Here is a 48152-nt window from a genome sequence, read left to right on the forward strand (position 1 = left end):
ATTGAAGATTTGCGGCGGTCATGGCCCAGGGGAGACGCCCGGTCCCATTCCGAACCCGGAAGCTAAGGCCTGGCACGGCGATGGTACTGCACCCGACAGGGTGTGGGAGAGTAGCACACCGCCGCATTATTTTTCATCATTGGCCTCCGGTTGAGCAACAGCTCCCGGAGGTCAATTCATATCCAAGCTGAATAAAATCCACAACGCTGTTAGCGTATTCATGCATAAGCGATACAAACACAACGGTAAAGCCTCTCAGAACAACAATCTGAGAGGCTTTTTCATTAGCGAATTAGGCTGATCAGAAATCGAAGTTGTCCGGGTCGGCGCCGTTTCGACGATTGGTGTTGAGCGCGGTGACGGCGGCCATATCCTCGCTCGTCAAGTTGAAGTCGAAGATATCGAAGTTCTGCTTGATGCGCTCGGTATGCGTGGACTTCGGCAGTACGATGATGCCGCGCTGAATGTGCCAACGAATCACCACCTGAGCCGCGGACTTGCCATACTTCGCACCGATCTCAGCAAGCACGGGTTCGGCAAGCAGGTTGCCGCCAGTGCCGCCCAACGGGCTCCATGCCTCGGTGTGAATGCCTTTGCCGGCAAGGAAGTCAATCAATTCCTGATTGGTGAACTGCGGGGAGGATTCGATCTGATCCACCGCGGGCACCACATCACTGTTCTGCAGCAGCTCCTCGATATGATGCTGCTGGAAGTTGCTCACGCCAATGGCCTTGGCGCGGCCGGAGGCGTAAATCTTCTGCAGATCATCCCACGCCTGCTGCCAGCCATCAGCCGGCCAATGAATCAGATATAGATCCACATAATCAAGACCCAGGCGGTCGAGGCTTTCCTGGAATGCATCCAGTCCGCGGTGCGCGCGAATATCATCGTTCCACAGCTTGGTAGTCAGGAAGAAATCCTCACGCGGCACACCAGCGCGGCGGATGCCTTCGCCCACGGAAGCCTCATTGCGGTAGATCATTGCTGTATCGATATGGCGGTAGCCGTTCTCCAGCGCGGTCTGCACCGCATTGATGGTGGTTTCGCCATCCGGGGTCTGGAATACACCCAAACCGACCTGAGGAATCACCGTGCCATTGTTGAGGGTAATCGTCGATTGAATCGCCATAATGCCTCGCTTACTCGAATCAATACTTTCGTGAGTTATTCTACGAAGCAGAACGGTCGTACAAAGCAATATCGGCGGAAAGCTGATGAGATGGTCACGATGCATCGTGGTGCTATTGCCGTTGTAACCATCCCTCGGCTCGCCTTCCGCGGGCAGCTCTCCTGTCAGGGGAGCCGAGAAGTGCCATTCTCTGGCGCGGAATGAGTGGAATGAAAGGAGCGGATTTATGCGATATGCAGCGGTGTTTGATGCGGGAACCACGGCGTTGAAAGGCGCGTTGGTGGCCGAAGACGGGCGGATTGTCGCCAGCGCAAGCCGTGACTTGACGCTGATCATCGACGGCGATAAGCGTGAGCAGAACCCACGAGAATGGTGGCAGGCGTTCTGCGCAGTGTCCCAGTCGATGTTTGTCCAAGCGCAAGAGAGCGCTCCAGCATTCGATGCTACGCAGATTGCCGGCATCATCTTCAGCGGGCAGATGCAGGACGTCATCGCGCTGGATGGGCAACTCAAGCCGGTTGGCAATGCGATCCTGTATTCGGATGGTCGCGCGGATGCTGAAGCCGAACAACTCGGCAACGCCTACCAAGGTGGCGCATCACGATTCCTCAACACCGTGGGCAATCGTTTGGAAGGCTGCCTGCCACTGCCGAAACTGATGTGGCTGCGCGATCATGAGCCTGACCTGTTCGCACGCGTGTGTCACGTACTGATTAGTTCCAAGGATTATCTCATCGCGCAACTGACCGGTCAGTGCATCGGCGATATTGCCGCATGCTCCACGGCAGGCGCCATGAACATTTGTGAAGGGCAGTGGGACACGGAACTGTGTGAGACTGCTGGCATTAATGCCGCAGTATTACCCGAGTTGCATAAGCCACAGGATTCAATCGGCGCTGTTTGTCCGGCAGCTGCGGCGCTGACCGGATTCGCGGCTGGCACACCGGTGTATGCCGGCATCGGAGACGCTGGCGCCACCACATTCGCCAGCGGTGTGGCCAAACCGGGCCAATACAACATCAACATCGGCACATCCGGCTGGATCGCCACCGTATCGCCGGAACCATTCGTCGATAAGCCCGGTGCTGCGAACCTCGCATTCGGCGTGGAACCGGGATTCGTGAACGCGGTGCCGTTCCTCAACGCCGGAGATGTGCACAAATGGGTGACCGGCGTATTCGCAGCCGGCGATTATGGCGAAGCGCATCAGTTAATAGAATCATCGGCACCTGGAGCCAATGGCGTACTGTGCCTGCCGTATTTGGTGGGGGAACGGTTCCCGGTCATGAACCCGGCCATTCGCGGCGCCTACGTAGGCATTACGCCAGACACTACTGCAGCGGATATGGCTCGCGCCGCTTTGGAAGGTGTGGCGTTCTCGATCCGCCAAGGTATGGCAAGTTTCGACGCCGAGCCTGTGTCCATCTCCCTGATCGGCGGCGGCGCTCGCGAACGTGCATGGTGCCAGATCATCGCCGATATGTTGGGACATGCAATCGATGTATATGCCAACGCCGATATCCTGCCAGCAGTAGCGCTCGCGTCACTGGTCTTTAATCAGCCCAACCTTGCTGCGACCATCGCCGAAACCACTACCTATGTGCCGGATTCGGCAACCGTGCATATATATGACAGACTTTATCCGCATTTCACCGCGCTCTACCCGGCATTGCAGCATTTGCACGAGTAATAGTATGAGGCAATATTAATGAACACAGTGCATCAACATATTATCGTCATTGGTCTGGTGCAGGGCGTCGGTTTCCGTTACTTTGCAGTAATGCAGGCACGCAGACTCGGCATTGCCGGATGGGTGCGCAATCGTCGCGACGGTTCGGTTGAGGTCGATGCGCAAGGAGATGATGAAGCTGTGGACGCCTTTGTATCAGCCTTACGGCAGGGACCACGGTGGGCTGAAGTGCAGCAGGTCAAGGTAACAGACTTGGCAGTAGACGACGGCATACTATACGGTTTTTCAGTTCGCGCCGATTGATGAAACAGGTTGACGAAACTGCCTGATATCTCACGATACGGGTGAAAGTGAACGTTTCCGGGCACTTCGTGGCTTTACATTGCTACGATGAGGCGTTATGAGCGAGAAAATCATGCGAATCATCGACCTGCGTGGTCAGAAACTGTCCCGTGCCGAACTGCTGGCCGCGATGCCGCGTGCCGCAATGGGCACTTCCGAAGCCACCGATCTGGTGCGCCCGATTCTTGACGACGTCAAGGAGCGCGGTGCTGCGGCCCTGCGTGACTTTGAGGAAAAGTTCGACCATGTGCGCCCCAAGAACCTGCGCGTGCCGGCCGAAGCGATCAAGGATGCGCTCACCACGCTTGACCCTGAGGTTCGTGCCGCCATCGAGGAGTCCGTCCGTCGTGCCCGCGCCGTGGCCAAGAACCAGGTGCCGAAGGACTTCCACACGGATCTGGCTCCTGGCGCACGCGTTGCGGAACGCTGGATTCCGATTCAGCGTGTTGGACTGTATGTGCCCGGCGGCAAGGCCGTCTACCCGTCTTCCGTGATTATGAACGCCGTGCCGGCACAGGCCGCAGGCGTTGAATCCTTGGCTATTGCCACTCCGCCGGCCCGCGACAATGCAGAAGGTCTGCCGAACAAGACCATCCTCGCCACTTGCGCCATCCTCGGCGTTGACGAAGTGTATGCGGTCGGTGGCGCACAGGCCATCGCCATGTTCGCTTACGGCGCCAAGGGCTCCGAGCCCCAGGACGGCGACGTGCTGTGCGATCCGGTCGACAAGATCACCGGCCCGGGCAACATCTTCGTGGCCACCGCCAAGTCACTGGTCTCCGCCTTCGTGGGCATTGACGCTGTGGCCGGCCCGACTGAAATCGGCATCATCGCCGATAAGGACGCCAACCCAAGCCTGCTCGCCGCCGATCTGATCGGTCAGGCCGAGCATGACGAGCTTGCCGGCTCCGTGCTGTTCACCGATTCCCCTGAACTGGCCGACAAGGTGCAGGAGAACCTCAACTACCGTGTGCCGAAGACCGAGCACGCCGAGCGCGTACACACCTCGCTGTCCGGCACGCAGTCCGCCATCGTGCTGACTGACGGTCTTGATCAGTCCATCGACGCCGCCAACGCCTATGCCGCCGAGCACTTGGAAATCCAGACCAAGGACGCGGACGCCGTGGTCAAGCGCATCAAGAACGCCGGCGCCATCTTCCGCGGCCCGTACTCCCCGGTGCCGCTGGGCGACTACATGTCCGGCTCCAACCACGTGCTGCCCACCGGTGGCACCGCCCGTTTCGCCGCAGGCCTCGGCGTGCACACCTTCATGAAGCCGGTCGAAGTCATCGAATATGACGAGGAAGGCCTAAAGGAGCTGGCCGCCCGTATCAACGCGTTCGCGGTCTCCGAAGATTTGCCGGCACACGGCGAATGCGTGCTCTCTCGCTTCGTGGAAGACCCGTACAACAAGGAAACCCTGCGCGAACAGGAAAAGGAAGCTGGTCTGCTGTGAGCACTATCCCCTCGAACCTGCCGCTGCGCAACGACCTGATCGGCGAGGAGCCGTACGGCGCTCCGCAGCTCGACGTGCCGGTCTGCCTGAACGTCAACGAAAACCCGTACGCTCCGGACCCGGCCGTCTGCGACACCATCGCCAAGCGTGTGCGTGAGATCGCCCCAACGCTCAACCGTTACCCGGATCGCGAGCATATCGAGCTGCGCAAGGCGTTCAGCGATTACTTGGCCCGCGAATCCGGTGCACGACTGGACGTGGACGAGCTTTGGGGCGCGAACGGCTCCAACGAAATCATGCTCCAGCTGTTCCAAGCCTTCGGCGGTCCCGGTCGCACGGCTCTGGGTGCCGATCCCACATATTCCATGTACCCGGAATACGCACGAGACACGTTCACCGGCTGGAAGCTGGCACATCGCAACCCTGATTTCACGCTGAACGTGGAGAAGGTCATCGAAGCCATCAACGAGGTCAAGCCTTCGATGGTGCTGCTGACCAGCCCGAACAATCCGACCGGCACCCCGCTGCCGATGGAAGACATCGAGCGTATCCTCGCCGCCTGCGAGACCGCCGAAGTGGCAGGTGCCGGTGAAGGCGTACACCCGATTCTCGTCATTGACGAAGCCTATGTGGAGTTCCGCAAGCCCGGTACCCCGAGCGCCGTCAGTCTGATCAAGGATCACCCGAATCTGGCCGTCAGCCGCACGATGAGCAAGGCCTTCGCATTCGCCGGTGCACGCGTCGGCTACCTGGCCGCCAGCAAGGGCATCATCGACTGCGTGCGTATCGTGCGTATGCCATACCACCTGTCCGCCGTGACCCAGGCCGCCGCGCTGGCCGCATTCGAACACATCGACGAACAGCTGAGCCGCGTGGAACACCTGCGTGAAACCCGCGAAGCCACCGCCGAATGGTTGAAGCAGCAGACCTACAAGGGGCAGAACCTCGAAGTAGCCGAATCCGGCTCCAACTTCCTGCTCTTCGGCGGCCATTTCGACAAGCGTGACGCCATCTTCGACGAACTGTTGAAGCGCGGAGTCCTCATCCGTGTGGTCGGTCCGGACGGCTGGCTACGCGTATGCATGGGCACCGATGAGGAGATGGCAACCTTCCGTGCCGCCCTTACCGAAGTGCTCCGCATCGTTGAGGCAGCTTAGGCAAACACACTTCGGAACTGCGGCAGGGCACCGGTACATCCCGGACCCTGCCGCAGCCGTTCCGCTCGCACAATAATCAGGAGACATGATGGCAAGAACCGCACACATTGTTCGCGAAACCAGCGAATCACACATCGACCTTGAGCTGAACCTCGACGGTACCGGTCAGACCGACATCGACACTTCGGTGCCGTTCTACAATCACATGATGAATGCGCTTGGCAAACATTCGCTGATCGATCTGAAGATTCACGCCCATGGCGACACCGATATCGACGTGCACCACACCGTGGAAGACACGGCCATCGTGTTCGGTGAAGCGCTGAAGCAAGCATTGGGAGACAAGCGCGGCATCCGTCGATTCGCCGATGCCACCGTGCCGCTGGACGAAGCTCTGGCCAAGGCCGTGGTCGATATTTCCGGTCGCCCATACTGCGTGTGCTCCGGCGAACCCGAAGGATTCGAATACTGCATGATGGGTGGCCACTTCACCGGCTCCCTCGTGCGTCACGTGATGGAATCCATCGCCCTGCACGCCGGTATCTGCCTGCACATGCAGGTGCTGGCCGGCCGTGACCCGCATCATATCGCCGAAGCCGAATTCAAGGCACTGGCCCGTGCACTGCGTTTCGCCATCGAGCCCGACCCGCGTATCGAAGGTCTGATTCCGAGCACCAAGGGAGCCCTGTGATGGCGGACGATATCGACGATAAGAATCTGAATCAGAATTCAGACTCAGATAACGAATCGCACTTCTCGGACGAGGAACTGGAAGCGGCGCTTGCCGGATTCGAGAAGGAATTCGCCGATGAGGATGCGAACAAGGCTGATGCCTCTGCCAACGCTGATTCCGCTGATGCCGCCGATGTGACAAGCGTAGCCGATGCCGTCAATGAGGCGATGGCCGACGTGGTCGACCCCTCGGTCGGCTTCGATAATGAACTGGCCGGATTGCTCGGCAATAAGGCGAAGATCGCATTGATCGTCACCCGCATCGCCGCCGCCGACCTATTGGCCGCATTCTGCCAGCTTTCCGATATCTCGGCTGAGTGCATCGGATCCAATCAAGGTGCCATTGCGGTACTGAAAAACCTCGATGGCGACGGTCCGGAAGCGGCAGCCAAGGATTTGACCACCGTGGTATCCGGCATGGCCGTGGTGCTGGCGGTGAATCGCGCCGACAAGCTTGAAGCAACGATGTATATGCAGGGCGAAGCCGGCCAGACCTTTGCGCCGCCGGTGCTGTTCAATTCCACGCCACGATTCGTCGAGGATCTGATGCTCGGCATCGTAACGCTGATGCAGCTCAAAAGCCAAGGATTCGAAGTCGTGAACTCTGCGGAACTTGACCATGATCAGGCAATGGAAATCATTGCCAAGCACACCAAGCAGGGTCGTGCTGGTCGCGGTTCGCGCATCGAATAATCATTCGGAAATCACAAGGCAGGGGAGAGACTTATGACCAAGGCAGTCGTCTTTGATTATGGGTTCGGCAACGTGCGCTCCATGGTACGCGCGCTCGCCAATCTGGGCGTCGATACGACATTGACATCCGACTACCGTCAAGCGCTCGAAGCGGATGGCCTCGTGGTGCCCGGCGTCGGTGCGTTCGCGGCATGCATGGAAGGCCTGAAGCAAGTGGACGGCGATCGCGTCATCTACGACCGTATTCGCGCCGGCCGCCCGGTGCTTGGCGTGTGCGTCGGCGAACAGATCATGTTCGAGCACGGTACCGAACATGGCGAGCAGGCTGATGGCGTCGGTTTGATCGGCGGTTCCGTGGACCCACTGGATGCCGATGTGGTACCGCACATGGGGTGGGACACCGTCGAGGCTGCTGAGGGTTCCGTGCTGCTGAAGGGCGTGGAGCATGAGCGCTTCTACTTCGTGCACTCCTACGCCGCCATGGGGGTAAGCGAGGCCGATACCTCCCGCTTCTCGATTGATTTGAGTGGAGAGACTGAGCATGTGAGTTGGTGCCAGTACGACCGCTCCCGATTCGTGGCCGCCTACGAACGTGGTCCACTGTTCGCCACCCAGTTCCACCCGGAGAAGTCCGGTGCCGCTGGGGCCCAGCTGCTGAAGAACTGGATTGCAACGTTGTAACAACTTGGGGCTGCAATAACTTGCCGTCAAGTATTGAAGAAAGGTTTATTACTATGTCGTTGACTCTGCTCCCCGCCGTTGACGTGCGTGACGGTAAGGCCGTGCGCCTGCGCCAAGGCGAATCCGGTTCCGAAACCGATTACGGCTCCCCGTTCGAGGCCGCCCGCACGTGGGTCGAGGCCGGTGCCGAATGGATTCATCTGGTCGATTTGGACGCCGCTTTTGGTACGGGTAATAACCGTGACCAGCTGCGCCAGATCGTTCATGAACTTGGCGATAAGGTGAATATCGAACTTTCCGGTGGTGTGCGCGACGATGATTCGCTGGATGCTGCTCTGGAAGCCGGTGCCGCACGCGTGAACATTGGCACTGCGGCGCTGGAGAATCCGGATTGGACCGCATCGGTCATCAAGAAGTACGGTGACCGCGTGGCGGTTGGCCTCGATGTGCGTGGTCACACGCTGGCTGCACGCGGTTGGACCCGTGAAGGCGGCGACCTGTTCGAAACCATGAAGTTCTTGGATTCCGTGGGCTGCTCGCGCTACGTGGTGACCGACGTGGCCAAGGACGGCATGATGTCCGGCCCGAACATCGAACTGCTGCGCGAAGTGGCCGAGCGCACCAACGCCAAGGTGACCGCATCCGGCGGCATTTCCAAGCTGGACGACCTGCGTGCAATCAAGACGCTGGCCGATTTGGGCGTGGACGCCGCAATCCTCGGCAAATCCCTCTACGCGCGAGCCTTCACACTCCAGGAAGCATTGGAAGTCGCGCAGTAAATAGATCGGTTCCAATTCGATAGTGGCGGTCACCATATGGCATTGGTAACCGCCACTATCATTACTTGGCGCACGGCAGATCGCCGGACTTGACGAGCTTCTTGAACACGGCGTAATCCTCATCGTTCTGTTCGGCATAGCTCACCGCGAATGAAGCGATGGCCTGATCGAATTCGTCGGTGCCGCCCATGTAATTGGCAATGGCGATGGAGTCGCCGGTACGGGCATGTGCGTGGGCCAACGACCATGCGCACATACGTGACAGATCGCTCAAACCGGAAGCATTGAGATTATCGATGTCGATCGATCCCTTGCCGTTCCACAGCTGGCGCACATAGTAATCACGTTTGCGTCCATCCTCAGCCATGAAACTCGACCAACCCAACAGCACATCAGCGGTGCTCTGAATCAGCTTCTGCCCCTGCACCACGCGCTCGCCATGCGTGGCGTAACGGGATGCGCCACAGTAATGCTCAAGCACCGAATAGGTGGCTTCCTTCATCTGCAGCATCATTGGATCGTCGATATCGCGGGCGATCCATACGGATGTCCAAGCACGCTGGCCAACCGAGCCGACGCCCACCACCTTGCGGGCAGAATCCTGATAGCGCAGATGGTCGAACACCATACGGCGATCGTCATACAGGGAATGCCGATAGCTTTCCAGCAGCGTATCAAGACGCGCCTGCAACGCTTCGGGATCGGCGTAATCAGTGAGCTCATTAATCGGTACCAATTCCGGAGGATTGGACTTGAAGCGCAGCTTGCCGCCTTCATAGCGACACAGTTTCGCGGCTGCGGCATCGTTATCCTTCAGCAGCGCCTTCATCGCAGCCTCACGCAGCACGGGATTGCGCTTGGAGCCACTGGTCTCAAAACGATCCAGCGTCTCCTCAACATCCAGATGCTCATACCAGGCATCCAGATAATCCATTTCGGAGAACCACTTCATGCGCTCGCGGTACGTACGCACACATTGCAGCACCGCGGCACGGCGATCCTTGGTTTTGAGCTTATTGGCGCGCCCGCAAATCTCGACGGAAACGGCCAATCGTTTCAAATCCCATTCCCACGGGCCAATGGCGGTCTCATCAAAATCGTTGATATCGAACACTAAGCGGGCGGAAGGGGAGCGGAAGATACCGAAGTTGCCGATATGCGCATCGCCCACGCACTGCACCGGAATGCCGGTGACCGGCGTAGACGCCAGATCATTGGTCATGATGAGCACAGTGCCGCGGTAGAAGGTGAACGGGCTTATGCTCATGCGCTTGTAGCGCAGTGGAATCAGCTCCGGAACGCGGATCGCGGACTGTTCCTCTAACAGGCTGATGGCTTCACGCCTGCCGGAACGAACCTGCCAAACGGCATGTGATTCAAGCGGTGCTGCATTGCGCGCTTTGATGCCGGCACGTGAACGATCACGAGGGTCGCGGGCCTGCTTCCAACTGGTCACATCCACGGGCGGGTTGACAGACGGGGTCAGATGATCTTCGCTCATGGTTTCCTACTCTAACTCAGAGAGAACTTGGGATGTTAACGCGACTCGTAACACGGGTATGGAACTATTGGCCGTTATGGATAAACAGCAGGAGTTTGCACTGCGCACAGTCGAGGAACGCGACGTGCGCTTTATTCGTCTTTGGTTTACGGATGTGCTGGGAACACTGAAATCCGTGGCCATTGCTCCGGCCGAACTCGAAGCCGCATTTGAAGAGGGTCTTGGCTTCGATGGTTCCGCAATCGAGGGCATGACTCGTGTTTCCGAAGACGATATGATCGTTCACCCCGATCCTTCCACCTTCCAAATCCTGCCGTGGCGTGGTGGCCCGCAGGGTACCGCGCGCATGTTCTGCGATATTCTGACCCCGGACGGCGAGCCGTCATTGGGTGATCCGCGTCACGTGCTGAAGCGTGCGCTCGCCAAGGCCAAGGACAAGGGCTTCACGTTCTACGTGCATCCGGAAATCGAATTCTACCTGTTCGAAAGCCAGGATGATTGGTCCAAGGCTCCCACCCCAATCGACGAGGGTGGCTACTTCGACCATGTGCCGCGCAGCCCTGGCATGGACTTCCGTCGCGCCACCGTGAACATGCTTGAGCAGATGGGCATCTCGGTGGAGTACTCGCACCATGAGGCTGGTCCTGGCCAGAACGAAATCGATCTGCGCTACGCCGATGCACTGACCACGGCAGACAACATCATGACCTTCCGCACGGTGGTCAAGGAGATTTCGCTGGAGCGTGGCATCCATGCCAGCTTCATGCCGAAGCCTCTGGCCGACGCTCCGGGCTCCGGCATGCATACGCACTTGAGCCTGTTCGAAGGTGATTCCAACGCGTTCTACGAAGCTGGTCAGGAATTCAACATGTCCCTGACTGCCCGCCAGTTCGCAGCCGGTATCCTCTACCATGCCGCGGAAATCTGCGCCGTCACCGATCAGTACGTCAACTCGTACAAGCGACTGTGGGGCGGCAACGAGGCACCGAGCTACATTTGCTGGGGCCACAACAACCGTTCCGCGCTGCTGCGCATTCCGCAGTACAAGCCAGGCAAGGGCAACTCCGCACGTATGGAGTTCCGCGCGCTTGACCCAGTGGCCAACCCGTATCTGGCCTATTCGGTGCTGCTGGCTGCAGGCCTTGACGGCATAGACAAGCAGATGCAGCTGGGCGAGCCCACCAGCGATGACGTGTGGGAGCTCACCGATGGCGAGCGCCAGGCCATGGGCATCCAGCCGCTGCCGCGCTCGCTCGACGAGGCCTTGAAGATCATGGAGAAATCCGACTTCGTGGCTGACGTGCTCGGTGAACACGCATTCGGCTACTTCCTGGACAACAAGCATCAGGAATGGGAGGAGTACAACCATCAGGTGACTCCATACGAGCTGAAGAAGTATCTGCCGAAGCTGTAACGCCGATTGCAACGTCGATTGATATTCACGCTGAAGGTCCTTGGTCATAAGATCCAAGGACCTTTTTGCTTACTCCAGCTGGAATGTCTTGGTCTCGGCTTTATTACCAGTGTTGTAAGGCGTAAACGTCACGGTGATGGGGGATGTTTCATCCCGTAGCTCCACAGCGTATTGGACAGTGGCTTTCACTCCGGGCTGGCTGTTCAATATATTGCCGTTGTCCACGAACCCTTCAGGATTTGTGAGGTAGTAGGCGTTGTCCAGTTTCACGCCATGTTGCATAATAGATACCTCGCCAAAATAGCTGAACGAAGCATTGTTGCCTGTGTCATTAATCCAATCAATCGAAACAATGGCTGAGGGATTGTCCATTGCGTCTGCAGGGCCTCGCTGTGCGCTGACTAGTGCATAGGAGAATGTGTCATATTCCGTTGACCCCAGAGTTGTCATATCTTTGCGATCAGCATTGGTTGCTTGCGGGACAGGCGCCAACGTGTTGGATTCGACCTGTGTCCAGGAGACGTCGCCATTCGGGGTGAACGCGGAGACAATCAAATAGCTCTCCCGGTACCACGTGGACCGATCGCTTTGCACGTATATTGGCGCGGATGTATCTCGTAATGTAAATGCCAGTGTCGTATTGAATTCGCTGCCGGGTTTGACCTCGGTTTGCGCGGATTCATAGCTGTATCCTGGCACTTCAGTGTTTTTGGAGAAGGTGATTTCTCTCAATTGCAAACCGTTCTGATATACCTCGGGATGAGTCAGTGCATCGAACGTAATGGCTTTCTTACTGGTGTTCGACCAAGTAAACGTCACGATAACCGTAGGCTGTCCAGTGAAGTCATTTGGACCGGATTGAGCGGACGCAATGGTAAGCACGCCTTGGGATTCGCCTGAAACATCAAGCACATCGCTGGTTTTCTCCACCGTGGTTCGTTTGGCATGACTATCGCGATCGGCAGTATTGCTGCTTTCGCTATGGTAATTGGATTCGTTGTGCTCTGATGCGTTGGTGTTTGAGCTTGCTTGCGAATGCGTGAGTGATCCCAGCCAATCATTGGCGGTGCCGAACAGCGGATCAGCCAAGCCCCAGACCACGGCGCACACGATAATCACCCAGAAGAAGGCGTTGCGCTTTTTGCGGTGTTTCGGTGCGTTCTGCCGGGCGATGACAGGATTCATCCGGCGTATTGTACCGTGTTCTTGGTGTTGTGCATTCTGTGTGCGCTGTTGTTGGCGACCGTCACGTTTGGGATTATTCCGTTGACGTGCACGAGTCTGCTGCGTGGCTGCTTCACGTTTGACTTGGGCAGCACGCTGTTCGGTCGATTTGCGTGCGGCCATAGCCCATTGCTTCTCACGTTGCTCAGCCGCTTCATGCATCTGGTGCTTGGTCTCAACGATTTCGGAAAGATAGTCGGCGCGCCGGGAAGGGGCGATGTACGGTGGCAATCCGTCATCGAATGGGGAGACGTAGTCATCATCATGATTCGTAAAACCCATGGCATCCCCTTTGGCGCTTTTCGTGTTGAAGACCATTCTACGGTGAGTAGGAAGGAACACAAGGGAGAAGAATATGTGAATGATCGCGTCTATGCGTGTCTCATGCCCCGCAATGTAGGGGTGCGTCAATACCATCTTCACGGAAGAGTAATGCGGGGAGATGGTAATGACTGAGAAGACCCAGATCGCACAATCCGACAATGGAGAGAATACGAGCGAAAAACAACGCAATGATCGTTTCTTCACCCTGCCGGTCAACATCTTGATTTTCGCCAGCTTCATGCTGGGCATGAGCGAATTCGTGGTGGTCGGCATTCTGCCGGATATCGCCTCCGGTCTGAAGGTCTCCGAAGTCACCGTGGGCAATCTCGTGGCCATATTCGCGTTCGTGTATGCACCCTGCACGCCTCTGGGCTCCGCGATCTCCGGCCGATTCCCGCGCTTTGCCACATATCTGACGCTGATGGGTGTGTTCTTGGCCGGCAACATTCTATGCGCGTTCGCTCCGAATTATCCGGTGCTGTTGATTGCTCGACTGCTTATTGCTTCGGTCTCCGGAACTTTGGTGGCCATCTCCATGACGTTCGCCCCGGACGTGACCACGGACAAGTACCGTACGAAGTTCATCGCCTGGGTGTTCTCCGGTTTCTCCATCGCCTCCGTGGTGGGCGTGCCGGTGGGCACGTGGGTGGCGAACACGTTTGGTTGGCGTGTGACGTTCTATCTGATTTCGGTACTGACGATCGTGCTGCTGGTGCTCATGTTCGTGGTGCTTCCACGCAATAGCCACATCATCAGAGTCGGCTTCCTCTCGCAGTTCCGCCTGTTCTTCGACCGGCGTATTCATCTGGGCGTGCTTACCGTGGTGTGCGGTGCCGCATCCAGCTACGTGTTCTACACCTATCTGACGCCAATCCTGCGTGATGAAGTGAAGATGCCTGAACAGTACATCAGCTTGGGGCTTGTGGTGTACGGCGTGGCCTGCCTGTGGAGCAACCTGTACGCCGGCAAGCTTGCCGAACATGGCAGGGGAGTGGAGCCGCTCTACCATCTGCGTTGGGTGTTCCTCGCGCATGCCGCATTGCTGGCTTCATTGGCGGTGGCGCATGTGGTGTCTTTGTATGGTGCGTTCGTACTGATTGTGCTGGGCATGTTCATGTATCTGTTCAACGCATCCTCGCAGGTGCTGTACATGGATGTGGCCGCGCAATCCCACCCGGGTTCGATGAATCTGGCCGCCTCGCTCAACTCGATGTCGTTCAATATCGGTATCGCCATTGGCTCCGCAGTTGGTGGCGTCGCGAATGATTTCCTGGGCTTGACTTGGCTTGGCCCGGTGGGCGCTATCTTCGCTCTGCTCGCCATGGTGATGTCGATGATGCTTGGACCATACGTGGGCAAGCGCATCGAACGCTGAACCAGCAGTCAGCCGCGCGGCGAGCCGAACCAGCCTTCGTAGATGATGGAGAAATTGCGATTGCCATAACTTGAGCAGGAATCGCCTTCCCCGACGCCGGCTGCCAGTGCAGCTTCATTCGGCTGGTATGGCGTGTAGATGTACAACAATGCGGTGGCCTTGTTCTTGATATAGACATTGGTGCCACCGCAGGATGCATTCGGGTGATACTGCACGTAATTCAATGCGTTCGCATGATATCCGTAGCGGTCTTCGTGGGCGGTGTAATACTGGTAGCGTTTGGCGGCACCGTATACCTGTTTGAAGAAACCGGCATACTCCGGGTCGCAATTCGCATCATCCGGGCAGCTTAAGCCCATCGCCGACTTGTACTGGAAATCGGTGATTTCGGTGGCGCTGACCAAATGCTGCTCTTTTTGCAGCACGGTGAGCAATACTTTTTGGCTGATGCCGCAAGCTTTGGCTGATTTGGTGATGATGGCGGCCGCGGTCTCTGCCTTGGCGCCTTTATAGGCGTCGCAATACTCGTCCGCAGGTTCATTGGTGGTATCGAACGTCTTCGACTTCAGACACTCGGTGCCGTTGCATGCAGCCCCTTTTTCATCAAGGAATGCCTGCACTTCGGATTCGCTCATCGCATTGCCATTGAAGAACTGGCCATCAGAGATGATATCTCCAGGGTCAAAGTCATATTCCTGCGTGAGCTGCAGCTGACGAGCCTCCGCTTCCTTGACTTCGAGACGCCATTCAACGAAGCGAACGGTACCCATGGCAAGCGCCATCGCGCATAGTGCAGCCACGATGGAAATAAGCACGGCCTTGATCTTCTTGCCAAGGCTCGCATGCTTCCACCATTGCTTGCAATTCAAAGGCTTACGGTTTGTGGCCTTTGTTCCGCGAGCCCTACTTTTTGCGCTGTTGGCGCGCTTGGCGGATGATGCTTTGGTCTGTGTCTTATCCTGCGTTTTTGACTGTTTCGATTGCTTCGCTTGTGTCATCGCACGACATTGTAATAGCCGACATTAAGAGCCCATTACGCTCGCGGAGAATCCGTGAACTCTCTTAACGATTATTGCTGATGCGTAGCTGATGGGTTTGGCATGTGCATCGCGACCGTAAGCTTGGCCGAACGGCCTTGAGTGTGTCGAGATGCACATGCCAAACCCATCAGCGTCAACCCAATTAGGCCAGAATCTTTTTGATGCGATTCAGGGATGCAGGGCCATGGGTGCCAAGTTCCTGAGCCCACAGGCTCACATAGAACTCTTCAAGCATCCACCGAGCCTGTTCGGCCTGCTTCATCATCGCCTCATGCTTCGGACCCGCCGGTTCCGCCTTGGCCCGAGACAACGCTTTATCAACCACTTGCTTGGCCTCATCGGCCTGCCATGCCCATTTGACGTCACGATTCTTATCGCTTTTCGCCTTGTTCAGACGCATCACATCAGCTTTGAGATAGCGTCGCAGTGATTGCAACGCATCCGGGGGAGTGCGCCCTATGAACCCGGGGTAGACGAGCGTGGCGATATGGTCGCGGATTGATTGCAATACCGACAGCATCGGCAAATCAGCCTTGCCGGATGTGGCCTTATCCACCTCGGCATATGCCTTGATGATGGCGATCACATCATGCGCCACCTGATACACGGTATCCTCATACACCTCGCGCACGTCCAATACGGCGTTTGCTAGTGCTTCATCGTTAGGTAGCGCGTCCACGTTTGGCAGCAGTCGCTTGACTGTGGCCAGTTGCAGATCCTCCACCAAATCCTTGGTGGACTTATATGGAGCTGCCGCCAACATCAACGCTTCAGCACCAAGCCAACGCGAGGAGATACGTTCCGCGGGCAGGCGCAATGCCTCCAATGCACCATGCCAGAGCATGTCAGCGCGAGACTGCGTGGTGGCACCAGCCTTATGCAACAGGTTCGCCTGAGAAACCAGATTGCCTTGCTTGGCGGCCTGATCAGCCTGCTTCTTCACCATCTGACGGGCGGAAGCCTGTGCTTGGGCGGCATACTGGCGCTGCAAGTCAATCAGGTTCTTCGACGTATCCAGTACCTTCATCGCACCACGAGCACGGCGGCGCCCATGTGATTGCTTTGGTGCCGGCATCTGTTGTTCCACCGAGAACGTGACCTTCAAGTACGACTGCAGACGCTCCATCAGCTCCGGACCCAGCACTTCCGGATGAATCTGTGCGCCAACCGTGGCGATGGCCGCCTTGGTGAATACATGGGCCAGATCAGGCCAGCCGACGGTTTCCCCATCTTCATTTTCAGGTGCGAGATTCGGTTTCTGCTGCGAGCCGGAACCAGGCAGATCGGGGTAATGCTCATCAATCCAAGCGCGGATGGCGCGGGCCGCATCGGGGGCGGGTACGAACTGCACGCGCAGCTGCTTAGGCAGCGCCTTGATCATTGCCAGAATCAGCTCGTCAAGCAAGCCCGGCACATTCCAGGTGAATTGTGCCGGCGTGATGCGCGAGAGCGCTTTCAACGGCACGTGCACAGTGACGCCATCAAGCGGATTGCTGGGATCATATACATAGCTCAACCTGAGATCGATGGGTTGACCATCGATACCGATGGTGTGCCAATGATCGGGATAGTCGCTCAGGCTCACGGACTCGCTGTCGGAGAGCCGCTCCACCTTGGAGGGGTCGAACGTGAGCAAATCAGGATGCTCATTATGCTCGACCTTCCACCATTTCGCCAGATCGGCCACTGACGTTACATCAGCGGGAATCACGGCATTGTAGAAGTCGAACAGGTCCTCATCGGATACGGTGTCCGCCAATTGACGGGTGCGGCTGGCATCCTCGGCGGCACCCTCAAGAATGTCGCGGTTGGCGCCAACGAAATCGTCATAGCTGAAGCGCTGCTGGATATCACCTTCCACCAGACCCTGGCGCAGCAGGAAATCACGCGCCTCCAGCGGATTGATGCGCCCCCACTGCACGGTGCGATCCTGCACGATGGGCAGACCATACAAAAGCACGCGGGCCGTGGCCGCGGCCGAGCCGCGCGAACCTGACCAGTGCGGCTCGGCATAGGTGGTGCGCGTCAATTGGCCAGCCAACGGTTCCGCCCATGCCGGGTCGATGGCCGCCGAATAGCGCGCCCACAGGCGTGAGGTCTCCACCAGTTCCGTGCTCATCACCCAAGACGGTGTCGTCTTGGCGACTGCTGAGGCCGGGAACAAGGCGAAACGGGTGCCGCGGGCGCCCTGATAATCATTCTTCGACTGCTTTTGCGCACGTTTCATCGCGCGGGCGCGTGCAGCACCGGTGAGTCCGGCGAAATCGGAGGCCTTGGGCACGCGAATCACCTGCATGCCCATCATCGACAGCAAACCGGCGAGCATCGATTTATGGATGCCCTCCGCATCCCACGCGCAGCATAGCGAATGCGCGGGCTGCTGGTTCAACGGCAGTTGGCGAATCTCCAAACCCGGGCGCGTGGATGGCAGAGGATCGCCGACCTTGAACTTGAGCTCCTTGCACATCTGCTTGAGCTGGGAGACCAAATCCTTCCACTGCCGCATGCGCAGCCAGCTGAAGTACTCGGTTTTGCAGATGCGGCGCAATGCGTTATTGCTCGGATCGCCGTCCGCCTGGAATACACGATCCCAGATGTTCAACGCGGTCAGGAAGTCCGAAGTCTCATCCGCGTATCGATTATGGATGCGGTCGGCCTCCTCGCGTTTGTCATCCGGGCGCTCACGCGGATCCTGCAGACTGAGGAAGGAGACCACCACGAGTACCTGGGCCAGAAGATTCGGTGAGCCGGATTTCGCCGCTTCGATGACCATACGGCCCAAGCGCACATCAATGGGAATGCGGGAAAGCTGACGACCGATATGGGTGAGCGTCACCTCGCCGCGTTTGCGGCCAATGGCCTTGAGCTCGGTGAGCTCGTTGAAGCCATCGGAGACGGCCTTCATATCCGGGGGATCGATGAATCCGAACGTGGTCACATCCTCGGCGGTGCGAGCCACGCCCACGGACAGCATGTGCAACACCACCGCGCCCAGGGAAGTCCTCAGGATTTCCGGTTCGGTGAAACGCGGACGGGTCTCGTAATCCTCACGCGAATACAGACGAATCGCAATGCCATCAGCCACACGGCCGCATCGGCCGGAACGCTGGTCGGCACTGGCCTGGCTGATCGGTTCGATTGGCAGCCTTTGCACTTTGGCTGTTTTTGAATAGCGGGAAATACGGGCGGTACCCGGGTCGACCACATAACGGATGCCCGGCACGGTCAGCGAGGTTTCGGCCACGTTGGTGGCGATGACGATACGCTGATGCGTATGCGGCTCGAACACCTTATGCTGGTCGGCGGAAGACAGACGCGCGAACAACGGCATGATTTCGATGGCATCAGGCCGGCGCATATCATCGGCTCTCGGACCGTAATGGTGGCGCAGCGCCGCTTCGAACTCGTGAATGTCGCGCTCGCCGGAAGCAAACACCAGAATGTCTCGGGCCCCACGTTCATGCGAGGAGTGAATCACCAGTTCGGCGCAGGCACGGGCCACGGCAGTGGGCATATCGGTGATGCCGTCATCCTCGTAAGCGTTACCAGAGCGACGGAATCGCGGACGATCCGAATCCGATTCGGCGATGGCGCTCGCCAGCTCCTCGTAATCCGCGTCGCCCGGGCGCGCACCCGTGGCGAATCCGGGCACTTCACGCATCAAGGCCGGGGCAGTGCCAAGCGGCTCGTACACCACCTGCACGGGGAAGGTGCGGCCGGAGACTTCGATGACCGGTACCGTGCTGTGCAGTGCGTGCTCGAAATGCTCCTTGAACTTCACCGAATCGATGGTGGCGGACGTGATGATGAGCTTCAAATCATGACGACGCGGCAGCAGGGCCGTCAGATAGCCAAGCAGGAAGTCGATGTTCAGGCTGCGCTCATGCGCCTCATCGATGATGATCGTATCGTATTTGGACAGGTTCGGGTCGCGTTGAATCTGCGCCAGCAAAATACCGTCAGTCACCACGCGAAGCCTGGTGCTCGGTGAACTTTCATCGGTGAAACGAACCTGATAACCCACCTCGTCGCCCAGCTTCACACCCAATTCGGATGCGATGCGCTCAGCCACCGTTCGGGCGGCGATACGACGCGGCTGCGTATGCACGATCTGCTTGCCATGCGTGCCACGGCCCAATTCGAGCAGAATCTTCGGCAGCTGCGTGGTTTTGCCGGAACCGGTCTGACCGGAAACGATGACGACTTGGTGGTGTTGAACCGCTTCGGCTATCTCGTCACGGGCAGCGGAAACGGGAAGTTCGGTAGGATACTCATATTTCATGACGGACTTCAATAATACGGAAGCCCTTGGAGCTCGCATACTTGCTCACGGCGAACTCGGCGCCCAATTCCTGGGCAAGCCATTTGATCAGCGAATCGGAACCCAGATTCTTCTGCACCACAAGATAGGCGGCGGCGCCTGATTTCAGTTTCGGCAGCCAAGCCATCAGCAGCGTATGCAACGCTTCCTTGCCGATGCGAATCGGAGGGTTGGACCAGATGACGTCGAACTGTATATCCTCGGGCAAGGGGCTGGCGTTCTTCGGCTGACGGTCTTGAGGCAGGGGGACGCTGGATTCATCGACCTGTGCGATGCGAACATTCGTGCATCCGTTATCGGCTGCGTTGGTTGCCGTCAAATCGAGCGCCCGCTCATTGACATCCACCGCCCACACGGTGGCGTTCGGGGACTCAAACGCCATGGACAATGCGATGGGGCCCCAGCCGCAGCCCAAATCGAGGAAATCGCCCGCTTCGGGCAATTGAGGAGCATGGCGCAGCAGCACCGATGTGCCCAGATCAAGACGGGAACCAGAAAAAACGCCATTCGATACCTGCACATGGGCGTCATGGTCACGCAGCGTCACATGCAACGTGCGGCGCACGTCCTTGGATGAGGGCTCCGCGGAGAAATACTGCTCTGCCATGATGTGCTCCATTTCCGCGGGATTCCCGCATGCCATTACTTATCGTGTGTGTGCGTAATCGTGTTGTTCCTACCCGTATGCCGGGCATGTCACCTCACCTGATGATAATAAGGAGCCATAGAAGAATCGTGAACCATTGATGTGCATTGAATATGAGAGGTGTCTTTGAGCGACAACAACCAGTACACCGATATTGACCACGGCAGCTCCAGCGTAACCTCTCAAGGCGTGCTTTCCGCGCAGTCGGACGTGCTGCTCGCCAACAACCAGCGCCCGGCTGGATGGCATGAGGACACCAACCAGGAGTGGGAGGAGCGAGAGGCCCGCAACGAACTCAAGCATGTGGCCGGCCTCGGCGAGCTTGAAGACGTTACCGAAGTCGAGTACCGCAAGGTGCGACTGGAGCGCGTGGTTTTGGTTGGTGTGTGGTCAAGTGCCGTGACCACACAGGCCAAGGCGGAGGAATCCCTGCGCGAGCTTGCCGCGCTCGCCGAAACGGCGGGTGCCGTGGTGTGCGATGGTTTGCTGCAGCATCGATTGAAGCCGGACGCCGCCACCTATGTCGGTTCCGGCAAGGCTCGCGAGATCGCCGATATCGTGGCGCGTGAGGAGGCTGATACCATCATCGTCGATGATGATCTTCCGCCGTCGCAGCGCCGTGCTTTGGAGGATGCCGCCAAGGTCAAGGTGGTGGATCGCACGGCTGTGATTCTGGATATCTTCGCTCAGCACGCCACGTCCCGCGAAGGCAAAGCGCAGGTTGAGCTAGCCCAGTTGGAGTACATGCTGCCGCGTCTTCGCGGTTGGGGCGGTTCGCTGTCCCGCCAGGCCGGCGGTCGCGCGGCCGGTGCGGATGCCGGTATCGGTTCCCGAGGCCCGGGTGAGACCAAGATTGAAATGGACCGCCGTGTGATCCGTACGCGTATTGCCCGTCTTCGTCGACAGATTCGTGAGATGGCGCCGGCTCGAGAAGTCAAGCGTGGATCGCGCCGTCGTTTCGGTCTGCCGACCGTGGCGGTGGTCGGGTACACCAACGCCGGTAAATCCTCATTGACCAACCGTTTGACCGGATCCGCGGAACTGGTGGAGAACGCACTGTTCGCCACACTGGACACTGCGGTGCGTCGTGCGAAAACCCGTGACGGACGTTTCTACGCCTACGTGGATACGGTCGGGTTCGTGCGCCGCCTGCCCACCCAGCTGGTGGAGGCGTTCAAATCGACGCTGGAGGAAGTCGCCGAATCCGATGTGATCGTGCATGTGGTGGATGGCTCTCATCCCGATCCGTTCTCCCAGATCGATGCGGTGAACGAGGTACTGGCGGATATCGAGGGCACGGCTTCTATTCCGCGCATCATCGTGTTCAATAAAGCTGACCAGATCGATGCTGCGACTCGTGAACGTCTCGCCGCCCTGCAGCCCGACGCGTACATCGTCTCCGCATATAGCGGTGAGGGGATAGACGAATTGCGCGATGCCGTGGAATCGTTGTTGCCTGTGCCTCATGTGCATGTCAACGCGCTGTTGCCTTATACGGCCGGCTCATTGCTATCTCGTGTACGCGAATACGGCAAGGTGGGCAAGGTGGAATACCGTGATGACGGGGTGCTGTTGGAAGCGGATGTGGACTCGCACTTGGCGGCCCAGGTCATCGAGCGGTCAATCGATTAACGTGATGAAAGTCACATATAGATTGTGAGCGCTAACAACTGTTGCGATTACTGGATTCCATGTTTTTTGCAGTGCGTTATTGGGAGCGCAAACGTCTTAACGGGTTTATAAAGTGAAACCGTTAGTTACATGGCCTGCCATTCTGCAGACCGCCTTTGAAGAGAGGTTAATCCATCATGGCGGAAACTACCGTTAAGCCCACGAAGCTTGCAATCATCGGTGCCGGTGCTGTTGGCTCCACTCTCGCCTTCGCTGCCGCACAGCGTGGCGTTGCCCGTGAGATCGTGCTTGAGGATATCGCTAAGGAGCGTGTGGAGGCCGAGGTGCTCGATATGCAGCACGGCTCCAGCTTCTACCCGACCGTGTCCATCGACGGTTCCGACGATCCTGAGATCTGCCGCGACGCCGACATGATCGTCATCACCGCTGGTCCTCGCCAGAAGCCGGGCCAGTCCCGTCTGGAGCTCGTTGGCGCCACCGTCAACATCCTCAAGGCCATTATGCCGGGTCTCGTCAAGGTCGCTCCGAACGCCATCTACATGCTGATCACCAACCCGGTTGATATCGCAACCCACGTTGCCCAGAAGCTCACCGGTCTGCCTGAGAACCAGGTCTTCGGTTCCGGCACCAATCTGGATTCCGCTCGTCTGCGCTTCCTGATCGCCCAGCAGACCGGCGTCAACGTCAAGAACGTTCACGCCTACATCGCTGGCGAGCACGGCGATTCCGAAGTGCCGCTGTGGTCCTCCGCCACCATCGGTGGCGTTCCGATGTGCGATTGGACCCCGCTGCCGGGTCATGATCCGCTCGATGCCGCCAAGCGTGAAGAGATTCACCAGGAAGTCAAGAACGCCGCCTACAAGATCATTAACGGCAAGGGCGCTACCAACTACGCCATCGGCATGTCCGGCGTTGACATCGTTGAGGCCGTTCTTCACGACACCAACCGCATCCTGCCTGTCTCCTCCATGCTGAAGGACTTCCACGGCATTTCCGACATCTGCATGTCCGTGCCGACCCTGCTCAACCGTCAGGGCGTCAACACCGCCATCAACACCCCGGTGTCCGACAAGGAGCTCGCAGCCCTGAAGCGTTCCGCTGAGACGCTGAAGGAAACCGCCGCCCAGTTCGGCTTCTGATCAATAGCTGATTGATGGAGCGTCTTCGTTGTCGCTGCTCGCTCGACGTACCTTCGTACGCCTTCGCTTGCGCTCCTAGAAGCCGCACACATCAATCAACTATTGATAGCTAGTTCGGCTATAGATAATCGCCACGTGGTACGCCACGTGGCGATTATTGTTATGGCCAGTTACTTATGCAGGTCGCCGGCTGAAGGGGTGGTGTAGCCTTCCGGTTCGAGCTGGAATGTGGTGTGGGGAACCGAGACGGGGAAATGCTCACGTAGACAATCCTGGAGTTGGGCGAGCACTTGGGCCGCCTGTTCCATCGTAAGATTCCTATCCACCACCACATGGGCCATCAGTATCGGCATCCCAGTGGATACCGTGCTGGCGTGCAGGTCATGCACGGCGATCACGTGAGGCACGCTCTCCAGATGTGTGCGCACGGCATCCAAATCAAGGCCTTTCGGAGTCTCCTCGAGCAGCACCCTCACTGCGTTGTGAAGGAGTTTGATGGCGCGTGGGATCATCATCAGCGCGATGATTGCGCCGGCTACGGCGTCGAAGCCCTTCCATCCGGTGGACATCATCACCAACGCTGATGTGACTACAGCCACCGAGCCGAGCGCATCATTCATGACTTCCAGGAACGCCGCCTTCATGTTCATGTTGTCTTCGCGCTGAGACGCCAGAATGAAGATGGAGATGATGTTGGCGCTGAGGCCCAAGATGCCTACAAAGAGCAGTAGGCCGATATCGTCGATCTGGTTATGTGAATCGCCGAATAGGCGCATTCCGGCCTCAACCAACGCATAGATGCCTACGATCAGCAATACCAATGCGCCGGCCGCCGCCGTCAGCACTTCCAGACGCGCCCATCCCCAAGTTCGCGTGTTGCTCGGCTTGCGTTGCATCAACATGGCGGTCGCCGTAGATGCAATCAATACGGACATATCAGTGAGCATATGCCCCGCATCCACTAGCAATGCTAGGGAGCCAGTAAGAAAGGCGGACACCACCTCGATGAGAAACACCGAGCTGGTGACGGATAACGTTGCGATGAGTCGACGCTGGTGTGCTTTGGCTCCGACGCCTGGTGACGGCGAAACGGATGCATGCGTATGGGACATGGTTGGTGTGCGACTCCTTTACTATCGGCATCGAGATGAAATCGTTTCTCAATACCATTTGCGATACGGTCCATATACGAAGAAACCCCGGTTTGCACCGGGGTCTTCAACTGGTTGACAGTGTAGCATGCCGAAAGAACGCATGGGCACTGTGCTGTGAGAAGAACGTTGCGGCTTACAGTTTCCTCAGCACTGTGACCACTTTGCCCATGATGGTGGCGTGCGTGCCGTCGATGGGGGAATAGGCTGGATTGTGTGGCATAAGCCATACATGACCGTTCTCCTTACGGAAGGTTTTCACCGTGGCTTCGTCGTCGAGAAGCGCCGCGACAATATCGCCGTTTGTGGCGGAATGCTGCTCGCGGACCACAACGAAATCACCGTCGCAGATTGCCGCGTCGATCATGGAATCCCCGTGGACCTCAAGCATGAATAACTTGCCTGATCCGGTCAGCCGTTCGGGGAGACGCATGACGTCGTCGATATGCTGTTCGGCGGTGATAGGGGTTCCGGCAGCGATTCGGCCGACCAACGGCACGTCTCGTGACTCGCTGATCGGTTCACTGGGGAATCGGAAGATTTCTGCGGCCGGTTCGCTTGGTTTCTCCGCCATGGAATCGGCCGCTGCTGCTGTAGGAGCCGAGGGGGTTATTACCTCTATGGCACGACCCTTGTTGGCGTTGACCCGAATGAACCCCTTTTCCTCGAGCACCTGAAGCTGATGTTTCACCGATGACGGACTTTTCAATCCGGCTGCGGAACCGATTTCTCGGAATGATGGTGCGAACCCCTGCTCCTCGATATGCGACCTAATGGCGTCCAGCACTTTGCGCTGGCGGTCAGACAGGGACGATTCATCTGCGCCTGGTTTGGGAGAGAAGGGGATGGTGCTCACGTCGGGCTCCTTTCATGCTTTCTCAAGCATAACGTGATATGCGCAATAAATCAAACATCTGTTCGAGTGTCTGTTTGACAAGTTCGAACATATGTGCAATCATGAGAACGAATGTTCGATAGAACGTTTGTTCGAGAAGGGTGGTTGTGATGACAGGTTCAATCGCAATGGCTGTTATTCGCGATTCGGCAATGGATAATGCCGCACATCGTCGTGCGGCGGTGAGGCGAAACCTCGATAGCGCTACGCGTGTTCACCGTGTTCGCGACAATGGGCAGCGCATGCAGGCACGTCATCGTGGCGTTGTGATGGCAATGATTGTTGCAGTGGTCCTGACGTGGTTCGCTGTGAGTGTGTGGGCCGTTGAGCCGGCGCATTCGGATGTTAGCGCTACGAATGTGACCACCTATACAGTCAAGCCGGGGGACACGCTATGGGCGTATGCATCTTCGATTACGCCTCAAGGCCAAGATGTGTCTGAAACGGTTGACGAATTGATCGAGTTGAACGGTTTGGAGTCCGGGGCATTACGGGCAGGCCAACGAATCGTCGTGCCTGATGAGTGAGGCAACCCACCATTATTCGGATTTTTTCTCTGGTCCAGTTATTCTAGGTGGCATGCATTGTCCTTTTTGCCAGAATCCCGATACCAAGGTTATCGATACGCGTATTAGCGAAGACGGCCATTCCATCCGCAGGCGGCGAGTGTGCCCGAAATGCAACCGTCGTTTTACCACGCTGGAAACCAGTATGCTGCTGGTGACGAAGCGTTCTGGTGGAGCGGAACCGTTCAGCCGCGACAAGGTCATCAATGGCGTGCGCAAAGCGTGTCAGGGGCGGCCTGTGCGCGAGGAGGATCTGAAGGCGCTTGGGCAGAAAGTCGAAGAGGATCTTCGCTCTCGTGGTCTTGCTGAGGTTACCTCTGACGAGGTGGGCAAAGCTATTTTGAAGCCATTGCGCGATTTGGACGAGGTGGCGTACCTACGTTTTGCAAGCGTATATCAGGATTTCTCTGGACTGGAGGACTTCCAGCACGCCATTGACGAATTGCGCAGCGATAGGTAGAAACGGCCTGTGCCGCATGAACGGATGATTTGAATGAGTTGGGCCTCCCCTGATATTACAGGGGAGGCCCAATACATATATGTATGTTTGACATGCAATTGGTGTCAGTTGGTGACACGCATGCGAATTGTACCCTCGATGTTGCGTAGTGCGTTCAAGGTCTCGTCGCTTGGTTTGGTGGCCACATCGGTAACCACGTAACCAAGTTCGCCTTCCGTGGCCAGCGACTGGAACGAGATGTTGATGTTCTCCTCGCCCAGCACATGATTGACTCGGGCCAGCACACCCGGAAGATTGTCATGCAGATGCGCGATGCGGCAAACGCCTTTGCAGGCGCCGAGATTGATTTGCGGCAGATTCACTGAAAGCGACGTGGAACCATTGAACCAGTAATCCTCAAGACGTTGGGAGACGAAGTGCCCAATGGATTCCTGGGCCTCCAATGTGGAACCGCCGATGTGAGGGGTGAGGATCATATTGTCTTCGTCGGCGAGGGGGGTGTTGAACGCGTCCCCGCTCTTCTTCGGTTCCACGGGGAATACATCGACCGCCGCGCCGGCAAGATGGCCGGAGTCAAGATGCTGCTTCAAGGCATCCAAGTCGGCGACGAAGCCACGGGACAGATTGATGAAGATGGCATCCTGCTTCATGTGATCGAACTGATCTTCGCCGAAGAAACCGGTGTTGGACTTGCGGCCATCGACATGCAGCGTCACCGCGTCGGATTGCTCCAGAAGCTCGTTCAAGGTGGCGCAACGGTGGGCATTGCCCAAGGCCAGCTTTTCCTCAATATCGTAGAAAACCACGCGCATGCCCAATGCCTCGGCAAGCACGGAAAGCTGGGAGCCGATGTTGCCGTAGCCGATGATGCCGAGGGTCTTGCCGCGCACCTCATGGGAGCCGGCTGCAGACTTATCCCAAACGCCGTGCTTGATATGGTGCGTGTGTGCGGGGATGCGACGCATCAGGCAGATGATGTCGCAGATGACCAGCTCCACTACGGAACGGGTGTTGGAATACGGCGCGTTGAACACGGCGATGCCATGCTTGCCGGCGTATTCCAGATCGACCTGATTGGTGCCGATACAGAAACATCCGACAGCGCTGAGTGTCGGGCGTGCGGCCAACACCCGTGCGGTGACACTGGTCTTCGAACGTACGCCAACCAGATCGACGCCATCAAGTGCGTCGATAAGCTCGTCCTCGTTCAAAGCGCCTTTCATGGTTTCGACTTCAAAGCCACGATCGCGAAGCGATTGGGCCGCGTCCGGATGGATATTTTCCAGTAGTAATGCTTTCGGCATGCCTTTCACCTTAGATGCTTAGGGACTTCGCGTCCGACGTTGTCCGAACTATAACCAGTTTCTGCGTAGGCCTGGTCATCGCCACATACAAATCGGATGCAGCCACCAAACGGCTTGGGGCGTCATCTTCGATACGACCGGGCTCCACGACGATCACCGCATCGAATTCCAGTCCTTTGACCATCTGGGTGCCGCAGATGCTGATCTGTTCATCCCATTCGGGTTGATCGAGCAGACGCTGATATTCCTTGGGGTCAAGCAGACTGGACAGACGCTTACGCACGGCCTGACGCACTGGGGAAATCAGTGAATCCGGGCATATGATGGCGATGCGGCCGGTGCCGTCCGCGGAAACGAAATGATTGGCCAGTTTCGCCGCCTGGTTGGCGACGGCCTGCAGCAGGGAATCCATATCGTCCACGATGTGGCGGGATACCGAACCGGTCAAGTCTCGCACCGCATGAACGGTGGAGATGTACAGACCTTCGTTTTGGGCGAACTGGGAGGCGAGATCGGAGACGGCCTGCGGGTTGCGGTAATTGATCGTCAGCTCGTTCAAATCCCAGTGGTCCGCACCGAACAGTCGGTTCATCGTCTTATCCCAGCGGCGGGTGCCTCCCAGGGATGAGGTCTGAGCCACATCGCCGACGATGGTGAACGAGCGGGAAGGGCATCGGCGCATCAGCATGCGCCAGTCCATGGCGGTGAGTTCTTGGGCTTCATCGACCACAATATGCCCGTATGTCCATTCGCGGTCCGCCGCCGCTCGTTGGGAAGTGAGTTCCGCATCGCTGCCGTTCATCTGGTCGAGCAGCATCTGGCTGGAGACGATGCCCTGGCCGAGACCGGTTGCGGCCAATGTGTCTTTGGCATATTGTTCCTCGGCTGCACGTCGCGCATCCGAGGCGGACTTCCTGGCGACGACCTTTGGGTCGGGACCCAGCAGTTCCATGGCCTCATCAAGCAAGGGGATATCGGATTGGGTCAGTGGGGAGCCCTTGGGGCGGGCCAATGCGCGAATGTCATCATCACTCAGCCAGCCACCCAGCGATTTCAGCCGTTCCGGATGAGCGAACAACTGATCGATCAGCCATGGGCCTGTCATCGGCAGCCAGCACAGGTTGAGCGTTTTGCGCACCGTGTCGTTCATACGCAGCAATTGCATGGCGCGATTGAGCTCGGCCTGGTCCGGAGTGTAATCCAGCTGCTCGGCATATCGGTTCTGCATGCTGGCGAGCATGGATCGGATAAAAGTTTCGCGGGCCTTGTTATGCGCCTGACGTGTGCGCTTGGCGTCGGTTTGCGCCTGCTCGATGTCCACGGCGAGCATCGGGACCGGAATGCCGCTGATGGTAACCGTCGGCAAGTCGGCGGGAACGCGGATGCGCGCGGCTATGGCATTCGCCACCACTTGGGCCATGCGACGGTCCCCTTTGAGCTTCGCCGCGTAAGGGGTGTCGACCGCGGTAGCGGTAATGCCGGGGATGAGATCGCTGATGGTGCGGGACACCACGCCGGTCTCGCCCAGCGATGGAAGCACCTGGTCGATGTAGTGCAGGAACGCGGAGCTCGGACCCACCACGAGTACGCCGGAACGCTCCAACGTACGGCGATGCGTGTACAGCAGATATGCGGCTCGGTGAAGCGCCACGGCGGTTTTACCGGTTCCCGGACCGCCTTGCACCACCACGGCGCGATTGAGGGCCGAGCGGATGATGCGATCCTGTTCCGCCTGAATCGTGGCGACGATATCGGTCATCTTTCCTGTGCGACGTGAGCTTAGTGAGGCCAGCAGCGCGCCTTCGCCGGTAAGAGTTCCCGCCGATGAAGCTGCGCCCACCTGGTCGGAATGCACGTCCAGCACTTCATCTTCGACACCCACGACGTTACGGAAGCTCAATGTGATATGCCGGCGCATCACGATGTCGCCATGATTCGAGGGGGTCGCCTCATAGAAGGGACGTGCCGCTTCGGCACGCCAGTCGGTCAGTATCGGCTCATGATCGGTGCTCGACAATCCGATGCGACCGATGTAGTGACGTGTGCCGTTCCTGGCGTCGAGTCTGCCGAACACCAGTCGATCTTCCACGCTGCGCAACTGGGTGAGACGGTCCTCATACATGGTGGCAAAGGAGTCTCGTTCGGTGCGTTGCGTGGGGGAGCCATGAGAACCAGCTGCTCGCACGGTATCCAGACGTTGCCACATTTCGGCGCGCAGGTCATCGAGGCGACCATAGGCCCGGTCGACGGCCTGCTGTTCCTCATGCAGCTGTGAGGCATAACTCGACATGCTACTCTTCGTTTCCATTTCTTCGGGGTCAACACTTTAAGGCACTCAAATTTACCGCACGCCCCCTACCGGGCAGGCGGACGAGATGAATATGCGGGTGAACTTCGCGTGAATTCGACGAGCCGAGATGACGTCGACACGCACGGAGATGGGAAAAGTCCCTAAAACGGTGCACAAATTGTGCATGAGTGGGGAAAAATGGGGAGTGGTGGGGTAGAGTGGTGAACCAGTTGGTCGGAGTGTATCCAAATGCATGCAAAAGGAGGTGGAATCATGGCTGACGGGCAGGCTGCAAACGGCGCACAGACATCTATGGCCGGTTCCACCGGAATTGCCGATCTGCTTACTGGCCTGCCTCCGCTGTTGCTCGGCACATACACTCCGAAAATCGATGCCAAAGGTCGCGTGGCGCTTCCGGCGAAATTCCGTTCTCAGCTCGGAGCCGGTCTGGTGATGGCTCGCGGCCAGGAACGTTGCGTATATCTCCTTCCGTTCGACGAATTCCGACGCATCGCCGCCCAGATTCAGCGCACATCCGTAGGCAACAAGGCCGCCCGGGAATACCTCCGCGTGTTCCTCTCCGGTGCCGTGGACCAGGAGCCTGATAAGCAAGGTCGCGTGGTGGTGCCGCAGATGCTGCGTGACTACGCCAACCTGGGCTCGGACATCGTCGTGATTGGCGTGGGCACGCGAGCTGAGATCTGGAACAAGGCCGCATGGGAGTCCTACCTCGCTCAGAAGGAAGAGGACTACTCCGAAATCGCCGATGATGTACTGCCGGAGGTGGAATTCTGATGACTGACCTGACCGCTATTCACCAGCCGGTGCTGCTTCAGGATTGCGTGGATCTGATGGTTCCCGCACTTGATCATGAGGGAGCCATCGCCGTGGACTGCACCTTGGGAATCGCCGGCCATTCCACCGCTTTCCTCAAATCGTCGCCGAAGGCAAGGCTCATCGGCATCGACCGTGACAGCGAGGCATTGGCCCTGGCCACCAAGCGCATGGAGCAGGAGGGCCTTGCCGACCGATTCACCCCGGTGCATGCGGCATTTGATGAGCTCGAGCGCGTTCTCGAAGACCAGGGAGTGGAACGCGTGGACGCCGTGTTCATGGATCTGGGACTTTCCAGCCTGCAGATCGACGAGACCGACCGTGGTTTCTCCTACTCCCATGACGCACCGTTGGATATGCGCATGGACGTGAGTCAGGAACTGACCGCGCAGCGCATCCTCGCCACCTATGACGCGCCACAGTTGGTTCACATTTTCAAAGAATACGGCGAGGAGCGTTTCGCCAAGCAGATCGCACGCGCCATCGTCATAGACAGGGACAGGGAGCCATTGACCACCACCGGACAGCTCAACGCGCTGGTCGAACGTGTGGTTCCCAAGGCGCATCGTCCGGCAGGCAACCCTGCCAAACGTGTGTTCCAGGCGCTGCGCATCGAAGTCAATGGAGAGCTGGCCAAACTCGCTGCCACGCTGCCTCAGGCTGCGAATCACCTGAACGTCGGCGGACGCTTGGTGGTGGAGTCCTACCATTCCCTGGAGGATAAGACCGTCAAGACGTTCATGGCCAATGGTCTGAAAATCGACGCCCCCGCCGATCTGCCGATTATTCCGCCAGACGCGCAACCGTTCTTCAAGGAACTCACCCGCGGCGCGATCAAGGCCGATGAGCAGGAGATCGCATCCAACCCGAGGTCGGCCTCGGTCAGGCTGCGTGGGGTCGAGTTGACCAGACCCATCCCGGACCGATGGCGCAGCCGCTTCGAACACATGGCAATGGCACAGGACCCGAGCTCCGATGAGGCTAAGCGGCACCACGCCAAACGTAACAACACCAATCGCAACAATTCGAGGAGACACTGAATATGGCGGCAACGGCACGTAGCATTCGATCCGGTTCGGTTCCGGCATCGCAGCGTCCTCAAGCCAAGCCCCAGGCGACTTCGCGGCCCCAACTGCGATTGATTTCCAATCCTCATGGCGACGATAGGAGCAACGTATTCGGCAAGGTCCTCGAATGGACCAGAAACCGAACCGCGCCCATGGTGCATGTCGCCGTAGCCGTGGTGTTCCTCGTCGCCACACTGCTGGGCGCACTGATGCTGCGCACGCAGATGGTGCAGAATTCCTTCGAAGCGGCGGAGGTCAAGCAGCACATCAATGTATTGACCCAGGATATCGAAGACGACCAGGCCAAGCTCGACCAGCTGGTTGCATCGCTGCCCGACAAGGCGAGTGAGATGGGCATGGTCTCCAAGGGCGGCGCGGCCACCATCGATTTGCAGGGATATCAGCAGCCTAAGGACTCGGAAGGCGGAACACAGTGAAGACCATTGCGCGAATACTGAAATTCGCCAAAATGAAGACTTTCGCCTTCAAATGCATCGCCATCGGAGCCGCTTTGGCCCTGGTGGCCTCCATGTGCGTGGCGCAGCTCGCCTCCATCCAGCTCATTGATGGTCGCCAGATGGCCCAGGCCGCCACGGCCTCCCGCACCTCCCGCGTGACGCTCAGCGCAAAACGAGGTCGCATTCTGGATGCCAATGGCACCGTGCTGGCCCAAAGCGTGGAACGCTACACCATTGTGGCCAATCCCGAAGCCGCGCAGGAGTTCACGCCCATCACATGCAACAAGAACAATCAGGATTACTGCCATCAGATCGACGGCAAGCCGGTGGGCGTCACCGGAGCCGCGGCGGTGGGTCGGTTGCTATCCAAGGAACTGGGCGTCAGCGCGATGGAATTGGGCGCTGATCTTTCCATCAGCGGCCAGTATGTGGTGTTGAAGAAAGACGTGACCCCGCAGGTCAAGCGCAGCATCGATAATCTGAACCTCGGCGGCATTGTCTGGGGAGAATTGAGCAGCGAACGTATCTACTCCGACGGCGACTTGATGGGTTCGCTGCTTGGCGGAGTGAACGATGACGGCACCGGCGTCGCCGGTATCGAGCAGATGGAGAACAAGGTGCTCACCGGCACCGATGGCCACCAGACATACCAGCGCGGTAACTACGGGGGAGAGGAAATCCCCGGCACGATGACCGAATCCGTGGCGGCCAAGGATGGTTCTGATGTGCATCTGACGATTAACAGGGATGTGCAGTGGTACGTCAAGAAGATCATGAAGGAGGCGAAATCCTCCTATGGAGCCGCATGGGCTATCGGCGTGGTGCAAGACGTTCAGAGCGGAGAGATCGTAGCCCTCGCGGACAGCGACGAAATCGAGGCGGGAACGGATGCGGCAAAAATGGCTGCATCGCGCGCTGTCTCGGAGACCTTTGAACCAGGTTCGATCGGCAAAGTGATTTCAGCATCCGGCTATCTGCAGACCGGCGTGCATAAGATGACGGATCGGTTCACCGTGCCGAATTCCGTGACTGAGAATGGTCAGACATTCAAGGACGCATTCTCTCATGGTGATGAGCATTGGACGCTTGCCGGTATCCTGCAGCAGTCCTCGAACAACGGCATGGTCATCGCGGGCAAGAACTATACCGACGAGCAGCGTTACGAATTCCTTACCAAGTTCGGCATCGGTCAGTCTACCGGACTTGACCTGCCAGGTGAGTCCAATGGCGTGCTGACGAATCCTTCATCGTGGGATTTGCGTACCCGTAACACTGTCCTGTTCGGTCAGGGCTATACCGTGAACGCGCTGCAGCTGACTAATGTGGTGGCCACGCTTGCCAATAAAGGTGTGCGTCAGCAGCAGTCAATCATCAAATCGGTGACGAATTCCGATGGCAAGACCACTGAAGCGAAGCATGGTGAGGCTACGCGTGTCGTCGATGAACAGGTGGCCGCCGATGTGATCAATGCGATGGAATCCGTGGCTGAAAACTATAGTAAATTCGTTAAGGTCGATGGTTACCGTATGGCGGCCAAATCCGGTACCGCAGAAGTGGCGGGGGCCAACGGTTCTTTGAGCTCCATCATTTCCGATTATTCGGTGGTGATTCCTGCCGATAACCCACGCTTTGTGGTCACGGTGGTGATGAAGGACCCGCAGGGCTCCTATGGTGGTCTTACGGCAGGTCCGGTCTCCGCCCAGATTTGTGAGTTCCTTATGCAGAAATACGAGGTGCCCGTGTCGAGCCCGCGTACAGATGCTATCCCAGTCACTTGGTGATATGAGATGACGGTGACCATGGAAGAAAGGCGTTAGCCCATGAGCGCGGTGAGCGAAGCCATATCCCAGCGCATGACGCTGGGAATGCTGGCTGAAAAGTACGGTTTTGACATTGTCCCCGAATTCGCGTCCAATGTCACCATCACTGCATTGAGTGATTCCCTCGACAGTGTCGGACCGGGATCGCTGTTCGTATGCGGTAGCTGCGTATCCGAGCTGGCGCATGCCGCACAAGCCGGAGCCTATGCGGCTCTGCTGCCGCGCACGTTCCAGCATCAATGCCCGCAAGCCGATATTCCTCTGGTCTTCGGAGAGATCAATGACCATGTGCTGGGCGACATGGCGGTGACGCTCGCCGGTTCGCCGACCAATGCCATGGCGGTATTCGCCGTGACAGGCAGCAATGAATCGGAAGTCAACGCCAACGTGACCCAGCTCGCGGACTTTCTGCACATGCTCGGCAACCCGGTGGCGGTGATCAGCGCAGCTGGTTCGACATCGATGACCCGTGCGCTGAATCTGACCTATCCATTGGGCGTGCTCGATATGCAGCGCACGTTGGCCGTATGCGCCGAGGATGGCGTTGCCGCGGTGATTATCGCGCTTGATGCGGCAACGGTGAGCAATCATGCGCTGGAATCGGTGAACGTCGACGTGCTGGGCGTTGAACATGACATGCCGGACCAGGACGTATCCACGCTGAAAACCCGGTACGCGTTCGTATCCGACCGCGATCTTGCGCTTACCACCACCACAAGGGAATCGGACGATCTCGCCAAAGAATCGCCGGTGGGGTACGACAGGGTTCGCGCCGGCCATATGTCGTTGGCCATCGCCATGGTGCTGGCCGCGGGAGTTCGTAGGAACAATGTGCGCAGCGCGTTGCGCGTGGCCAATAATCTGAGTTGATCATCCGCGATACCAAGCCAATCGCACGGATAATAAGGAGTGGGAAAACATGGTTCCAATGAGCGCACAGGAAATCGCTCAGGCCGTTGAGGGCCGTCTGATCGCGGGCGGCGATCCGAATGCGCAGGCCACCAGCGCGGTCAGTGATTCGCGCCAAGTGGGCGCGGGCTCGGTGTTCGTGGCCATCAAAGGCGAACACGTGGATGGTCACGATTTCGTGGCCAAGGTAGGTGAGCAGGGCGCCGTTGCAGCCATTGTGGACCATGAGGTGGCCGCCGAGGGACTGGTGCAGATCGTGGTGGACGATACGGTCGAGGCGCTTGGCAAGCTCGCCAAACACAATATCGAGCGCCGCCGTGAATTGCCCGGCGACTTCGACATCATCGGTCTGACCGGTTCCGTGGGCAAAACCACGACCAAGGATCTGTTGTCTGCGTTGATGTCGACCCTTGGCCCAACGGTCGCACCCATCGGATCGTTCAACAATGAGATCGGTCTGCCGCTCACCGCGCTGAAGATCGACGCCGGAACGCGATTCTTCGTGGCGGAAATGGGCGCGAACCATTTGGGCGAGATCGCACGCCTGACGCGTATCGCCCCGCCGAACATGGCAATAGTGCTGAAGGTCGGAGTGGCACATCTGGGAGAATTCGGCTCGCGTGAACGCATCGCGCAGGCCAAAAGCGAAATCGTCACGGGCCTGCTGCAGGACGGCATCGCCGTGCTGAATGGTGACGACGATCATGTGGCGCCGATGGCCTCCCTTGCTCCGGCCGATGTGCTGTGGTTCGGCAAGGAAGGCAACCATGAGCATCAGGTGACCGCAACTGACATCACCGCTGATAATGCCGACCATGCCGAGTTCACGCTCAATGCAGGTGACGGCTCAAGCGTTCGCGTGCATCTGGGCATTCCCGGGCTGCACAATGTGATGAACGCGATTGCGGCCGCCACAGTCGCGCTGCACTATGGCATGGCTCTGCCGGATATCGCTCAGGTATTGGCCGCCCAGCGCACCATAAGCCCGCATCGCATGGCATTGTCCCGCGTGGAGCGTGGAACTGTGAGCTTCACCCTGATTGACGATTCCTTCAACGCCAACCCCGATTCCATGAAGGCAGGTCTGGAAGGCCTCAAGGCATGGGAGCCTCAGGATGGCGGCAAGCCGTTCCGAGTGGCCCTGCTGGGAGCCATGTTGGAATTGGGGGCAAGCGAAACCGAATTGCATGCCCAGGTGGGCCGTTTCGCCGCCGAACTTGGGCTGGACGCGATTATCGCGGTCGGCTCCGACGCCGATGCGCATTTGCATGACATGGCTCAGGCCCTCGCCGATGGGGCCTCAACCGTGACCGGGGTGTCGGTAGACTGTGTGGAGAACATCAATCGTGCCGAGCAGCTGGTGCTCGGCATGGCCGCCAGCCATGCCGACACCGTGGTGCTGCTCAAAGGCTCTCATGCTTCAGGCCTGAGCGCACTGGCGGAACGCTGGTCGAAGAACTAGGCGTCAGTAACTCATAAAGAGGAGAAGAACCACCCGTGATTGCTCTGATTATTGGAATGTTGGTGTCGCTGATTGTCACCATGGTGGGCACCCCGATGCTGATTCGGCTGGTGCACAAACTGCATTACGGCCAATACATTCGCCAGGATGGGCCGAAATCCCACTTGGTGAAGCGCGGTACCCCGACTCTGGGCGGCGTGGTCATCAATATTGCCATTCTGCTGGGCTGGTGCTCGTCCGCACTGTACCGATACCTGCATTCGGGAGATGTGCCATCCTGGTCGGCGGTACTGGTACTGTTCGCCATGCTGTCGATGGGCGCGCTCGGATTCATCGACGACTTCGCCAAGGTGCGCAAGAAGCAGAACGAGGGCCTTACCGTCGGCGGTAAATTCATCGGTCAGTTCATCTTCGCAACCATCTACGCGGTACTCGCTCTGATCATTCCGACCAAAACCGGTTTTCCCAGCGCGCAGGCCGGCATAAGCTTCATTGAAAAACCGTTCTTCAGCTTCGATTTCGCCGGCCGTGCGGTGGCCATCATCCTGTTCGTCATCTGGGTGAACTTCCTGATGACCGCATGGACCAACGCCGTGAACCTCACCGATGGCCTGGATGGTTTGGCCGCAGGCTCCTCGATGATCTCCTTCACCGGATTCGGCGTCATCGCGTTCTGGGAAAGCTATCACATCAAGGGCGGCGGACATCAGGGATATTCCTATGCGGTGTCCGACCCGCTTGACTTGACGATTATCGCCATCTGCGCGGCCGTGGCATGCTTCGGATTCCTGTGGTACAACTCGAATCCCGCATCCATCTTCATGGGAGACACCGGTTCCCTGGCCCTGGGCGGTCTGTTCGCGGCGCTCTCCATCGCCACACATACCGAGTTCCTGGCCGTTATTCTTGGCGGACTGTACGTCATGGAGGCCATGAGCGATGTGATCCAGGTGGGCTATTTCAAGATGACCCACAAGCGTGTGTTCAAAATGGCCCCGATACACCATCATTTTGAGCTTCTCGGTTGGACTGAGACCAAGGTCGTGGTTCGTTTCTGGATGATTGAACTGCTCTTTGTGCTGTTGGCCCTTACCATCTTCTACGGTGATTGGGTCGCCAGGTCTGGCTTGCTTTTCAGCTAACGGAAACCTCAGTGTCCTATTCTCGCCTCTGGGATTGTTTCATCAGGAGGAATAATGCAAGTAGCGAATACAACAGTGGTAATCGCCGGACTTGGCGTGTCCGGCACCTCGCTGGCACAAGTGCTTAAGGAACGCGGCGCCCGTGTGATCGGCGTGGATGAGCGCAAGCCGGAAGCCGATCTCCATTCCTTCGATCAGATTGATTGGGATCATGTCGATTACGTGATGTCCTCGCCGGTGTTCAATCCGCGCACTCCGTTCATTCTCGAAGCGAGGCGTCGGGGCATCCCGGTGATGAGCGAGGTCGAATTCGCCTGGCGTTTGCGCGTCGACAATGAGCGCACCGGCAAGCCCGCACCGTGGATTGGCATCACCGGCACCAATGGCAAGACCTCCACCACTGAGATGACCTCCGAGATGCTGACCGCATGCGGCATGGACGCACCCACGGCAGGCAACATCGCTTCCGGAGATATGTCGATGAGTCTGTCGCGATGCGCCACCAATCCCAAGCATGATGCGTTGTGCGTGGAATTAAGCTCCTTCCAGTTGCATTTCACCGATTCGCTGGAACTGGATTGCGCCGCGATTACCAATATCGCCGATGATCACCTGGACTGGCATGGCGGACGAGAGAATTATGCCGCCGATAAATCCAAGGTGTTCCATAATGCCAAACGCGTCATCGTTTACAATGCCCAGGATGCCACGGTCACCGCTTTGGCCCAGGCTGCTCAGACCGCTCCGGGATGCCGTAAGGTCGGCTTTACCCTTGCCGCACCACAAGCCGGCCAGATCGGTATCGAGAATGGCTGGATTGTGGATCGAAGCGGAATCGCAGGCGGAGTTGAAGGCGAACCAGTCAAACTTTCCGCCATCGCGGACTTCACGCATCTGACTGAACCGGACGGCACTCTGTATCCGCATCTGGTGGCCGACGCCCTGACGGCACTCGCCTTGGTATTGGGTCTTGGCGCTGACGCTGAAACCGCGCTCAAGGCGTTGAAGGCGTTCAAGCCAGGTGGCCACCGCATCGAAACCGTTGCCGAGGCCAAGGTGGATGGCGGCGCTATTCGTTTCGTCGATGATTCCAAGGCCACCAATGGTCATGCCGCCAACGCTTCGCTTTCCAGCTTCCCCACGAAGTCCGTGGTGTGGATCGCAGGTGGGCTTGCCAAGGGCAGCCGATTCGAACAGCTGATCGGTGACCAGGCGAAGACCATCAAGGCCGCGGTGATCATCGGCAAGGACCAGACCCCGATGCGCGAAGCGTTCGCCAGCCAGGCCCCGGATATCCCGATCACCTTCATCGACCCCGAAGACAATGCGACGGTTATGAAGCGCGCCGTTGAAGCGTGCGGCGGATACGCCAGCGCCGGCGATGTAGTGCTCATGGCACCTGCCTGCGCCTCCATGGACCAGTTCAAGTCCTATGCCGATCGCGGCAACCAGTTCGCTCAAGCCGCGAAGACCTGGAGCGAGGTGCATGGCCTCCACTGATCCTTCCACGAGACGGACTCGTGTATCCGCCGGCAAGCCTGCCTTAGTAGTTAACGACTACACGGGTTGGCGTAGCCTGCTGAACCCGGTATGGTGCTACCACGGTTTCCGTATGGCGGTTGTGGGACTGACCTGTTTCGGCGTGATCATGGTGTTTTCCAGTTCCACGGTGTCAATGGCATCGCAGGGCAGGTCCCCGTTCATTCGCTTGTTGACCCAGGGCATGTTCTGCTTGCTGGGCCTGATAATCGGGGCTGTGGCCATGATGATTCCGGTGCGGGCGTGGAAACGCTTGTGCGGCCCACTGATGATTGCCTCCATATTGGTGCAAGCACTCACTTTCACCCCGTTGGGCATTGACGTATACGGTAACAGGGGATGGCTGGATCTGAAAGTCGCCACGATTCAGCCGGCCGAATTTATGAAATTCGCTGTGTGCATCTGGCTGCCTGGCGCTCTGTACGTATGCAAAAAAAGGTACGTGAAAGAAGGGCTCAAGGCCTATGCCAAACCATTGCTCATCTATGGAGCTGGATTGGCAACCGTCATCGGCGGCAAGGATCTCGGCACTGGAATGATTCTATTGTTCATTGGTTTCGTATCGTTCCTGGTTGCCGGATTCCCCGGCAGATGGATGGGTGTGGGCATAGCTGCAGCTGTCATCATGGTTGCGGTGCTGGCCATCTCCAGCCCCAACCGAATGCGCAGAATCCTAGCCACTTATGGCGATTGCTCCGCTGCGGACGCACAGACCGTCTGCTACCAGTCCATGCATGCCAAATATGCGATAGCCTCCGGAGGATTCCTTGGCGTGGGCATCGGCAATTCGCGCGAAAAATGGAACTATCTGCCTGCCGCCCATAACGATTTCATCTTCGCCATCATTGGTGAGGAAACCGGATTCGTGGGGTGTCTCATCGTCATCGTGTTCTTCGCGATTCTCGCTTGGTGCATGATCGCGGTGGCGTTGCAGGTTGTCGACCGTTACGTGGCCATGGTACTGATGTGCGTGACCATGTGGCTCGTGGGACAGGCCATGGTGAATATCGGAGTGGTGGTCGGTGTCTTTCCGGTGCTGGGTGTTCCCATGCCGTTCGTCTCCGCCGGCGGTTCCTCCATGGTGATGTGTCTGGTTGCGGCAGGTCTTGTTGTGGGGCTGATGCGATGCCAACCGCAGATCAGACAATCACGGCAGAATGTGTAGAGTACACTCAGTAATCATGACTCAAGGAACACCGCATATCGTTCTGTCCGGTGGAGGAACTGCCGGACACGTCAATCCCTTGCTTGCCGTGGCGGACGCCATTCGCGATATCGAGCCCGATGCCCGGATCAGCGTCATCGGCACTGCCGTCGGACTGGAAAGGAACCTGGTCCCGAACGCCGGCTATGAGCTTGACACCATCGAAAAAGTGCCATTCCCTCGTCGGTCCAATCTGTACATGTTGAAATTCCCCTTCAAATGGAAACGCGAGACCGCGAAGGTACGTGGCATTCTTGAAGCCCGCCATGCCGATGTGGTGGCCGGTTTCGGCGGGTACACATCCGCTCCCGTGTATGCCACCGCTCACCGCATGGGTATTCCTATTGCCATCCATGAGCAGAACGCCCGTGCAGGCATGGCCAACAAGCTGGGGGCGCGTTGGGCCGACTTCATCGGCACCGTATATGACAACACCGGTCTGAAGCCCGGCTCCAACACGCGCATCCAACGCGTAGGACTGCCGCTTCGCCCAGCCGTCGCCGCACTGGCTGAACGTTTCGAACGGGATAGACAAGCCGTTCGCCGTGAAGCCGCGCAACAGTTGGGCGTCGATCCAACCCGTCCCCTGGTGTTGATCACCGGAGGTTCGCTGGGTGCACAAAGCCTCAACCGTGCTATCGCGTCCTCGGCGGCTGATCTGCTGGCACATGCTCAGATCATTCATCTGACCGGTAAGGGAAAGATTGAAGAGGTGCGCGACCTGGTCTCCCGGTCCGCAGGTTCACAGGTACTGGCCGAACTGGGGGAGGACGCTCAAGGAACCGGTGACTACCATGTGGCTGAATACCTCGAACGCATCGATCTCGCCTTCGCCTGCGCCGATCTGGTGATTTGCCGAGCCGGAGCGGGCTCGGTGTCCGAATTGGCTGCGCTGGGCCTGCCTGCCATCTATGTGCCACTTCCCATCGGCAACGGTGAGCAACGTTTCAATGCGGAGCCCGTCGTCCAGGCCGGCGGTGGCATTCTGGTCGCCGATAGGGATATGACTCCCGCATGGGTGCATGACCACGTGCCACAGTTGCTGGCCGATCACGATACGCTTGCGGAATTCGGCAACAAGGCTTGGCAGTATGGCATTCGAGATGCGGCCGCCGTGATGGCCAAGGAGGTTTTGGCGCTGGCCCACAGCAAGCAATCGCGCTGAAAGTCCGCGGGCGCGAGAACAACCGAAATCCAGCACAAGGCAAACGGACATGACCACATACCATTTGCCACGTTTCATTTGTTGGTGCGGTCTCGGACGGCATAGTATGTGGTCAGGAAAATCCTGTAAAGGAGTGTCAATTGTCTCAAGAACAATCCATCGTGCTTGATCCCACCCATGCCGCGTTCGATACGCAGGCAAGCCCGGCTGATCTCGGTCCCACGCATTTCATCGGCATCGGCGGCGCGGGAATGAGTGTGCTGGCTGAGATGCTGCATGCGCAGGGTGTGAACGTAGACGGGTCGGATCGTGAGCGCAGCGCCAAAACGGACCGGCTTGAAGCGCTCGGTATCGCCGTCGAATTTGGCCAGAAAGCCGAAAACGTGGCCAATGCCTCCACAGTGGTGTACTCCAGCGCCATCAAGCCGGATAATCCGGAAATCATCGCCGCACATGCCGCCGGCAAGCATATCGTGCATCGCAGCGACATCCTGGCTCTGCTGATGAACGGCAAACAGACCGTCACTGTGGCAGGAGCCCATGGCAAGACCACCACCAGCTCCATGCTGGCCCACATCCTGGTGCAGGTGGGAGCGGATCCCAGCTATGCCATCGGAGGTTCGATTCAGGGGCAGGACGGCACCACCTTGGACGGAGGCCACGCGGGAAACGGCTCAGCCCTGGTGGCCGAAGCCGATGAATCGGATGGCAGCTTCGCCAAATATCATCCGACCATCGCCATCATCACCAATGCCGAAGCCGACCATCTCGATCATTACGGCGATGAAGCCCATTACCGGGCCGCTTTCGTCAATCATGCCGAACACGCCACTGGCCATGTGATCATTTGCGCCGATGACAAGGATGCGCTCGCCGTGTTCGAGGCGTTGCCGGATGCGGTGAAGGCACACACCATCGTGTACGGTACGACCCCCAAGGATCAACTGCCGGAATTGGGCGATGCGTCTCTGGTGGCCATCTCCTCGGAAAGCGAGACGGCGGGAAGCGGTACGGAACAGCTGACGCTGGAGCTGCCTGGTGGCGTCACCGGCGGTGAAACCATCTGTCAGAGCGTCACGCTGAAGGTCCCCGGAATCCATAACGCACGTAATGCGGCCGCGGCCATCACCGCTGCGGTGCTGTTGGGCGTCAAGCCAGCTGATGCCGCACAGGCTGCGGGTGGCTTCCTCGGAGCCTCACGCCGTTTCCAGGTGCGCGGTACGGTCAAGCAGGTCACCGTGGTGGATGATTACGCGCATCATCCCACGGAAATTGCGGCCCTCTTGGATGCCGCACGACGCCGTTACCCGAGTTCCGTGATTCGCGTGCTGTTCCAGCCGCATCTGTTCTCACGCACCAAGTTCTTCGCGCGCGAGTTCGCCGAGGCACTGGCCAAGGCCGATGACGTGATCGTCACCGGCATCTTCCCGGCTCGGGAAAAGCAGGCGGATTTCCCGGATGTCGGTCCCGACACCATCGTGGACGCGGCTGAAGGTCTGAAGGACGATTCCGCAGGCACTTGGATCCAATCGGTGGAGGATATGTGCCTCGCCGCCAAGATGATGGCGATGCGCGCCCATCACGGCGATGTGATTTTCACCGTTGGTGCAGGCGACATCACCGATATGGATGAGGTGTTGCTGACCGCGCTGGAAGCCCACAGGGAGAGCTGCGAGTAATGGCCGGCCGTACGGTCAGCTCGTCTGGTTCCTCCTCGGGCGGCAAACGCAAGGCGCGCGTCGTCGAGTCCCATCAGGCGGGTGTGCCTCGGCATCCACGTAAGCGACGTGCCGTGGCATCAGCGTCGAAGCCGGAAACCGTGTATCCCATAGAACAGGATGTTACGGTCGCCAAGGGCAAGGCAGGGGCGTTTGTCGATGCTCGGGCATTGCGTAGTGAGGATTATGTCGCTGAGACATTGCGTCAGACCACGAGTTCGCTGGGCGTTGCCTCCCGGCCGAAAGTGGTGGATTTCACCGCCCGTGCCAAGGAACGCAGACAAGCGAATGTTCGCGTCATTGCCATGCGTGTGGCAGCGACTGCGATTGTGGTGCTGCTGACATCCGCTCTGGTATGGCTGCTGTTGTTTTCCTCAGTGTTCCGTCTGGAATCGGAAGCCATCAGAATTTCAGGGGCGAACGAATGGGTAAGCACGGCCACCATTCGCACCATTGCGGATAAGCAATCGGGGAAGTCGCTGTTCCTCGTGTCATCCAGTGACGTGGAACGGCAGCTGAAATCCATTCCCGGTGTGAGCGAAGCCAAGGTATCCAAGCATTTCCCCAAATCGATGAGCATCGCCATCAAATCGCAGAAGCCAACTGCCATGCTCAAAAGCGGCGATACATTGACCGCTGTGGACGATCAGGCCCGTGTACTCAATTCGGTGAAGAATGCCGACGTTGACGGTATTCCCGTAATCGAGGTCAAGGATGTTGAGACCAGTCTGAAGAATCGTTCCATCAAGGGGGCGTTGACCATTCTTGGAGCGTTGCCGGAATCGATGCGCAAGCAGATTACCAAAGTGACCGTTGCGACGCAGGATTCGGTGACCACTACGCTCAATGATGGCGAGCATGTGGTGGTGTGGGGGGATTCCTCGCAGCTGAAGCTCAAGATGGCCGAAGTTGACAAAATCCTGAACGATCCCAATGTGATTGGCGACTACAAGCAGGTTGATGTTTCAGCGCCTAGCAGGCCGATTCTGAAGTGAAGCCGATGCATGCTTGCCGGTTGATTCGTTGAATAATGCGGGCAAACAGTAAAGGCCGCATAACCCAATGGTTATGCGGCCTTTCAGGAGTGGAGGCGCGGGGAATTGAACCCCGGTCCGATGACCGAGCCCACAGTCTTCTACGTGCGTAGTCTGCTGGCCGTGCGGCGGTTTTTCTGCCCCCATCTGTGTCGCAGACAACCGATGGCGAGCATATCCGCAGTTAAAGTCCCGATGCAGCCCTGAGGCTCAACTGCATCAGCAAGTCTTCTTAACGACGCTCAGCATCCTCCCAAAGACGAGGAGGAGTGAACGGAGCGGCTGCTCACTGGTTAATCCTGGCGCGAAGCTCAGGCAGCGAGAGCGAACTCAGTGCGGTTAGATTTAGCACTTATTCTTTTGTCGGGGTCATCCACGAGTGGACCCGACGTTCTCGGCACGCTTCCCTGCAGCGAACAGGTCACCGTCGAAACCGATCGCCCCCAATATTGAATTATCAAACCATTCCGGTTTTTCGGCCGGACTTTTCAATATATCCCTTCCTTTGCTGGAATGCAAATCAATACTGCGAATCAGCTTATGGAGATATGCGCAAGAGCTCTGCTGGATATGAAAAAGCCTGCGTGAATCGAAGGGGAAGATTCACGCAGGCTCGTCTTGAATGTTGGCGCTAGAAGCGGCTATCAGGCCTCAGCCTTCTTGCCTTCGAGCACCTTGTAGGCAAAGCCCATGACCAGGACGTACAGGCAGCCGACGGCCATCACGAGGATGCCACCGAACTGGCCAGCGGCATCGGCGGCCACACCCATGATCGGCGGGAAGATAGCGCCACCGATCAGGCCCATGAGCATGAGGCCGGAGATTTCGTTCTGACGGTCCGGACGGTACATGAGGGCGTGGGACAGGAACAGGGAGAACACGTTGGAGTTACCGAAGCCGACCAGGGCGACAGCGACCCAGAACAGCCAAACCGGCGGGTTATCCTGCACCAGGGAGAAGATGGCGAAGCAGATGGCGGACAGGGTCATGATGACACCGCAGATGCGCAGGCCGACCTTGTTGGAAATCTTCTGCAGCACGATGCCACCGGTGAAGCAGCCGATCATACGGGCGATGAAGTAGACCATGGTTGCGGTTGCGGCGATCTCGGTGAACTGGTCACCGGTGTGCTCGGTCAGGATTCGCGGAGCCTGGGCGTTGATGCCGACGTCCACGCCCACGTGGGCCACGATGCCGAGGAAGCACAGGAAGACGATGCCATCGGAGAACAGCAGCTTGAAGCAACGGCCGATGGTGGTGGTGCCGGCGTCCGGAGCGGGCTCTTCGATCTTGTCGAAGGCGAGCAGCACGTAGCCGATGATGCCGATGACGAAGTAGATCACGAACAGGATCCACCACATGCCGAGCTTGGTGGCGCCCCAGATGGCGATGTACGGGGCGAACAGGGAGGCGAAGGCCTTGACGAACTGACCGGTGGTCAGGGTGGAGGCGAGCTTGTCGCCCTTGACGAACACGGTCAGCAGCGGGTTCAGGGAGACCTGCATCAAGGTGTTGCCGATGCCGAGGAAGGCGAAGGAGATGACGATGAGAACCAGACGAGGGGTGCCGGAAAGCGCCATGTAGGCGATGATCGGCAGGGCCATGGCCACGAGGGTCACGAGAATGGACCACAGCACGGTCTTGCGGCGGCCGATCTTGTTCATCAGCATGCCGGTCGGCACGGAGAAGATCAGGAACCAGAAGAACACCATCGTGGTGAACAGGTTGGCGGTACCATCGGCCAGTGCGAACTCGCCTTTGACGTAGTTCGTCGCGGTGCCGACCAGATCGACGAAGCCCATGACGAAGAAGGCGAACATCACCGGCAGGATCTTGGCGAATCCAGCGTTGCCGGTCTTAGTGGTTTCGTTGCTCATTATTGAATTCCCTTTTTCTTAACTGCAATGAGACAATGAATGATTGATTTTCAGTTATGGTTTCCGCGTCTGCAGGTACAGCTCACGCCGGGAGACGGTGGTTCTTGCGGAATCCCGGACGTCATTGTCCGGCGTGAGCTGCACCCGAAAACGAGAGGAAAGGAGAGCGGTTTCAGCTCAGTGCTTTCTGAGCTGAAACGAGATCACTTGCCGGCTTCGGCAAGGTAGTCGGGCATCTCGGTCGGGTAGTCCGGCCAAGCGCCAGCCTGGGTGCACACGAAGGCTGCGGTGTTGACGGCCTTGCGGTGAGCGTCTGCCAGGGAGTCGCCCAGCAGGGTGCGTGCGGTGAAGGTACCGGAGAAGGAATCGCCGGCACCAACGGTGTCCACGACCTCGACGTGCGGGGTGTCCAGCGTGGAGGACTCGCCACGGCGAGAAATCACGGTGGAGTATGCGGAACCTGCGGTCAGGATCACGTAGTCGAGATCGAACTCGTCGAGGAACCAACGGCAGGCGTCCTCGCCGGAGGTGCCGCGGATGTCGAACATGTCGCGCAGGAGCAGCAGCTCTTCATCGTTGATCTTGAAGACGGTGGCGGCCTTCAGCAGCTCCTCGATGAGTTCCTTGGAGTAGTGGTCACCACGCAGGTTGATGTCGAAGAACTTCATGGCGCCCGGCTTGGTGTGCTTCAGAAGCTCCATAATGGTGGCGTGGGTCTCGGGGGAGCGCAGGGCCAGGGTGCCGAAGCAGATGGCGTCGGCCTTGGCAACCACGTCGATGAGCTGACGGGTGTACAGGATGTGATCCCAGGCGACGCCCTTGACGATGGTGTACTCCGGGATGCCGTTCTTCAGGGCGACTTCCACGGTGGAGGTCGGCCAAGCGTTGCGCTGGATGACGGTGTTGATGCCGGCTTCGTCGGCCTTGGCAACCAGCTCATCACCGAGCTCGTCCTCGCCGACGGCGCTGATGGCCCAGCCCTCGGCACCATTCTTCATTGCATGGTAGGCGAAGTTCACCGGGGCGCCGCCTGCGCGCTTGCCGCCAGGCAGCATATCCCACAGCAGCTCACCGAGGCTCAGGACGATCGGGTTAGTCATGATGGTTCCTTTCCTTATCTTTCTTGGTTGTGCATGTTCCGCTGGGAAACTTCACAGTTGATTGATGTTCTTGATTCGTGTGAGTCAGGAGACATCGAAGAACATCGAAGGATGTTCCAAAAATTGCGTGACCGCCACGGCCGCGGCACCGGAAACGGCAGCGTCTGCGGACAACGTGGACAGCGTGATGGATGTGGTGTTGTAGATTTCCGGGATGGACCGTTCCTCCACCGTGCTGAGCACCTCTTCGAGGAACATCGGTCCGGCTTCGGACACGATGTCACCGATGATGATGTGCTTGGGATTGAAGCCGTTGAAGATGGTGACGCATCCGTAGCCCACATAGCGGGCGATGTTGCGCACCATGGCGATGGCCCGCCCGTCGCCTTCCTGTGCTTTGCGGAACAAAGCGCGGGCGGCTTCAGTGTGGGTCATATCTGCGGCCCCCGGGACCAGCACACCATCGTCGATAAGCATGTCGTGGATGGCGGGGGTGGAGCAATAGCGCTCGAGACAGCCGATGTTGCCGCAGTCGCATGGACGTCCGTTAACATCCACGGAGATGTGGCCGATTTCCGTGGCGGCACCAAGATAGCCGTTGATGAGACGGCCGTTTTCGATGACGCCAAGGCCGACGCCTTCGCCGACGAGATAGTAGGCGAGATTGTCGCTGGTGTGCACGGCTGGGTCGAACAGATAGTGGGCCAGTGCGCCTGCGCGTGCATCCTGCTCGATGAACAGTGGAACGCCGAAGGCGGAGGCGAATTCGTTAATGAAGTTGATTTTGCGCCAGCCCTGCATGCTGGAGACCACGGCGGTGCGACCTTCGTTGCGTAGGTAGGGGCCGGGCACTGCCATGCCGATGGCGACGATGGATTGGTC

39 protein-coding genes, 1 rRNA gene and 1 other RNA gene are annotated in these 48152 nt (G+C 58.2%); 27 read left to right on the forward strand and 14 right to left on the reverse strand.

What is annotated here, in order from left to right; translation table 11 throughout:
* Positions 1-10: 10 nt before the first annotated feature.
* Positions 11-127, forward strand: a 5S ribosomal RNA gene (gene rrf / locus F7D08_RS09450).
* Positions 128-301: 174 nt separating this feature from the next.
* On the opposite strand, the gene F7D08_RS09455 is transcribed toward rrf, so the two are convergent.
* Entirely contained in the window at positions 302-1129 is an 828-nt protein-coding gene (locus F7D08_RS09455; RefSeq protein WP_152210390.1) for an aldo/keto reductase, read from the reverse strand.
* A 226-nt stretch (positions 1130-1355) separates the two neighbouring features.
* Between F7D08_RS09455 and F7D08_RS09460 the strand changes: the two genes are divergently transcribed.
* From F7D08_RS09460 to priA, 8 genes are all read left to right on the forward strand, one after another.
* Positions 1356-2819, forward strand: coding sequence for a xylulokinase (locus tag F7D08_RS09460; RefSeq protein WP_152210391.1), 1464 nt, complete (start codon positions 1356-1358; stop codon positions 2817-2819).
* 18 nt (positions 2820-2837) lie between these two features.
* Positions 2838-3122, forward strand: coding sequence for an acylphosphatase (locus F7D08_RS09465; protein WP_152210392.1), 285 nt, complete (start codon positions 2838-2840; stop codon positions 3120-3122).
* Positions 3123-3219: 97 nt separating this feature from the next.
* Positions 3220-4617 (forward strand): histidinol dehydrogenase, encoded by a 1398-nt coding sequence (gene hisD, locus F7D08_RS09470; RefSeq protein WP_193316291.1) that lies wholly within the window; start codon positions 3220-3222, stop codon positions 4615-4617.
* Positions 4614-5774, forward strand: a complete 1161-nt coding sequence (locus F7D08_RS09475; RefSeq protein ID WP_152210393.1) for a histidinol-phosphate transaminase — start codon at positions 4614-4616, stop codon at positions 5772-5774. The genes hisD and F7D08_RS09475 overlap by 4 nt, the downstream gene beginning before the upstream one ends.
* Positions 5775-5862: 88 nt before the next feature.
* On the forward strand, positions 5863-6465 hold the full coding sequence (hisB, locus tag F7D08_RS09480) for an imidazoleglycerol-phosphate dehydratase HisB (RefSeq protein ID WP_100493782.1): 603 nt from the start codon (positions 5863-5865) through the stop codon (positions 6463-6465).
* Positions 6465-7199, forward strand: a complete 735-nt coding sequence (locus F7D08_RS09485) for a hypothetical protein (RefSeq protein WP_152210394.1) — start codon at positions 6465-6467, stop codon at positions 7197-7199. The genes hisB and F7D08_RS09485 overlap by 1 nt, the downstream gene beginning before the upstream one ends.
* A gap of 33 nt (positions 7200-7232) precedes the next feature.
* Complete coding sequence (gene hisH, locus F7D08_RS09490; RefSeq protein ID WP_152210395.1) at positions 7233-7880, forward strand: imidazole glycerol phosphate synthase subunit HisH; 648 nt, start codon at positions 7233-7235, stop codon at positions 7878-7880.
* A 53-nt stretch (positions 7881-7933) separates the two neighbouring features.
* Positions 7934-8659, forward strand: coding sequence for a bifunctional 1-(5-phosphoribosyl)-5-((5-phosphoribosylamino)methylideneamino)imidazole-4-carboxamide isomerase/phosphoribosylanthranilate isomerase PriA (priA, locus tag F7D08_RS09495; protein ID WP_152210396.1), 726 nt, complete (start codon positions 7934-7936; stop codon positions 8657-8659).
* A 61-nt stretch (positions 8660-8720) separates the two neighbouring features.
* Here priA and F7D08_RS09500 read toward each other — a convergent pair whose 3' ends face one another.
* A complete protein-coding gene (locus tag F7D08_RS09500; protein ID WP_152210397.1) occupies positions 8721-10160 on the reverse strand; it encodes a DUF2252 domain-containing protein in 1440 nt (479 codons plus the stop codon).
* Between the two features lie 76 nt (positions 10161-10236).
* Here F7D08_RS09500 and glnA point away from each other — a divergent pair, with 76 nt between their 5' ends.
* Positions 10237-11574 carry a type I glutamate--ammonia ligase gene (gene glnA, locus F7D08_RS09505; protein WP_100493791.1) on the forward strand — a complete coding sequence of 446 codons (1338 nt, stop codon included), beginning with the start codon at positions 10237-10239 and terminating at the stop codon, positions 11572-11574.
* 69 nt (positions 11575-11643) lie between these two features.
* On the opposite strand, the gene F7D08_RS09510 is transcribed toward glnA, so the two are convergent.
* The gene (locus F7D08_RS09510; protein ID WP_193316292.1) at positions 11644-13116 is read right to left on the reverse strand and encodes a DUF5067 domain-containing protein; all 1473 of its coding nucleotides are present in this window, start codon (positions 13114-13116) and stop codon (positions 11644-11646) included.
* 130 nt (positions 13117-13246) lie between these two features.
* Here F7D08_RS09510 and F7D08_RS09515 point away from each other — a divergent pair, with 130 nt between their 5' ends.
* On the forward strand, positions 13247-14497 hold the full coding sequence (locus F7D08_RS09515) for an MFS transporter (RefSeq protein ID WP_152210399.1): 1251 nt from the start codon (positions 13247-13249) through the stop codon (positions 14495-14497).
* 8 nt (positions 14498-14505) lie between these two features.
* Here the strand turns inward: F7D08_RS09515 and F7D08_RS09520 are convergent, their stop codons facing one another.
* The 3 genes from F7D08_RS09520 to F7D08_RS09530 form a co-directional block, all read right to left on the reverse strand.
* Entirely contained in the window at positions 14506-15495 is a 990-nt protein-coding gene (locus tag F7D08_RS09520) for a hemagglutinin (RefSeq protein WP_152210400.1), read from the reverse strand.
* Positions 15496-15679: 184 nt separating this feature from the next.
* Positions 15680-19819 (reverse strand): DUF3418 domain-containing protein, encoded by a 4140-nt coding sequence (locus F7D08_RS09525; RefSeq protein WP_152210401.1) that lies wholly within the window; start codon positions 19817-19819, stop codon positions 15680-15682.
* Complete coding sequence (locus F7D08_RS09530) at positions 19809-20465, reverse strand: class I SAM-dependent methyltransferase (protein ID WP_152210402.1); 657 nt, start codon at positions 20463-20465, stop codon at positions 19809-19811. Before F7D08_RS09530 ends, F7D08_RS09525 begins: the two co-directional genes overlap by 11 nt.
* Positions 20466-20630: 165 nt before the next feature.
* Here F7D08_RS09530 and hflX point away from each other — a divergent pair, with 165 nt between their 5' ends.
* Together hflX and F7D08_RS09540 are read left to right on the forward strand one after the other, a co-directional pair.
* Complete coding sequence (hflX, locus tag F7D08_RS09535) at positions 20631-22136, forward strand: GTPase HflX (RefSeq protein WP_152210403.1); 1506 nt, start codon at positions 20631-20633, stop codon at positions 22134-22136.
* 176 nt (positions 22137-22312) lie between these two features.
* Positions 22313-23275 carry an L-lactate dehydrogenase gene (locus F7D08_RS09540; protein WP_100493796.1) on the forward strand — a complete coding sequence of 321 codons (963 nt, stop codon included), beginning with the start codon at positions 22313-22315 and terminating at the stop codon, positions 23273-23275.
* A gap of 170 nt (positions 23276-23445) precedes the next feature.
* Here F7D08_RS09540 and F7D08_RS09545 read toward each other — a convergent pair whose 3' ends face one another.
* Both F7D08_RS09545 and lexA read right to left on the reverse strand, forming a co-directional pair.
* Positions 23446-24387, reverse strand: a complete 942-nt coding sequence (locus tag F7D08_RS09545) for a cation diffusion facilitator family transporter (RefSeq protein ID WP_152210404.1) — start codon at positions 24385-24387, stop codon at positions 23446-23448.
* Between the two features lie 175 nt (positions 24388-24562).
* Entirely contained in the window at positions 24563-25282 is a 720-nt protein-coding gene (gene lexA / locus F7D08_RS09550; protein ID WP_152210405.1) for a transcriptional repressor LexA, read from the reverse strand.
* A gap of 149 nt (positions 25283-25431) precedes the next feature.
* On the opposite strand from lexA, the gene F7D08_RS09775 reads away from it, so the two are divergent.
* Together F7D08_RS09775 and nrdR are read left to right on the forward strand one after the other, a co-directional pair.
* Positions 25432-25848, forward strand: coding sequence for a LysM peptidoglycan-binding domain-containing protein (locus tag F7D08_RS09775; RefSeq protein ID WP_193316293.1), 417 nt, complete (start codon positions 25432-25434; stop codon positions 25846-25848).
* A 52-nt stretch (positions 25849-25900) separates the two neighbouring features.
* The gene (gene nrdR / locus F7D08_RS09560; RefSeq protein WP_152210424.1) at positions 25901-26347 is read left to right on the forward strand and encodes a transcriptional regulator NrdR; all 447 of its coding nucleotides are present in this window, start codon (positions 25901-25903) and stop codon (positions 26345-26347) included.
* A 104-nt stretch (positions 26348-26451) separates the two neighbouring features.
* Here the strand turns inward: nrdR and serA are convergent, their stop codons facing one another.
* Positions 26452-27651, reverse strand: a complete 1200-nt coding sequence (gene serA, locus F7D08_RS09565; RefSeq protein WP_152210406.1) for a phosphoglycerate dehydrogenase — start codon at positions 27649-27651, stop codon at positions 26452-26454.
* Between the two features lie 10 nt (positions 27652-27661).
* On the reverse strand, positions 27662-29941 hold the full coding sequence (locus F7D08_RS09570) for a HelD family protein (RefSeq protein ID WP_152210407.1): 2280 nt from the start codon (positions 29939-29941) through the stop codon (positions 27662-27664).
* Positions 29942-30253: 312 nt separating this feature from the next.
* Between F7D08_RS09570 and mraZ the strand changes: the two genes are divergently transcribed.
* From mraZ to F7D08_RS09630, 12 genes are all read left to right on the forward strand, one after another.
* Positions 30254-30736 carry a division/cell wall cluster transcriptional repressor MraZ gene (gene mraZ / locus F7D08_RS09575; protein WP_152210425.1) on the forward strand — a complete coding sequence of 161 codons (483 nt, stop codon included), beginning with the start codon at positions 30254-30256 and terminating at the stop codon, positions 30734-30736.
* On the forward strand, positions 30736-31815 hold the full coding sequence (gene rsmH, locus F7D08_RS09580) for a 16S rRNA (cytosine(1402)-N(4))-methyltransferase RsmH (RefSeq protein ID WP_152210408.1): 1080 nt from the start codon (positions 30736-30738) through the stop codon (positions 31813-31815). The genes mraZ and rsmH overlap by 1 nt, the downstream gene beginning before the upstream one ends.
* Before the next feature lie 2 nt (positions 31816-31817).
* Positions 31818-32279 (forward strand): hypothetical protein, encoded by a 462-nt coding sequence (locus F7D08_RS09585; protein ID WP_152210409.1) that lies wholly within the window; start codon positions 31818-31820, stop codon positions 32277-32279.
* A complete protein-coding gene (locus F7D08_RS09590) occupies positions 32276-34081 on the forward strand; it encodes a peptidoglycan D,D-transpeptidase FtsI family protein (protein ID WP_152210410.1) in 1806 nt (601 codons plus the stop codon). The genes F7D08_RS09585 and F7D08_RS09590 overlap by 4 nt, the downstream gene beginning before the upstream one ends.
* A gap of 39 nt (positions 34082-34120) precedes the next feature.
* On the forward strand, positions 34121-34990 hold the full coding sequence (locus F7D08_RS09595; protein ID WP_152210411.1) for a hypothetical protein: 870 nt from the start codon (positions 34121-34123) through the stop codon (positions 34988-34990).
* 49 nt (positions 34991-35039) lie between these two features.
* The gene (locus F7D08_RS09600) at positions 35040-36491 is read left to right on the forward strand and encodes a UDP-N-acetylmuramoyl-tripeptide--D-alanyl-D-alanine ligase (protein WP_152210412.1); all 1452 of its coding nucleotides are present in this window, start codon (positions 35040-35042) and stop codon (positions 36489-36491) included.
* 35 nt (positions 36492-36526) lie between these two features.
* Positions 36527-37633: a phospho-N-acetylmuramoyl-pentapeptide-transferase gene (mraY, locus tag F7D08_RS09605; protein ID WP_152210413.1), complete on the forward strand. Its 1107-nt coding sequence runs from the start codon at positions 36527-36529 to the stop codon at positions 37631-37633.
* A gap of 54 nt (positions 37634-37687) precedes the next feature.
* Positions 37688-39133: a UDP-N-acetylmuramoyl-L-alanine--D-glutamate ligase gene (gene murD, locus F7D08_RS09610; RefSeq protein ID WP_152210414.1), complete on the forward strand. Its 1446-nt coding sequence runs from the start codon at positions 37688-37690 to the stop codon at positions 39131-39133.
* Entirely contained in the window at positions 39120-40337 is a 1218-nt protein-coding gene (ftsW, locus tag F7D08_RS09615) for a putative lipid II flippase FtsW (RefSeq protein WP_152210415.1), read from the forward strand. The genes murD and ftsW overlap by 14 nt, the downstream gene beginning before the upstream one ends.
* 16 nt (positions 40338-40353) lie before the next feature.
* Complete coding sequence (locus F7D08_RS09620; protein ID WP_152210416.1) at positions 40354-41541, forward strand: UDP-N-acetylglucosamine--N-acetylmuramyl-(pentapeptide) pyrophosphoryl-undecaprenol N-acetylglucosamine transferase; 1188 nt, start codon at positions 40354-40356, stop codon at positions 41539-41541.
* 140 nt (positions 41542-41681) lie between these two features.
* On the forward strand, positions 41682-43220 hold the full coding sequence (gene murC / locus F7D08_RS09625) for a UDP-N-acetylmuramate--L-alanine ligase (RefSeq protein ID WP_152210417.1): 1539 nt from the start codon (positions 41682-41684) through the stop codon (positions 43218-43220).
* Positions 43220-44254, forward strand: coding sequence for a cell division protein FtsQ/DivIB (locus tag F7D08_RS09630; RefSeq protein WP_152210418.1), 1035 nt, complete (start codon positions 43220-43222; stop codon positions 44252-44254). Before murC ends, F7D08_RS09630 begins: the two co-directional genes overlap by 1 nt.
* 87 nt (positions 44255-44341) lie before the next feature.
* Here the strand turns inward: F7D08_RS09630 and ssrA are convergent.
* The 4 genes from ssrA to F7D08_RS09650 form a co-directional block, all read right to left on the reverse strand.
* Positions 44342-44738, reverse strand: a transfer-messenger RNA (tmRNA) gene (ssrA, locus tag F7D08_RS09635).
* 199 nt (positions 44739-44937) lie between these two features.
* Positions 44938-46170 carry an MFS transporter gene (locus tag F7D08_RS09640; RefSeq protein ID WP_152210419.1) on the reverse strand — a complete coding sequence of 411 codons (1233 nt, stop codon included), beginning with the start codon at positions 46168-46170 and terminating at the stop codon, positions 44938-44940.
* 203 nt (positions 46171-46373) lie between these two features.
* Positions 46374-47270, reverse strand: a complete 897-nt coding sequence (locus F7D08_RS09645) for a carbohydrate kinase family protein (protein WP_152210420.1) — start codon at positions 47268-47270, stop codon at positions 46374-46376.
* Positions 47271-47354: 84 nt separating this feature from the next.
* A partial coding sequence (locus F7D08_RS09650; protein WP_152210421.1) for an ROK family protein occupies positions 47355-48152 on the reverse strand: 798 nt, incomplete at its 5' end.

It is taken from the genome of Bifidobacterium cebidarum (genome assembly GCF_009193305.1).
GTDB lineage: Bacteria > Actinomycetota > Actinomycetes > Actinomycetales > Bifidobacteriaceae > Bifidobacterium > Bifidobacterium cebidarum.

Coding starts and splice junctions, on each gene's coding strand:
- F7D08_RS09455 (WP_152210390.1), bottom strand. CDS start 1,129: ATGGCGATTCAATCGACGATTACCCTCAACAATGGCACGGTGATTCCT.
- F7D08_RS09460 (WP_152210391.1), top strand. CDS start 1,356: ATGCGATATGCAGCGGTGTTTGATGCGGGAACCACGGCGTTGAAAGGC.
- F7D08_RS09465 (WP_152210392.1), top strand. CDS start 2,838: ATGAACACAGTGCATCAACATATTATCGTCATTGGTCTGGTGCAGGGC.
- hisD (WP_193316291.1), top strand. CDS start 3,220: ATGAGCGAGAAAATCATGCGAATCATCGACCTGCGTGGTCAGAAACTG.
- hisB (WP_100493782.1), top strand. CDS start 5,863: ATGGCAAGAACCGCACACATTGTTCGCGAAACCAGCGAATCACACATC.
- F7D08_RS09485 (WP_152210394.1), top strand. CDS start 6,465: ATGGCGGACGATATCGACGATAAGAATCTGAATCAGAATTCAGACTCA.
- hisH (WP_152210395.1), top strand. CDS start 7,233: ATGACCAAGGCAGTCGTCTTTGATTATGGGTTCGGCAACGTGCGCTCC.
- priA (WP_152210396.1), top strand. CDS start 7,934: ATGTCGTTGACTCTGCTCCCCGCCGTTGACGTGCGTGACGGTAAGGCC.
- F7D08_RS09500 (WP_152210397.1), bottom strand. CDS start 10,160: ATGAGCGAAGATCATCTGACCCCGTCTGTCAACCCGCCCGTGGATGTG.
- glnA (WP_100493791.1), top strand. CDS start 10,237: ATGGATAAACAGCAGGAGTTTGCACTGCGCACAGTCGAGGAACGCGAC.
- F7D08_RS09510 (WP_193316292.1), bottom strand. CDS start 13,116: ATGGTCTTCAACACGAAAAGCGCCAAAGGGGATGCCATGGGTTTTACG.
- F7D08_RS09515 (WP_152210399.1), top strand. CDS start 13,247: ATGACTGAGAAGACCCAGATCGCACAATCCGACAATGGAGAGAATACG.
- F7D08_RS09520 (WP_152210400.1), bottom strand. CDS start 15,495: ATGACACAAGCGAAGCAATCGAAACAGTCAAAAACGCAGGATAAGACA.
- F7D08_RS09525 (WP_152210401.1), bottom strand. CDS start 19,819: ATGAAATATGAGTATCCTACCGAACTTCCCGTTTCCGCTGCCCGTGAC.
- F7D08_RS09530 (WP_152210402.1), bottom strand. CDS start 20,465: ATGGCAGAGCAGTATTTCTCCGCGGAGCCCTCATCCAAGGACGTGCGC.
- F7D08_RS09540 (WP_100493796.1), top strand. CDS start 22,313: ATGGCGGAAACTACCGTTAAGCCCACGAAGCTTGCAATCATCGGTGCC.
- F7D08_RS09545 (WP_152210404.1), bottom strand. CDS start 24,387: ATGTCCCATACGCATGCATCCGTTTCGCCGTCACCAGGCGTCGGAGCC.
- F7D08_RS09775 (WP_193316293.1), top strand. CDS start 25,432: ATGACAGGTTCAATCGCAATGGCTGTTATTCGCGATTCGGCAATGGAT.
- nrdR (WP_152210424.1), top strand. CDS start 25,901: ATGCATTGTCCTTTTTGCCAGAATCCCGATACCAAGGTTATCGATACG.
- serA (WP_152210406.1), bottom strand. CDS start 27,651: ATGCCGAAAGCATTACTACTGGAAAATATCCATCCGGACGCGGCCCAA.
- F7D08_RS09570 (WP_152210407.1), bottom strand. CDS start 29,941: ATGTCGAGTTATGCCTCACAGCTGCATGAGGAACAGCAGGCCGTCGAC.
- mraZ (WP_152210425.1), top strand. CDS start 30,254: ATGGCCGGTTCCACCGGAATTGCCGATCTGCTTACTGGCCTGCCTCCG.
- rsmH (WP_152210408.1), top strand. CDS start 30,736: ATGACTGACCTGACCGCTATTCACCAGCCGGTGCTGCTTCAGGATTGC.
- F7D08_RS09585 (WP_152210409.1), top strand. CDS start 31,818: ATGGCGGCAACGGCACGTAGCATTCGATCCGGTTCGGTTCCGGCATCG.
- F7D08_RS09595 (WP_152210411.1), top strand. CDS start 34,121: ATGAGCGCGGTGAGCGAAGCCATATCCCAGCGCATGACGCTGGGAATG.
- F7D08_RS09600 (WP_152210412.1), top strand. CDS start 35,040: ATGGTTCCAATGAGCGCACAGGAAATCGCTCAGGCCGTTGAGGGCCGT.
- murD (WP_152210414.1), top strand. CDS start 37,688: ATGCAAGTAGCGAATACAACAGTGGTAATCGCCGGACTTGGCGTGTCC.
- ftsW (WP_152210415.1), top strand. CDS start 39,120: ATGGCCTCCACTGATCCTTCCACGAGACGGACTCGTGTATCCGCCGGC.
- F7D08_RS09620 (WP_152210416.1), top strand. CDS start 40,354: ATGACTCAAGGAACACCGCATATCGTTCTGTCCGGTGGAGGAACTGCC.
- F7D08_RS09630 (WP_152210418.1), top strand. CDS start 43,220: ATGGCCGGCCGTACGGTCAGCTCGTCTGGTTCCTCCTCGGGCGGCAAA.
- F7D08_RS09640 (WP_152210419.1), bottom strand. CDS start 46,170: ATGAGCAACGAAACCACTAAGACCGGCAACGCTGGATTCGCCAAGATC.
- F7D08_RS09645 (WP_152210420.1), bottom strand. CDS start 47,270: ATGACTAACCCGATCGTCCTGAGCCTCGGTGAGCTGCTGTGGGATATG.